This window comes from Microbacterium sp. Cr-K20 (genome assembly GCF_000708325.1).
Taxonomy (GTDB): domain Bacteria; phylum Actinomycetota; class Actinomycetes; order Actinomycetales; family Microbacteriaceae; genus Microbacterium.
In genome coordinates this window covers 1-51,602 of sequence record NZ_JARE01000007.1, presented here as the reverse complement: position 1 = coordinate 51,602, position 51,602 = coordinate 1, and the positions used below count along the sequence as shown (strand labels likewise).

The window sequence follows — 51,602 nt, the reverse complement described above, 5'->3', positions numbered from 1 at the left end:
GGACCCGTCGGGTCTCCGGCGAACACCGCTCCGGGGATGCCGGACGGCATGGCAGCCAGAGCGACGATGGGAGTGCCGGCGCCCTGCAGCGTCGCAACGTATCCGGCCGCGCCGGTGACGCCGAGCACGAGCGGGAGCAGCACGAGGGCGAGGCGCTTGGAGACGTCTTTGGCCTCGGCGGCGACGATCATGCATCGGGCGCACTCATCGAGGTGCAGCTCGAGGCGCTTGTGGTCACGAGTGCTGAGGTTGCCGCGCGAGTAGGCACCGAGATGTTCGATCGTCCACTGGCATTCGGAGCCTTCGTCGGCGCTGCGCAGATGGGCCTGGATCCAGGCCTCGCGGAGACCTTCGCGAGCGCGGAACGCCAGCTGCGACACCGCGCCGGATTTCATGCCCAGCAGGTGTCCGACTTCCTGCGGCTTCATCTGCTCGATCTCGGTGTACCAGAGCACCTCCTGCCAACGGGAGGGAAGGCTGCGGAAAGCCTGCGCGGTGAGGCTCCGATCGAGCGCCTCGTTCGCGGCCTGGTCGGTGGTGTCGGGGTCGGCGACGGCGTCGAGCTCGTCGATCGCGGTCTCCCGGCGGGCGCGACCCCATCCTGCGGCAGTGTTGCGGATGCTCGTGAAGAGGTAGGCGCGGAAGGAGCCGTTGGGACCGCCGCCCTTGAGGATCGCCTGGTAGATGCGGGTGTACGCCTCCTGGACCAGGTCGTCCGGGTCGATCGAGGAGGTGACCGAGCGAGCGACCGCGAGGCCGGACGGATAGTGGCGACGCCAGAGTTCGCCGAACGCGCCTGTGTCGCCCGAGCGGGCTCGCAGGATCAGGTCGGCGTCGCCGATCGGTTCGTCGTGAGTCGTGTTCTCTTCGTGCACAATCATCCATCTGTCGCGGGCGCGGGTACGTCTCTACAGGGTGAGATGCGTGAGGGCGCCGCTCATCACGCGACTTCATCATTCTCTCGCGAATCTCCCAGCTAAGCCACCCTTCCCTGCGGATTCTGAACAGATATACGGGATCCCGCCAGGCCGACCGGGAGCCTGCGGCCCGCGGGAGCACGGCGGCACGAACTTTTTTCCGAAGTCGCGTAATGAACCCGAGGGGTCGCCGTCTCATCCCATAGAGACAGCCGTACGAACTCCACCGGGGGGCGGAGTTCAGGTGCTGGTGTGAAGGACATGCACCGGTCGGGCGGGTCGGGATCCTCGGGGGAGGAGAGCCCGGCCCCCCAGCTCTGCACACGAGGAAGAGACCGCCGATCTGGGGACCGGCGGCCTCCCGCGTGGATCGGTCCTCGGACCGGGGTGGCTTTCCGAAGATTTTCGAGAAGTCGCGTAATGAATCGGTGGGGATGCCGTCTCATCCCATAGAGACAGCCGTACGAATTCCTCCGGGGGGCGGGATTCAGGCAGCGGTCGGTCGGGATCCTCGGGGGAGGAGAGCCCGGCCACCGGCTCTGAGAGGGGAACGGGGCCGTCGATCTGGGGACCGGCGGCCCCCCACCCGAACCTGAACGACCGGAGAGCGCAGGGTTGCGCGTCGCGCGATGCTCTGCTGCCTCTAGGCGTGCAGCCGTGGTCCTGACCACACTCGTGCGACGCGCAGCTCGGCATCCAGCAGTACGGCATCTCCGAGCATCCCGACCCGGAGCCCGCCGAGTTCGGTGGAGCGGCCGATCGCCCGCGCCGGCGTCTCGGTGAGGGCCCGCACGGCTTCAGCGACGTCCACGCCGGCGGCCACCGTGCGTCGCAGCGCGACATCCTGGGTGAGGGTCGACCCGGCGATCGAACCGGTGTCATCGGTTCGGGCGACGCCGTTCTCGACCGTGACGCTCACCGCTCCGAGGTCGTAGTGGCCGTCGGCGCTTCCGGCCGCGGCCATGGCGTCGGTGATGAGGGCCACTCGGCCGGGCGCGGAGTCGAACACGAGCTTGATGACGTGCGGGTCGAGGTGCACGTTGTCGGCGATCGCCTCCAGCACCACACGATGATCTGCGGCGGCGGCGAGCACCGGTCCGGGAGCACGATGGTGGATGCCGGGCATCGCATTGAACGCGTGGGTGAGGATCGACGCGCCGGCCTCGAATGCGGCGACCGCCATCGCCGCGTCGGCATCGGTGTGTCCCACGGCTGCCGCGGATCCGGCGACCACGATCTGCCGGATCGCGTCGAGTCCGCCCGGAAGCTCCGGCGCGATCGTCACCTGCCGGACCGTGCCGCGGCCCGCGTCGAGCAGACGCGCGACGTCGGCCGCAACCGGGTGGCGCAGAAGCGCGGGCTCGTGCGCGCCGTGGTGGCCCGGGTCGAGGAAGGGTCCTTCGAGGTGCGAACCGAGGATGTCCGCATCGGTCTCGGTCAGGTCGGCGATCGTGGCGACGTTGCGCGCGAGCGCGTCGATCGACGCCGTCACGAGCGACACGACCGCCCGGGTGGTGCCGTGCGCGCGATGCAGATCGCGCCCGGTGCGGATCGCCTCGACCCCGTCGTCGAACGATGCGCCGGCGCCACCGTGTCCGTGGATATCGATGAAACCCGGGGTGAGCAGGGCGCCGGGTCCGGCATCCGCCGCGGCATCGACGACCTCATCGGCGGGCGACCAGTCGGCGCCGGTGCCGCGAGCCGTGACGGTGCCGTTCTCGATGCGGACCCAGCCGTCTTCGGTGATCTCGCCGCGATCGACGATCCTGGCCGAATGGACGACCAGTGAACCGGTCGCGGAGGAGTGGGTGCTCAACGTTCGCTCCAGGGGATCTCGTCTGCGGGGTGGAAATCGACCCCCTCAGCCTTCCACAGCGGGGCGAGCGCTCCGACCCGCTCGCGGAAGGACTCCCACACCCGCTCGGGAGCGTGCTGCGGCGACCATGCCACCTCCGCCTGGGCGGCCACGCGGGGGAAGACCAGCTGCTCGACGTCGCCGAGTGTGCGCGTGGTCTCGGACCACAGCGGCGCTTCGACGCCGAGGATCGCGGCATCCGGCACGTCGAGGACCGCGGTCGGCTCCCACTCGTAGGCGGAGCGGACGTCGATGATCGCGGCCCAGGTGAGTCCCAGGGGGAAGTCCTCGGTGTACTTCATGTCGAGGTAGGTGACGTCGGCCGCGGACATGATCAGTGCGCCGCCGCGCTCGACGAAGTGCGCGGCCTCTTCCGCATGGGCGCCCTCCGGGGTCGTCTTGCCCCAGTACTGCCCGACCGTGCCCTCGGCGATGTTCGCCGCCGATCCCATCTCATGCCAGGCGACCGGTGTCTTGCCCGCGTCGACCACGATCGCGGTGGCGCGCTCGGCGAACAGGTCGAAGTCCGCCTGGGGCGTGCCGAGCGACTCGTCGCCGCCGATGTGGATGTACGGACCGGGTGTCATCTCGGCCAGCTCGCGTACGACGTCGCGCACGAAGTCGTACGTGCGCTCCTCGTGGATGCGCACGCTGGAGTGCCCGACGCCCCAGCCCAGGTAGCTCTCGCCGGCGACCGGCAGCGCCTGGCCGAGGCGTTCCGAATCCGCGATCAGGTTGTCGTTCATGACCGGCTCCTCGACGAGCTCCGGGTAGGCGACGCCGATCGCGTGCGTGTGACCGGGGAGGTCGATCTCGGGGATCACGATCATGTGCCGGGATGCGGCGTACGCGACGATCTCCCGGTAGTCGTCCTTCGTGTAGAAGCCGCCAGGGTCACCGTTCGCCGACGTGCCGGCCGACAGCTCCGTGAGCCGCGGCCAGGAGTCGATGTGCACACGCCACCCCTGGTCGTCGCTGAGGTGGAGGTGCAGATGGTTGAGTTTGAGTGCGCTCGTGCTGTCGATGAACTTCTTGACGTCGTCGACGCCGAAGAAGTGCCGGGCCACGTCGAGCATCACGCCGCGCCGGGCGAAGCGGGGGGAGTCGGCGATGTCGGCGCCGAGGAGCGCCCAGCCGGAGTCGTCCTGCCGGAGCAGTTGCAGCAGTGTCTGCACGCCGTAGAAGAGTCCGGCCTCGTCGGCTCCGACGACGACGGCCCGCTCACCGATCTCGAGCGTGTAGCCCTCCGGCGCCGACGAATTCGGGTCGACGAACAGCTCGATCTCGGCGGGGGCCTCGTCGGCGACGGAGAGGCGGATGCCGGTGCGGCGCTCCACCGCGTCGATCAGTTGGGCGGCGGCGGGGGAGGAGCCGAGCACGCGCGTCGTCGCGGTGACGGGCATCCGCCCTTCTCGTGCGGCGGCGGAGACGGGCACGGGCACGAGAGGAAGAGGATGAGGAAGGACCATGAACAAAACCTACCCGCCGCGGCCTCTCAACGGAACGGGGAATCGAATCGATTCTGTGGCGGGGTGTCGATGTCTCCGCGTCCGCCGCCTCGGGCATCCGCTATGCTCGTAACCGTCGCGACTGGCGTCTGGGTGGACTACCACCGGGGAGCGACTGACCACGGAATTCGACCGCGCGCCTGGGCCGATAGGAACACCCCTTTCGAATCCGTCGTCAAAGGAGCATGTCACCATGACCGACCGTTACTTCAACGCCCCGCTCGCCGAGGTCGACCCCGAGATCGCACAGGTCCTCGACCGTGAGCTGAAGCGTCAGCAGACCTTCCTCGAGATGATCGCCTCGGAGAACTTCGTTCCCGTCTCGATCCTGCAGTCGCAGGGTTCCGTGCTCACGAACAAGTACGCCGAGGGCTACCCCGGCCGCCGCTACTACGGTGGCTGCGAAGAGGTCGACGTCGCGGAGTCCCTCGCGATCGAGCGGGCGAAGAGCCTGTTCGGCGCCGAGTTCGCGAACGTGCAGCCGCACTCCGGCGCGTCGGCGAACGCCGCGGTCCTGCACGCGATCGCCCGCCCCGGCGACACCCTGCTCGGTCTGTCTCTCGACCAGGGCGGCCACCTCACGCACGGCATGAAGATCAACTTCTCCGGCCGGCTCTACGACATCGTCGCGTACGGTGTCGACCCCGAGACCTCGACCATCGACATGGCGGAGGTCCGCCGCCTCGCGATCGAGCACAAGCCCAAGGTCATCATCGCCGGCTGGTCGGCCTACCCGCGCACCATGGACTTCGCGGCCTTCCGCGAGATCGCCGATGAGGTCGGCGCGCTGCTCTGGGTGGACATGGCGCACTTCGCCGGTCTGGTCGCCGCGGGTCTGCACCCGAACCCGGTTCCGCACGCGCACGTCGTCTCCTCGACCGTGCACAAGACCATCGGTGGCCCGCGCTCGGGCTTCATCCTCACGAACGACGCCGAGCTCGCCAAGAAGATCAACACCGCGGTCTTCCCTGGCCAGCAGGGCGGACCGTTGATGCACGTGATCGCCGCCAAGGCGACTGCGTTCAAGCTCGCCGGCACCCCGGAATTCAAGGAGCGCCAGGAGCGCGTGCTGCGCGGAGCGAAGCTCATCGCCGAGCGCCTTTCGCAGCAGGACGTGAAGGATGCCGGCATCGCGGTGCGCTCGGGCGGCACCGACGTGCACCTGGTGCTGGTCGACCTGCGCGACGCCGAGATCGACGGCAAGCAGGCGGAAGACCTGCTGCACGACATCCACATCACCGTGAACCGCAACGCCGTTCCGAACGACCCGCGTCCGCCGATGGTGACCTCGGGTCTGCGCGTCGGCACGCCGGCGCTCGCGACCCGCGGCTTCGGTGACGCCGAGTTCACCGAGGTCGCCGACATCATCGCCCTCGCGCTGCTCCCGGGTGCGGATGTGGAGTCGCTGCGCGCCCGCGTCGACGCCCTGGCCGCCGCGTTCCCCCTCTACCCGGACCTGCAGCAGTGACGGCGAAGATCCTCGACGGGAAGGCAGCGTCGGCAGCGATCCGTGCCGAACTCACGGAACGCGTCGCGGCGCTGAAGGAGCGGGGCGTCACCCCGGGCATCGCGACGGTGCTCGTCGGTGCAGACCCGGCATCGCAGCTGTACGTGGGCATGAAGCATCGGCAGTCCGAGGCGATCGGGATGAACTCGATCCAGCGCGAGCTGCCGGCGGATGCGACCCAGGCCGAGGTCGAGGCGCTGATCGACGAGCTCAACGCCGACCCCGCGTGCCACGGCTACATCGTGCAGCTCCCGCTGCCGAAGCACCTCGACACCGACGCCATCCTGGAGCGGATCGATCCGGCGAAGGATGCCGACGGACTGCACCCGACCAACCTCGGCCGACTCGTGCTGAACGTCAACGGTCCGATCCACACGCCGCTGCCCTGCACGCCGCGCGGCGTGATCGAGCTGCTGCTGCGCAACGACTACGACCTCAAGGGCAAGCACGTGGTCGTGGTCGGGCGCGGCGTCACCATCGGCCGTTCCATCGGGCTGCTGCTCACCCGCCGCGACCTCAACGCGACGGTCACGCTGACGCACACCGGCACCGTCGACATGCCGCAGTACCTGCGTGAGGCGGACGTGATCGTGGCTGCGGCCGGCGTCAAGCACCTGATCCGCGCCGAGGACGTCAAGCCCGGTGCCGCCGTGCTCGACGTCGGCGTGACGCGCGAGACGCACCCGGAGACCGGCAAGAGCCTGGTCTTCGGTGACGTCGCCCCCGGCGTCGCGGATGTCGCTGGTTACATCTCGCCGAACCCCGGCGGTGTGGGGCCGATGACGGTCGCCCTGCTCATGACGAATGTCGTCGAGGCCGCCGAGCGGGTCGTGTAGCCGCCGGCCGCCGCAGATACGCACGATGTCGCAGGAATCCGTGAGATTCCTGCGACATCGTCGTTTGACTGCGAGGTGAGGCCGGTCAGCCGAGTTCGTCGAGCATCCGTCGCTGCTCGGGCGTGAGTCCGTCGTTGAGCTCGTCGCGGGCCGCGGTCGTCTCGGGGGACTCGGGTGCGGCCGTCGTGGAGGCCGTCGCGGGTGCGGACTTCGAGCGTCCGCCCTTCACCCGCGCCTGCACGGAGTCGTAGATCTCCGCGGCCTTGGCCCGCATCCGGTCGTCGATCTGGTCGTAGATCATCCAGCCGAACAGCAGGGCGAGCGGCGGCAGCACGAACGCCCAGAAACCCGAGGCGCGCACGCCGCTCAGCCACACCGTGAGCACCCAGACGATGAGCTCGACGAGGTAGACGAGCACGTACTGGACGATCTTCTCGCCGGTCTTCGTGCGTTCGGCGGCCGACTTCGCGGCGGACTTGCGGAAGGCACCGGCGATCAGCGGCTTCACGAAGAGTGCGGCGAGGGTCAGGATGACCGATGCCCACAGCGCATTGAACCCGACGGAGACGCCGGGCAGCAGCAGACCGATCAGGAGCAGCACCGCGACGTTGAACACGTAGAGCGCGGCGAACCGGACGATTCCGTTCTTCATGCGACCAGAATCCCATAGATCGCGGTGGCGTGGAGGGGGAGCAGCTTTCGCGCGCGGGTCAGCCCTGTGGGCGCAGCGTGCTCTCGATGCCGCTGATGCGGGCCTGCTCGTCGAACCGGAACGTCGCCGTGCCGGTGGTGTCCGACACGGACGCGCCCGAGAAGGCCTCGTCGGTCCAGGTCAGGGTCCAGCCGGCGAGTCGGGCGAGGTCCCAGACCGCGGTGCGGGCGTCGGGCAGGTCTGCTCCGGCGAGCACACGGGGGAGGGCGACGACCGCGTCGGCGACGGTGAGCGGTGCGAGCGGTGCGTCGAGCAGGAACACCGCGCGGGTGCCGTTGCCGACGGGCGCGGAGTAGTACGGGGAGCGTCCGGTCAGCTCGACGGCGACGCCGCCGATGGTGTGCGCCGCCTGCGCGATCCAGTCGTCGTCGCCCGCGCCCTCGGGGAACGGCACTTCCGAGTTCGTCAACTCCGCGATGCCGTGCTCGGCGCCGTATGCGTGCAGCTGAGCGGCGACGCCCTGCGGGTCCCCGTTGGGGTGCGCCCAGGCCCACAGCAGCGAACGGGGGCCCGGCGCGATCGTCGCGATCAGGTGCGCGCGGGCGACGAACTGCTTCGAGGGGTCGTCGTTCGCCGCGAAGGTGAGCGTGCCGGCCGCCATGTCCGCGTCCCAGCGGTGCTCACCGAGCGCGTCGGCGGCGGCGGAGAGGACGTCCTGTCGGAGTGCGACGAAGAGGGCGGCACGGTCGGCGAGGGGCTGGAGCGCGGCGAAGGTCATGCCGACAGTCTCGCCGGAAATGCTATGAATCCGCTAGCTCGCACACCGTTCGTGTGAGCGGCTCAGTAGCTGGCGCGCGCCGCCCCGTCCGCGGCGATGAATCGCGCCGCCAGCGCCTCGGATGCGCGGGCCAGCAGGGCGACATCCGCACCCACGGCCACGAAGTCCGCGCCCGCGGCGAGGTAGGCATCAGCGGCGGCGGGGTCGAACGCGTTCACGCCGACGGCCTTGCCCGCGGCCTTGACCGCCGCGAACACCTTCTCGACGGACGCCGTCACATCGGGATGCGTCTGCTGCCCGAGGAGCCCCATCGAAGCTGACAGGTCGGACGGTCCGACGAAGACGGCATCCACGCCGTCGACCGCGGCGATGTCGGCTGCGGCCTCGACCCCTGCGGCCGTCTCGATCTGCACGGTCAGCGAGACGTGCTGCGCGGACTCCTGCAGATACCGATCGACGCGGTTCCACCGGGCGCTGCGGGCCAGGGCGCTTCCCACTCCGCGTACGCCCTCCGGCGGGTAGCGGGTGGCGGCCACGGCGGCGCGGGCCTCATCGGCTGAGGAGACCATCGGGACGATCAGATTCTGTGCCCCGAGATCGAGGATCTGCTTGATCGCGACCGTGTCGTTCGACGGCACGCGCACGAGCGGGGCGATCGGATAGGCGGCGACGGCCTGCAGCTGCTGCAGCACGGAGTCGAGCGTGTTCGCCGAGTGCTCCATGTCGATCAGCAGCCAGTCGAGCCCGGACCCTGCAGCGACCTCCGCGAGAAGCGGGCTGCCGGAGCAGACCCACATGCCCACGAACGGGTGATCGGAGTCCGCGAGCTGTTCGCGGAAGGAGGGGTCTAGACGAAGCGGCATGCGATTGTTCCCATCGGTCCGTAATCGCACAGCACTTCATCGCCACGCGACACCCACATCGGGCGCGTGAACGATCCTGCCAGGATGATCTCGCCTGCTTCGAGACGCGCGCCGTGCTGATGGAACTTGTTCGCGAGCCAGGCCACGCCGGTGGCCGGATGGCCGAGCACTCCGGCGGCGACGCCGGTCTCCTCGATCTCGCCGTTGCGGGACAGGACGCCCGGTACCCAGCGCAGGTCGATCTCATCGGGGCGCTTGTGGACCGTGCCGAGCACCATCGCCCCGTACGCCGCGTTGTCGCTGATCGTGTCGACGATCGTCCGACCCTCCAGCTCGATGTGCGAGTTGAGCACCTCGAGGGCCGGCACGGCATAGTCGATCGCCGCGAGGGCGTCTTCGAGAGTGCAGTCGGGGCCTTCCAGTGGGCTCTTCAGCACGAAGGCCAACTCGACCTCGATGCGCACGTTCGAGAAGTGGCCCACCGGGATCTCGGCGCCGGACTCGTAGACCGTGTCGTCGAACATCACGCCGTAGTCCGGCTCGGTGATGCCCGTCGCCTGCTGCATCGCCTTGGACGTCAGCCCGATCTTGCGTCCGACGAGCCGACGACCCGCCGCGAGGTTCTGGTCGCGCCAGACCCCCTGGATCGCATACGAGTCCTCGACCGTCGCCTCCGGGTACCGTGCGGTGATGCGCGGGATCACGCTGTGCGTGCGATCGGCTTCGGCGAGCTCCGCCGCGATCGCCGAGATGGTCGCGTCTGACAGCATCGGTGCCTCCTAGAGCTGGTGGCCGAGCTTGTACTCGCCCTGCTTGTACTCGGGCATGTCCTTGTCGTCCTCGGCGCGGGTGTACGAGAAGCCGTCGGCGCCGATGGTCACCGCCATCTCGCTGGAGTCGGTGCGGGCGACGACCGGCTGCGGGTTGCCGTCGAGGTCGAGCACGAGCGAGGCATCCGTGTACCAGGACGGGACGACGGGGTTCCCCCACCAGTCGCGGCGCTGGTTGTCGTGCACGTCCCAGGTGACGACCGGGTTGTCGGGGTCGCCCGTGTAGTAGTCCTGCGTGTACACCTCGACGCGGTGTCCGTCGGGGTCGCGCAGGTACAGGTAGAACGCGTTCGAGACGCCGTGGCGGCCGGGGCCGCGCTCGATCGCATCGGAGCGGCGGAGCGCGCCGAGCTTGTCGCAGATCGCGAGGATGTTGTGCTTCTCGTGCGTCGCGAAGCACACGTGGTGCATGCGGGGCCCGTCGCCGCCGGTCATGGCGGTGTCGTGCACGGTGGGCTTGCGGCGCATCCACGCGGCGTACACGGTGCCCTCCTCGTCCTGGATGTCTTCCGTGACCCGGAATCCGAGGTCCTGCATGAAGCCGACCGCGCGCGGCACGTCGGGGGTGACCTGGTTGAAGTGGTCGAGACGCACCAGTTCGCCCGGGATATGGAGGTCATAGCGCCACGACATCCGCTCGACGTGCTCGGTGGCGTAGAAGAACTCGTACGGGAAGCCGAGCGGGTCGACCACGCGCACGGAGTCGCCGATGCCCTTGACGAAGCCGTTCTCGTTCCGACGCACGTCGCAGCCGAGCTCCGTGTAGAACTCGACGGCGCGGTCGAGGTCTTCGGGCGTGCGGACCCGGTACGAGAAGGCGGCGACAGCGGCGATCGGTCCCTTGCGCAGCACGAGGTTGTGATGGATGAACTCCTCGGTCGAGCGCAGGTAGAGCGCCTCGTCGTCTTCTGCTGTCACGTAGAGACCCAGCACGTCGACGTAGAACTGACGGGAGGCCGCGAGGTCGGTGACCACGAGCTCCATGTACGCGCAGCGGAGGATGTCCGGCGGCGTGCTCTTCGGTGTCGCCACGGGGTTCTCCGAGTGGATCGGCGCCTCCTGGGAGACGTAGAAGCCGGAGGAGGTCAGGGTCATGTCTTCGCGGTGTGTCATGTCAGCGTCCTTGCGTGATCGGGCAGACGGGTTTCAGTTCTTGCCGAAGGTCGGGTTGTGGGCACCGCCGAGCGTGATGTGCACGCTCTGCTGGTCGGTGTAGAAGTCGATCGAGCGGTAGCCGCCCTCATGACCGAGGCCCGAGGCCTTCACGCCTCCGAACGGGGTGCGCAGGTCGCGCACGTTGTTGCTGTTCAGCCACACCATGCCGGCCTCGACCGACTGCGCGAAGTTGTGTGCGCGCTTGAGGTCGTTGGTCCAGATGTAGGCGGCGAGCCCGTACTTGGTGTTGTTCGCGAGGGACAGCGCCTCCTCGTCGGAGTCGAACGGCGTGATCGCGACGACCGGGCCGAAGATCTCCTCCTGGAAGATCCGGGCGTCGGGGGAGACATCGGCGAACACGGTCGGCGCGACGAAGTTGCCCTCGTCGAAGCCCTCGGGGCGACCGCCGCCGGCGACCAGACGTCCTTCCGTCTTGCCGATCTCGACGTAGCTCATCACCTTCTCGTAGTGCTCGGGGTGCACGAGCGCGCCGACCTCGGTGGCCGGATCGTGCGGGTAGCCGACCTTGACGCGCTTCGCCTGCGCCGCGTAGCGCTCGACGAACTCCTCGTAGATCGAACGCTCGACGAGGATGCGCGATCCGGCCGTGCAGCGCTCGCCGTTGAGGGAGAAGACGCCGAAGATCGTGGCATCGACCGCGGCTTCGAGATCGGCATCGGCGAAGACGACGGCGGGGGACTTGCCGCCGAGCTCCATCGACAGGCCCTTGAGGAAGGGCGCGGCGTTGCCGAAGATCAGCTGGCCGGTCGAACTCTCGCCCGTGAAGGAGATGAGCGGCACGTCGGGGTGCTTCACGAGAGCGTCGCCCGCGTCTTCGCCGAGGCCGTTCACGAGGTTGAAGACACCCTGGGGGAGACCTGCCTCTTCGAAGATGCCGGCCCAGAGCGAGGCCGAGAGCGGCGTGAATTCGGCGGGCTTGAGCACGACCGTGTTGCCGGTCGCCAGTGCGGGGCCGAGCTTCCAGGACTCGAGCATGAAGGGGGTGTTCCACGGCGTGATGAGGCCGGCGACGCCGATCGGCTTGCGGTTGACGTAGTTCATCTGGCGCCCGGGCACCTTGAAGGCGTCGTCGGACTGCGCGACGATCAGGTCGGCGAAGAAGCGGAAGTTCTCCGCGGCGCGGCGGGCCTGACCGAGCGCCTGCGTGATCGGAAGACCGGAGTCGTACGACTCGAGCTCAGCGAGGCGCGCGTCGCGGGACTCGACGAGGTCGGCGATGCGGTGCAGCACGCGCGAGCGCTCGCGGGGGAGCATCCGCGGCCAGGGTCCTTCATCGAAGGCGCGCTTGGCGGCGGCGACGGCGAGATCGATGTCGGCCTTCTTGCCGGCGGCGGCCGTCGTGTAGGTCTGGTTGGTGACCGGGTCGAGCACGTCGAAGGTGTCGCCGTCGACGGAATCGACGAACGCGCCGTCTATGTAGTGCTGGATGTGGTCGGGGAGGTCGGCGGGGATGCGCGAATCGGTCATGAGTGTTCTCCGGTCGTCTGGGCGGAACGGGTGTGCAGGGCGTCGAGGAACGCGTCCATCGTGCGCCAGCGGTGGTTGCGGGCGGCGAGTTCGATCTCGAGCGGGTCGGCGCCCGCGCGGATGAGCTCGAGGATCTGGGTGTGCTCCTCGACCGAGTGCTGGGCGCGTCCGGGGACTGACGCGAAGGTCGTGTCGCGGATGCCGGAGAGCCGAGACCAGCCGCGGTGCACCAGGTCGAGCAGATGAGGGTTGGGGCACGGCTCGAACAGCACCGAGTGGAACTGGCGGTTGAGCTCGGTGAAGGCGTGGGCGTCGAGGTGGTCGAGCATCTGCGCCATCCGCTCGTTGATGCGGGCGGCCTCTTCGAGGGCCGACTCGTCGAGCAGGGGAGCGGAGAGCGCGGTGGCGCACCCCTCGACCAGGCCGAGCGTCTGCATCGTGTGGGCGTATTCGCTCTCGTCGACGAGTGTCACCCGCGCTCCGACATTGCGCTCGAACGTGACGAGCCCCTCGGCTTCGAGGCGGCGGATCGCCTCGCGCACGGGGACGACGCTCATCTTGAGGTCTTCGGCGATCGAGCCCAGCACCAACCGGTAGCCGGGGCTGAACATGTGTCCCGTGATGCGCGAGCGGATCCACTCGTACGCGACCTCGGACTTGCTGGCCGTCGTCATCGTCATCGGGAGCTCCGGTGGGCCGTGGCTTCCTCGTAGCGGGCGCGCCACTCGGCGTTGAGCGGGAACAGTCCGTCGACCGGGTGGCCGGCGGCGACCTGCTCGGCGATCCAGGCGTCTTCGACCTCTTGCGCGACCGCGTCGGCCGCGACCTCGGCCGCCAGGGACGGCGGGATGACGATCACGCCGTCGCTGTCACCGACGATGATGTCGCCCGGCTGCACGGTCGCACCGCCGCAGGAGATGGTGACATCCACGTCCCACGGCACGTGCTTGCGGCCGAGGACTGAGGGGTGCGCGCCCTGCGAGAACACGGGGAGTCCGATCTCGGCGACCGCGTCGAAGTCGCGGACCCCGCCGTCGGTCACGACGCCGGCGGCACCGCGGGCCTTCGCGCGCAGGGCGAGGATGTCGCCCAGTGTGCCGGTGGTGGCATCGCCGCGGGCCTCGATCACGATGATCTCGCCGTCCCCCACAGCATCGAACGCCCGCTTCTGGGCGTTGTACCCGCCGCCGTGGGCCTTGAACAGGTCTTCGCGGAACGGCACGAACCGCAGGGTCTTCGCGGTGCCGACGATCTTGCTGCCGGGGATGTTCACCGACACCCCGTCGATGAAGCAGGAGTGGTGTCCGCGCTTGCGGAGCTGGGCGGAGAGCCCCGCCGTCGGAGCTTCGAGGAGCAGGGCGCGCAGCTCGGGGGAGAGGCGTGAAGGGTCAGGAATCGCCGCGGCGGCAGGGGGGAGCGCGGCATTCTGCGACCCCTCACCGGTGGGGGGCGCGAGCCCGGCAGCCTCGGCCGAGCCCCACGCCTCGGTGCGCTGCAGGTCGTCGACGGCGGGAAGTGAGCCGAGGTCGCCGTCGAACGGGACATCGCCCTGGGTCACGGTGGTGACCAGGCGGCCGGAGGTCGGTGCGCCGGGAGCATCGGGAGCATCCACCTCGACCTCGACGACGTCGCCGGGGACGATGACCGAGGATCCCGCGGGGGTGCCCGTGAGGATGACGTCGCCCGGCTCGAGCGTGAAGTGCTGGGAGAGGTCGGCCACGAGCTGCGCGAGCGGGAAGATGAGCCCAGCCGTGGTGTCGTCCTGGCGGAGTTCGCCGTTGACCCAGGAGCGCACGCGGAGGGCGGCGGGGTCGACGGTGCGGGCATCGATCAGCTCGGGGCCGAGAGGGGTGTAGCCGTCGCCGCCCTTGGAGCGGACGTTCGAGCCCTTGTCGTTCGCGCGGAGGTCGTACAGTCCGAGATCGTTCGACGCGGTGACCCACCCCACGTGCGCCCAGGCGTCGTCGAGCGAGACGCGGCGGGCTGCCGTGCCGATCACGAGGGCGATCTCTCCCTCGAAGGCGAGCAGCTCGGTGCCGGCGGGGCGTTCGACCGAACCGCCCGAGACGCCGACGGAGCTGGCCGGCTTGAAGAAATAGGAGGGGGAAGCGGGACGCCGGCCGCGCTGGTCGGCGCGCGAGGCATAGCTCAGGTGGATCGCGATGATCTTGCCGGGGCGGTCGATGGTATCCGTCACGGGGCGCCTCCTCGCGCTCGTCTGCGTTGTCGTGCAGGACGCCTTGTGCGTCGTATTCGAAATCATATATCATCGGTTCACCCCTCGGCAAGCACTCCGGATCCGCATCCGCTGCACGCCGTGACAATGCGGTCACAACCAAAGGAGACACCCCATGAGCGGGCAGTCACAGGATGGGTTCACACCCACCGGAACCATCGCGACAGCGGCCGATCGGCGCCGCGTCGTCTTCGCCACGGTCGTCGGCACCACCGTCGAGTGGTACGACTTCTTCATCTACGCGACGGCGGTCGGACTCGTGTTCGGCCAGCTGTTCTTCGAGCCGCTCGGCGCGGACAGCGCGCTCATCGCCTTCGCCACCGTCGGCGTGAGCTTCCTCTTCCGGCCGCTCGGCGCGTTCCTCGCCGGACACTACGGCGACAAGCTCGGACGCAAGACCGTGCTCATGTGGACGCTGATCCTGATGGGTGCGGCGACCGCCCTCATCGGCCTGCTCCCGACATACGAGACGATCGGCATCATGGCGCCGATCCTGCTGGTGCTCCTGCGCATCATCCAGGGCATCTCGGCCGGTGGCGAGTGGGGTGGCGCTGTGCTGATGGCGGTCGAGCACGCTCCGCGCAAGAAGCGCGGCATCTTCGGGGCTTCGCCGCAGATCGGCGTTCCCCTCGGCCTGCTGCTCGCCTCCGGCGTGATGGCGCTGATGACCGTGATCGCCCCCGGCGACCAGTTCGCGATCTGGGGGTGGCGCGTGCCGTTTCTCCTCAGCGTGGTGCTGATCCTCGTCGGCTACTACGTGCGTCGCAAGGTCGAGGAGAGCCCGGTCTTCACCGAGCTCGCCGCGCGCAAGGAGAAGGCGCGGATGCCGATCGCGCAGCTGTTCCGCAAGCACCTGCTGCTCGTGATCATCGCGGCGCTCGTGTTCGCCGGCAACAATGCGGTCGGCTACATGACCACCGGCGGGTACATCCAGGGCTACGCCACGAACCCCGAGGGGGCGATCGGCCTCGAGCGCGGTCCGGTGCTCTGGGCCGTCGCGGGCTCCGCCGTCACGTGGCTGCTCACGACGCTCCTGGCCGGCTGGCTGTCCGACCGCATCGGGCGCCGAACGACGTACGTCATCGGCTGGGTGCTGCAGCTGGTCGGCGTATTCACGCTGTTCCCCCTCGTGAACACCGGTGAGATCGGACTCCTGTTCGCCGGTCTCGCGATCCTGACGATCGGTCTCGGCTTCACCTACGGCCCGCAGGCGGCGCTCTACGCCGAGCTGTTCCCCGCGAGCATCCGGTTCTCGGGCGTCTCGATCTCCTACGCGATCGGTGCCATCGCGGGTGGGGCCTTCGCGCCGACCATCGCCACGGCCATCGTGAGTGCCACGGGCTCGACCGACGCTGTCACCTGGTACCTCGCCGGGATGACGCTGATCGGCCTGGTCGCCACGCTCCTGCTGCGCGACCGCTCCGGTATCCCGCTCGGTCCGGACCATGAAGAGGAGCAGTCCGTCAGCCCGATCTACGGGCTCGCGAAGGCCTGAGCGGCCTGTTCGCGGAATCCGATCGAGAGCGTGCGTCCCCGGTGGGCGCACGCTCTCGTCGTTCCGCCCTCGCCCTCGCCTCGACCGGGTCGTCAGCCGTCGAGGGCCTCACGGATGACGGCGGCCGAGCGGTGCAGTCGTGCGGCGATCTGGGCGTCGTCGAGATCCGTCGCCACATGCACCACGGCGATCGCGGCCAGGCGCTGACTCCGCAGGACCAGCGGCACGGCAACGGATTGCACGGTGGGGATGACCTCGTCATGGCTGGTGGCGTAACCGCGGAGCTTCGTCGCCTCCACGTCCGCGGGCAATGACGCGGGCGCTTCGGCGGGCCATTCGGTGCTCGGCAATTGAGCGAGAATCGCTTTGCCCGGGGCGCCGACGGTGATCGGATGCCGGGCGCCGGGGCGCTGGGCGACGCTCGCGACGGCATGCCGCGGTTCGACGCTGGCCAGCGTGATGCACTCGGCCCCGTCGAGGACGGCGAGGAAGCACGTCATCCCGAGCTCGTTGGCGATAGCGGTGAGTTCGGGGAGTGCTTCGGCCTGCAGATCGTGCGCGACGCCGGCCGCGAGTGCCGCCATCCGCGCGCCGAGGCTCACCGCCCCGGCCGCGTCCCGCGTGACGAGGCCGTGGTCCTCGAGCGTGCGCAGCAGGCGGTAGGCGATCGAGCGATGCACGCCGAGACGGGTCGCGATCTCGTCGATCGTGAGGGGGCCGCGGGCGTCGGCGAGGACTTCGAGGATGCGGATGCCGCGGCTCAGCGTCTGCGATGCGGGGGAGGTGCTCGGGGTCTCGGGCATGCGTGCGCTCCCTTGCGGTCACCGGCGCGGCGGTTTAGGCTGTGTTCAATAGTAGAACAGTGTGTTCGAATATAGAACACACATCCCCCGAGCGCAAGACCCGAAGCGCAGGACCGACGAAGAAGTCCGGAAGGAATCGACGACGATGCAGTTCCACCACCACGGCTACGTCTCCGCAGACCCGCGCGTGCAGGACGCCGCCGGCGTCGGGCTCGACCGGCCGACCGACCTCCCCGATGAGATCGACGTGCTGATCGTCGGCTCCGGACCTGCCGGGATGCTCCTCGCCGCCCAGATGTCGCAGTACCCCGGCATCTCCACCCGCATCATCGAGAAGCGCGACGGCCGCCTCCCGTTGGGACAGGCCGACGGGATCCAGCCGCGCAGTGTCGAGACCTTCCAGGCGTTCGGATTCGCCGAGCGGATCATCGCCGAGGCCTACAACATCGGCTGGATGAACTTCTGGGGCCCGAACCCCGACAAGCGCGACGAGATCGTCCGCACCTCGCGCACGGCCGACTACGCGTACGACATCTGCGAGTTCCCGCACCTGATCGTGAACCAGGCGCGCGTGCTGGACTACTTCGCCGAGGCGGCCGCGAACGGCCCCGGCCGCATCGCCCCCGACTACGGAGTCGAGTTCGTGGGGCTCACCGTGCACGAGGAAGGCGAGTACCCGGTCGAGGTCCGCATCCGCTACGTCGTGGGGGAGCGCGCAGGGGAGGAGCGGACGATCCGCACCAAGTTCGTCGCCGGGTGCGACGGCGCCCGCAGCGGCGTGCGCCAGGCGATCGGGCGCACGCACGTCGGTGCCTCGGCCGCGCACGCATGGGGCGTGATGGACGTGCTCGTCAACACCGACTTCCCGGACTGGCGGACCAAGTGCGCCATCAACTCCGAGGCCGGCAACATCCTGCACATCCCGAGGGAGGGCGGCTATCTCTCTCGCATGTACATCGACCTGGGCGAAGTCGCCGCCGATGACGACCACCGGGTGCGGCAGACGCCGATCGAGGAGATCATCCGCCGCGCCAACGAGATCCTCCACCCCTACACCCTCGATGTGCGTGAGGTCGCCTGGCACAGCGTCTACGAGGTCGGCCACCGCGTCACCGACGGGTTCGACGACGTGATCGACGAGTCGGGACGCACGCCGCGCGTCTTCCTCACCGGCGACGCCTGCCACACGCACAGCGCCAAGGCGGGCCAGGGCATGAACGTCTCGATGCAGGACGGCTTCAACCTCGGCTGGAAGCTCGGCTCGGTGCTCACGGGGCGCGCCCCGGAGGCGCTCCTGGCGACGTACGGCGCGGAACGACGTCCGGTGGCGCAGCAGCTCATCGACTTCGACCGCGAGTGGTCGAGCCTGATGGCGCGCAAGCCCGAGGAGATCTCCGACCCCGGCGACCTCGCGACCTACTACCTCGCGACGGCCGAGTTCCCGTCGGGCTTCATGACGCAGTACACCTCGTCGATGATCACCGGCACCGACGCCCACCAGGCGCTCGCCGTCGGCTACCCCCTCGGCAAGCGCTTCAAGTCGGCCGAGGTCATGCGCGTGGGCGACGGCAACGTCACCCACCTCGGACACCACGCGAAGGCGGACGGCCGCTGGCGCGTGTACGCCTTCGGCGACCGCACCGGCGAGGCGCTCGCCGCCTGGGCCGCCGAGGTCGCCCCGTTGTTCGCGCGCTTCACTCCCGCGGATGCCGACGTCGACGCCGTGTTCGACGTGAAGGCCGTGTACCAGCAGCCCTTCGAGGAGGTGGAGGTCACCTCGGCGCCGGACCTGTTCCAGCCGAAGACCGGTCCGCTCGGCCTCACCGACTGGGAGAAGGTCTATGCGGCGGGTCCCAGCAAGTGGACCGAGACCGACATCTTCGCGGCGCGAGAGCTCTCGCGCGACGGCGTGGTGGTCGTCGTGCGACCCGACCAGTACGTAGCGGCGATCCTGCCGCTGGACGCGGTGGACGAGCTCGCCGGGTTCCTCGACGGGGCGCTGCTCCCGGCCCGCTGAATCTCCTCGGCATGACACGTGTCATGCCGAGGAGATGACACCTCCCTCCGGCGTCGTCATGCTCCTGCCGCGAGGCTGGAGACATGAACAACTCCTCCGTGGACGGGTCGGCGACGCAGGTCACCGCGCGTCCGGCATCCGAAGCCTCGAACCATGATCCGGTCGTACTCGAGCTGAACGGCGTCACACGCCACTTCGGCTCGGGCGACCGCCGCGTGCAGGCCGTCGGCGGGGTCGACCTGTCGATCCGCCGCGGCGAGGTCGTCGCGCTGCTCGGACCGAACGGCGCGGGCAAGACGACGACTCTCGACATGCTCCTCGGGCTCACGCAGCCCAGCAGCGGCAGCGTCCGGGTGCTCGGCGTCACGCCGGAGCAGGCGACCTCGAGCGGAGCGATCGGCGCGGTGCTGCAGACCGGCGGCCTTCTGGGCGACCTGACCGTGGGCGAGACCGTGCGCCTCATCGCCTCGCTGTACGGAACGGAAGCGGCCGCGCGGGTGCCTGAGGTCATGGCCCGCGCCGACCTCGAGCACCTCGCCCGCCGCCGCGTCTCCAAGTGCTCGGGGGGAGAGCAGCAGAGGGTGAAGTTCGCGCTCGCGATGGTGTCCGACCCCGACATCCTCGTGCTCGACGAGCCGACGGCCGGGATGGACGTCACCGCCCGGCGACACTTCTGGGACGTGATGCGGGCCGATGCGGATGCCGGACGCACGATCATCTTCGCCACCCACTACCTGGAGGAGGCGGAGCAGTTCGCCCGGCGGACCGTCATGATGCACCGCGGTGCGGTCGTCGCGGATGCGCCCACCGCTCTGCTGCGAGCGAGCCTGGGGGAGCGGAGCGTCTCCGCGACGGTCGGAGAGGGGGGAGCGGCGCTCGTCGCGACGCTGAGCGCGACCGATGGCGTGGTCGACGTGCGGCTCGACGGAGATCGTCTCAGCGTGCGGGCCGCGGACTCCGACGCCGCCGCCCGCATCCTGCTCGACCACGGCGCTCACGACCTGGAGATCGCCGCACCCACCCTCGAAACCGCCTTCACGGCTCTGACGGAGAACTGACATGCTCGTCTCACCCACCATGCTGCGCATCGAAGGCGTCCGCCAGCTGCGCAACCCGTACACGCTCGCGTTCACCCTGGCGATGCCGGTCGCGATGTATCTGCTGTTCGGAGCCGGGATGGGCTTCGGCTCGCTCTCGGCCGGGCACGGCAACGTCTCGTTCTACGTGATGACCTCGATGGCCGCGTACGGCACGGCGGTCGCGATGAGCTCTCTGACCTCGCTCGCCGCGACCGAGGCGAAGCAGGGCTGGGGGCGCCAACTCGCCATGACGCCGCTGACGACCGCGGGCTATGCGCTGACGAAACTGCTCACCTCCGTCGCCTTCGCGGCGCTGGCACTGGTGGCGGTCTTCGCCGCAGGCATGATGACCGGCGCGGAGGTCGAAGACGGCTGGCGCTGGGTGGCGACCGCGGGCATCATCCTCGGGATCGGCCTGATCTACGGCCTCTTCGGGCTCGGTGTCGGCCTGTTCTTCAGCTCCGACTCGGCCGCGGCGCTCGCCTCGATCTCGATGACGTTCTTCGCGTTCTTCGGCAACGTCTTCATGCCCCTCGACGGGGTGATGCTCGACATCGCCCGGTTCACCCCTCTCTACGGCTTCGTGGCCCTGAGCCGCTGGCCGTTGACCGACGGCACCCTCACCACCGGACAGACGGATGAGCTGTGGATGCTGTTCCTGAACGTCGCCGTGTGGCTCGCACTGTTCGTGCTGCTGGTCACCATGGGCATGAAGCGCTCCCGGGCACGGCAGTAGGACTCCGTGCGCATCGGGCGACGACAGTAGGTTGGACGGATGACGCAGCACTCGAAGCGGGCCTCCTCGGAAGTATCCGAGGAGGCCCGGCGGTTCGCCGCCCTGGGAGCCCCGCCGGCCGCGTGGGCAACTCCGGGAGCGCGCCCCCCACGCGGACCGGTGGGAAAGGACCCCTGGGCCCGGTTCGGCTGGCTGATGGCCGTGATCTGGCTGGTCTTCCTCGTGTACCCGGTGATCGCACTGCTGCGCTCGGAGGCGCCGCTCGCGTGGATCGTCGTCGGCTGGATCGCGCTGGTCACGTTCGTCGTGCTGTACGTCACCGGCTTCATACACGGCATGCGCGGCGGTGGAGGACTGGGGCGACCACCGTCGACGCGGCAGTGGGTCACCTTCGCGATCCTCATCGTCTGCGCGCTGGTCTCCGTGCCGGCGGAGGGCGGATCGGCGCTCAGCTTCCTGCCGTTCGTCATGTCGTTCGCCTCGTACGGCCTGACGCGCGTCTGGCACTGGATCACGACGATCGCCGCCATGACGGTCGCGGCGCTGTGCGTCTTCCTCCTCCCCGGAGGCCTCAGCTACCTGTCGGTGCTGGCGATCATCGGCCTGCTCGGCGTGGTCAACACGGTGACGACCTGGCTCATCATCCGCTCCGCCGAGGCCGAACAACTCGGGCTCGAGCTGGCCACGAGTGAGGGTCGCGAAGCCGTCGCCCGCGACGTGCACGACCTGATCGGCCACTCGCTGACGGTCGTCGGTCTGAAGGCGCAGCTCGTGCGACGGCTCATGGACTCCGATCCGGAGCGCGCCAAGGCCGAGCTCGCCGACATCGAGCGACTGACTGCGGAGGCGATCGCCGGGGTGCGGTCGTCGGTTGCCGGTGCACGGGCCACGACGCTCGTCGAACAGCTCGCGTCGTCGCGGGACTCTCTCCGCGCGGCCGACATCGATCTGCGCGTCGACGGGGAGCCTGCTGCTCTGTCACCGGTGCAGGCGATCACCGCGAGTTGGATCCTGCGCGAGGCGACGACCAATGCGCTGCGTCATTCCGAGGCCCACACCGTGCGAGTGCTGCTGGCGCCGGGGCGACTGGTCGTCGAAGACGACGGGGTCGGCATGAAGGACGGCGCGAGTGACGACTCGGGCAACGGGATCCGCGGCATGCGCGAACGCGCGGCGGAGGCGGGTGCGGGTTTCATGATCGCTGCGGCGCGTGAAGCCGAGGGCTCAGGGACCCGGGTGGAGGTGACCTGGTGACGGCCGCCGGGGAGGCCGGCGGCATCCGGCTGCTGATCGCCGACGACCAGGCGCTGGTGCGTGGCGCGTTGGGGGCGCTGCTCGATCTGGAGCCGGATCTCACCGTGATCGGCATGGCTTCCGATGGTGCAGAGGCGCTACGGCTCGCGGAGGAGCTGCGACCGGACGTGTGCCTGATGGACATCCAGATGCCGGGCATGGACGGTGTGGAGGCCACGCGCCGCATCCGCGAGGCGAGTCCGGAGACGCGCATCCTGGTCGTGACCACCTTCGCGCGCCCCGGCTACCTGCGGTCGGCGCTGGATGCCGGAGCCAGCGGATTCATCGTGAAGGACACTCCCGCCGAGCAGCTGGCGGAGGCGGTTCGTCGGGTGCATTCCGGGTTGCGCGTGCTGGATCCGGTGCTCGCCGCAGACAGCCTGTTCGACGGCGCGAACCCGCTGAGCGACCGCGAGCGTCAGGTGCTGCGCCTGGCCGCCGACGGGCGGTCGGCTGCGGCCATCGCGGCGGAGGTGTTCCTGTCGGCCGGCACCGTGCGGAACCATCTCTCCGCGGCGATCGGCAAGACGGGTGCGGGGAACCGGGCGCAGGCCGTGCGGATCGCCCTCGACAAGGGGTGGATCTGACGCTCAGCCGTCTGCAGCGGATCCCGCCTGCGCGCGCTGTGCCGCGGCCTGCTTCTGCCGTGCGAGCCAGGTGTGCCCGGCGATCGCGGCCCTGACCTCGGCGGAGTAGTCCCTTCCCTCGTCCGGGTGACGTAAGAGGTTCCTCCGGTGGAAGGGAGACGCCGCCCGATGCGGCCCACTGCGGTCGATGCGCCGGGCGAGGTCGGTGAGGCTGTCGCGGCCGGCTTCGCGGTACTCCTGGCGCTCGGCCTCATCCAGGCGGATCAGGCACGAGTCGTCGGCCATCGAGGAGATCGTGTACCGGGAGTCGAGGTACAGGTCGCCGTGCTGTTCGACCAGGAACCACAGGCTCGGCTCGTGATCGACGTAGCGCATCGCATCGCGCGCCTCGGCGATGCGCGCGGCGTCGCCCCACTCCTCGACGGGAGGGATGGCTTCGAGGGGCCGTCGCATCGCGGCATCCAGCGGGTGGTACCCGAAGGTCGGGGAGGAATCGCGATACAGGGTGAGGCAGGCGACCCGGCCGCACGCGGTGCACGTGACCTGGCTCTCGACCCGCTCCATCAGGGCGGAGGCGTGCAGCAGCCGGAGGTCGGCGAGGCTCACGGCTCCGCTGGACTCCTTGAGGACTCCTGCTTCGACCCCCGCCACGAGAGCGTCGACCGTGCCGTCCAGATCGAAGGACCCGTCGCCGGTGCGCACGATCAGTTCGCGGCACACCGGGCAGTCCTCGTCGGCCGGGCGGCACGTCTCCTTCGGATCGTCCAGGGTGAACGCCACCCGGCGCAGGTCGCCGGCTCGACGGCCCCCGTGCTTCACGAACTCCGGGCGCAGATACGCTGCCTCGAGGACGAAGTAGCGGTCCCCGTCGGCGAACCTCCAGGGGACGTCGAACATCGCCTTGAAGTCGGCGAAGGTCGCATCGTCGTCGATGCCCGGGATCCATTCCGCGGCGTCGAGGCCACGCGGAGCGAACGGCGTCGGCGTGAGATGCAGGATCACGGCGATCACCGCGTCGTCGTGCAGCACGATCTCTCCGCCCGACTCGAACCGCAGATGCTGTGAGAGCACGGCGGGTTCACCGATCCGGCGCTCCGTCGTCTCCACGGGTTCGGTGCCCAAGGCATCGATCAGGCGACGCACGGGGGCGTCGTCACGTGCCAGGCAGAGGGCGTCGAGAATCAGGGGCATCCGGTCATGCTCTCGGCGTCGCCTCACCCGACCAGTATCGGTCACCGACCGCTCTGGTGCGACGTCGGCGGCCCCGCGTACCGTGGACGCCGACGGGCGACGGCGCCCGACAGGAGGAGCACGTGATGGATTGGAAGATCGAACTCATCTTCGTCCCGGTCTCGGATGTCGACCGGTCGAAGGCCTTCTACGAGAAGATCGGTTTCCACGCCGACCACGACCAGACGCCCGTGGAGGGGCTGCGGTTCGTGCAGATGACTCCACCGGGTTCGGCCTGCTCGATCGCCTTCGGCACCGGCCTCGGCGTCGATCTCGAGCCGGGGCAGCAGAACACGATCCAGGTCGTGGTGCCCGACGCCGACGAGGCGCTGGCGCATCTGCAGGGCCTCGGCGTCGACGCACGAGGCGTCGAGGACATGGACTGGGGGCGGTTCGTTTCTTTCGACGACCCCGACGGCAACAGCTGGACGCTGCAGGAGCTGCCTGACTACGGCGCCCAGGCCTAGGCGGTGGTGGTCGCCGGCGTCGACGTGGTGTCGGCGACCACCTCGACCTTGAAGCCCGCGGCATTCTCGAGCCAGCCCGCGTAGTGCTGCTCGCCGCCGGCGTGCGGGTAACGCTCGGAATAGAGCGGGTGCCAGCCGTGCGCCGGGGCCTCGGACATGAGCGCATCCACGGAAGCGGGGTCGCCACCGTGGAACGCCAGATGGTTGAGCCCGGCGCGCCGGCGGTCGTGCGCGCCATCCGACAGATTCGGAGAGGTCGTGAAGGTGAGGTAGGTCCCGCCCGCAGCCCAGGATTCGCCGTCGGCCCACTCGCTGTCGAGGGTGAAGCCCAGACGATCGAGGATCCAGCGCCATTCCGTGCGCACGGCATCGAGGTCGGCGACCCACAGTTCGACGTGATGGAGACCCGGCATCATCCGAGTCTGCCAGTCGCGTCAGGAGTTCACGCGGATGATCTCCTGCTGGTACGGCGCGATGACGTCCCCGGAGATGCGCAGGTCGAGGAGCAGGAAGCGGCGGGTGGAGGGATCCTCGGCGGTCCAGCTCTCGAGGCGGTCGAGGTCGGCGAGCGTGCGCACGACGACGCCCTCGGCTCCGACGGCCGCGCCGAAGGCGGCGAAGTCCACCTCGGGGATGCGCATCGGGCCCTCGGCGAGGCCCTTGAGCCCGTACAGGTTCACTTCGGCGCCGTATGCCGCGTCGTTCCAGACGACGGCCATGCCCCGGCCGCCGGCCGCGCGGACCGCGGATTCGAGGTCGGCGATCGCCATCAGCCCGCCGCCGTCGCCGGAGGTGAGTACGACGGTCGATTCGCGCCTGGCCAGAGCGGCCCCGACGACGCTCGGCCAGCCCTGCCCGATGGACTGGAACGCGGTGCCGATCATCATCATGCGGTCGGGGGCGGCGACCGGCCAGTACATGTTCGCCCAGCCGATGAAGTGGCCGCCGTCGGACACCACGACACGATTCTCCGGGAGCAGTTCCGCGATACGACGGGCGGCCGATCGCGGGTCGAGGCGTCCGTCGGCGGCGATGTCGTCACCGGCGTCGTACGCTCGGGCCGCGGCGACGTCGACGCTCTCCCGCCACGGGCTCGACGACAGGGAACCACCGAGCCGGGACACGAGAGCCTCGGCGGCCAGGCGGGCGTCCGCGCGTACGAAGCCGCCGACGTGGGCATGGGTGGCGGCGGGGGCGATGTCGACCTGGAAGACCCGCGTCCCCGGCGCGAAGAGTTCGCCGAACCGCATCGTGAACTGGTTCAGGGAGGCGCCGAACACCACGGCGACATCGGCTGTGCGCACGAGGTCCATCGCGCCGTCCGCACCGAAGCCGCCGGTGACGCCCAGGTCGTACTGCGTTTCGGGGAAGATGCCCCGGCCCAGAGCCGAGGACGCCGTCAATGCGCCGGTCGCCGCGGCGAGCTCGCCCAGCGCGGCGCCGGCACCGGAGAGCCACGCGCCGCGACCTGCCAGGAGGAAGGGTCGCCGGGCGGTGCGCAGAGCATCAGCGATCTCGTCGAGCATCCCCTCGGCGAACTCCCCGCGCGGCGCGAGCGGAGCGGGCACCCGCGGCGACGGGGCCGCCGGAACCTCGCCGGCTTCGAGCGCCGCGACGTCGTAGGGGATGGCGAGGACGACCGGGACGCGATAGGTCAGCGCGTGCTCGATGGCGATGATCGTCGTGGCCGCGGCATCCGCTCGGCCGACCGTATAGGTGCGGGCGCCGACGGCCGAGGCGAGGGCGATCTGGTCGACGTCCCACGGGCGCGGGCCGGACGTGGGCTCGTCGCCGACCACGAGCACGAGCGGGACGTGCGCCTGCACGGCCTCGGCGAGGGCGGTCAGGGTGTTGGTGAATCCGGCGCCGTACGTCGAGGTGCCGGCGGCGATGCGCCCGGACGCGCGGAAGTGGGCGTCGGCGGCGACCACGGCCCCCTGCTCGTGACGGACGGCGGTGAAGGAGGCATCCGTCTGCGTCTCGATGGCGTCGAGGAAGTAGGCGTTGCCGTTGCCCATCACGCCGAAGACGGAGTCGATGTGCTGGGCGAGGGTGAGAGCGACGTGTGCGGAGACGGTGGGCATGCGAAAGCCTTTCGAGACAGGGACGGAGGAACTGCGGGATCCGTATGTGTCTCGCCTCCGCGTCTTCGCGAAGTGCTTCGTGCCTCTTTTTCAGGCACCGGCCGGGCCGGACCCGCTCAGTCTAGCGGCGAGAGTGCATACCAGGATGCGAGAGAATGCAGAGATGACGGATGCGGCGCGCGAGCGCGAGACACTGACCTGGGACGGCTTCGGAGCGGCGACACGGGAGCTGGCGCGGAACATCCTCGCCACCGGCTTCGAACCGGAGGTGGTGGTGGCGATCGCCCGCGGCGGGCTGCTCCCGGCCGGAGCCATCGCCTACGGGCTCGGTGCCAAGAACTGCGGCGCGATCAACGTCGAGTTCTACACCGGGATCGGCACGGTGCTCGATGCGCCCGAGGTGCTTCCGCCCGAGCTCGACATGGCGTATCTCGACGGCCGCCGGGTGCTGCTCGTCGACGATGTGGCCGACTCCGGGCGCACGCTCGCGCTGGCCGTGCAGCTGCTGCAGGAGAAGGGTGCCGACGTGCGGTCGGTCACGATCTACACCAAGCCTTCGACGATCATCCAGCCCGACTTCGCCTGGAAGGACACCGACCTGTGGATCAACTTCCCGTGGTCGTTCCAGGGCACGGTGCGCGAAGAAGATCTGGGCCTCGCGCCCTCGGCCTGAACCGCGGCTCCCTCGGGTCAACCCCGCAGCAGCGACCGCAGCGTCTGGATCGTGTCGGCCTCCGCAGGCGACTTGTCCGGACGGTAGCCCTTCACCCGGGCGAAGCGCAGCGCGATGCCGCCCGGATAACGCGGAGAGCGCTGCACACCGTCGATCGCGATCTCGACGACGATGTCGGGGTGCACGAAAACGGTGGATGCCGTGCGGTGCGACTCGTGCTCGGGGAACTCGGTGGTCTGCCAGCGCAGCAGCTCGTCGGTGAGTCCCTTGAAGGTCTTGCCCACCATGACGAACCCACCGGGGTCGCCGAACTCGCCGTCGGGGTCGCGCGCGCCGAGGTGCAGATTCGAGAGCCAGCCGCGACGACGCCCTGAGCCCCACTCCGCGCCCAGGACCACCAGGTCGAAGGTCAGCACCGGCTTGACCTTGACCCACGACTTGCCGCGGCGCCCGGCGGCGTAGGGGGCGTCGATCGCCTTGACCACGACCCCCTCGTGCCCGGCGGCGAGGGCATCGTGCGACAGCTGCTCGGCGGCATCGGCATCGGCCGTGACGATGCCGGGCATCCGCCATTCGCCGGCCACGCGTTCCAGCTCGGCCAGCCGTGTCGAGAGCGGCTCGTCGAGCAGGTCGCGTCCGTCGACATGCAGCATGTCGAAGAACCAGGGCCGCAGCACGAGCTCCCGCGAGACCTCGGCCCCGAACCGCGACATGGTCTCCTGGAACGGGCGCGGCCCGCCGTCTTCGTCGAGCGACAGTGTCTCGCCGTCGAGGATGACGTCGTGCACCGGCAGCGACCGCACGATCTCCACGATCTCGGGCACCCGGTGGGTGATGTCGGCGAGGCTCCGCGTGTAGACACCGACCTCGTCGCCGTGGCGATGCACCTGGATGCGGGCACCGTCGAGCTTGTATTCGACGGACGCTTCGCCGGTGACCTGCAGGGCCTCCGATGCGCTCGCCGCGGTCGATGCCAGCATCGGCAGCACCGGACGCCCCACCTGAAGCCCGACCGCCTCGAGGTCGCCGGGCGCGCCTGTGAGGGCGATGCGCGCGGTCTCACCGAGGTCGCCCGACAGCATCGCCGCGCGTCGGACGACGGCCGCCGGACGGTCGGACGCCCGGGCGATCGCGTCGAGGAGCACGCCCGACAGAGCGCCGGTGCGGAGCTCACCGAGCATCGCGCGCACCAGGAAGTCCCACTCGGCGGCGGTCGCTCGCGAGCCGAGATCGACGAGGATGCCGGTGCGGCCCGCCGCCGAGCCCGAACCGGATGTCGAGGCGAGGGCATCGAGCGAGTCATCGACATCGCCGACCGTCAGGGTGGATTCGTCGGCGTGCGCGATCTCGATGGCCGAGAGCCCGCGCCAGCCGACGCCCAGCCTGCCCTGGCGCGGTGACGCGAGGAGGAGACCCATGACGATCGGGAGCTCGGAGGGGTCGGCGCGCGCGAGGAGCTCGGCGAGGGCATCGATCTTGGCGAGCCGGGACGACGTGGCGCCGACGCGGTCGGTCGTGGTGACGAGCTCTGCGAGCTTCATCCGAGCATTCTCGCACCGGCCTCCGACATCGGGTCGGTGTCGGGTCTCAGCGCCCGCGGAACTCCGGCTTGCGCTTCTCCTGGAAGGCGGCGAACCCTTCGCGATAGTCATCGGTGTCGCACAGGGCGGCCTGCGCCGCGTTCTCGATGCCGACCGCATCCCACAGCGCGAGTCGCTCGTCGCGGATGCGCGCGATCAGCTCCTTGCTCGCGAGGAAGGCCGCCGTGGCGCCGCGGGCGGCGGCGGCCGCGGCATCCGTCGTGGCCTGCACGACCTCGTCATCGGGGAAGACCCGTGAGAAGAGGCCCGAGGACACGGCCTCGGCTCCGCTCATCAAGCGGCCGGTGTAGATGAGGTCGAGCGTCTTGTGCGCCCCGAGGCGGTCGAGGAAGAGCGCATGGCCGCCGGAGTCGAGCGTCGCACCGAGCGCGGCGAACGGGGATCCGATCTTCGCGGACTCGGCGACGTAGACGACATCGGTCGCGATCAACAGGCCGAGGCCGACGCCGAGACAGGCGCCGTGCGCGACCGCGAAGGTCGGTGCAGGGAACCGCGTCATCCGCTGCAGCAGCGGGGTGACGAGCCCGCCGAGGTAGCCGAGTACATCGTCGTTCCGCGGGTCGACGCCCGAGATGTCCCGGCCAGCGCAGAACGCACGCCCCTCACCGCGGAGCACCAGTGCACGCACGCCCGCGACCTCCGCGGCCTCGTAGGCGGCATCCAACTCGGCCAGAGCCCGCTCGTCGAGAGCATTGAGCTTCGCCGGCGCATTCAGCGCGATCGTCGCGACGTCGTCGGCGACGGTGAGGTCGATCATGGGGGCTCCTGGTCAGACGTCGTAGTCGACGACCACACGGTCGCTGGTCGGGTGGGACTGGCAGGTGAGGACGAATCCGCGTTCGAGCTCGTCGGGCTCCAGTGCGTAGTGCTCGGTCATCGTGACGCTGCCCTCGAGCACCCGCGCGCGGCAGGTGCCGCAGACCCCGCCCGCACAGGCGAACGGCGCATCGGGGCGCACGCGCAGGGCGGCGTTCAGTACCGACTCGTGCGCATCGACCGGGCTCTCGACCGTCGATGAGACACCGTCGAGGGTGACCTCGATTCGCACGGTCTTCTCGCCGGCGCGCACCTGCACCGGTCGGGCCGCGCGCGCGGGCTCGTCGCCGGTCGTGAAGAGCTCGAAGCGGATGTGCGAGCGGTCGACGCCGACATCGGCCAGCACCTCGCGGCAGAGGTCGACCAGGGCGAGCGGTCCGCAGAGGAACCACTCGTCGACGGTGGCCGGAGGGATGAGCGTGCCGAGGATCGTCCGCAGCTTCTCCTCGTCGATCCGGCCCGAGAGCACCGGGGCCGCCCGCTGCTCGCGGGAGAGCACATGGTGCAGCACGAGTCGCGTCGGATACCGGTCCTTGAGGTCGGCGAGGTCCTCCAGGAACATCACGTCGAGCGTGGCGCGGTTCGTGTACAGCAGGGTGAACCGCGACGTGTCCGACCGGGTGAGCACCGTGTGGGCGAGAGCCATCAGCGGCGTGATGCCGGAGCCCGCGGCGATCCCGACCACGTGCCGGTCGTCGAGGTCGGGAAGCGCCGAGGTGAACGTGCCTTGCGGGCTCATCACGTCGATCTCGAATCCGGGCTGGAGCCCGGTCTGCGCCCACGTCGAGAACAGCCCGCCCTCGTCGCGCTTCACCGCGACGCTGAGGCGCGTGTCCTGCCCGTCGTCGCGGTGCTCCGGCGCGCGGCACAGCGAGTAGGAGCGCCGCACCTCGACCCCGTCGAGCGTCGTGCGCAGGGCGACGTACTGTCCGGGCAGGTGGTCGTACTCGTCCGCGAGCGCGGCGGGCACCGTGAACGTGACCTCGACCGCGTCGTCGGTGAGCGGACGCACGTCCTCGACCGTGAGCGTGTGGAAGCGGGCGCGCTTTCGAGGAGCGGTCTCGCGGGCGGTCGTCGCGCGGGGGACGGATGCCGGCGCGGACGTGAAGAGCGACATGTCAGTGCACCTTGAAGTGGTCGAAGGGCTCGAGGCAGGCCCGGCATTCGAACAGCGCCTTGCACGAGGTGGAGCCGAAGTGCGAGACCTCGCGGGTGTCGAGGGAGCCACACCGCGGGCAGCGCACGCTGAGCGCGAGCCGGATCGGACCGGTCGACACCGCGGCGCGGCCGGACGGCGGGGCGATGCCGTAGGCGGCGAGCTTGGCCTTGCCGGCATCCGACATCCAGTCGGTCGTCCAGGCGGGGGAGAGGACGAGGCGCACCTCGACCCGGTCGTATCCCGCCGCCGTGAGCGCGAGGATGACGTCGTCGCGGATCGTGTCCATCGCCGGGCAGCCGCTGTAGGTCGGGGTGATGTCGACCCGCACGCGATCACCGTCGGCCTCGACCGCGCGGAGCACACCGAGGTCCTCGATCGTGAGGACGGGCACCTCGGGGTCGGGGACCGCCGCGGCGATGCGCCAGGCATCCTGGGTGGGAGTGAGGGTCACCATGACGCCCCCGGATGCCGGCGTGCGAGCACCTGCATCTCGGCGAGGATGTGGCCGAGCGGCGTCGCGTGGGCACCGTGCCGTCCGCCGGCGGAGGATGCCGCGACCGCCGGGACCGACAGCTCCGCCTCGGCGAAGACCGTGTCGACCACGCCGTCGAATCCGGCTCGGAGGCTCGATGGGCGCACCGCGGCATCACCGAGACGCTCGATCAGTTCGTCGTCGCGGAACAGCTCATCGACATACGGCCAGACGTCGCCGATTGCACGGAGGATCCTGGTGCGGGACTCCTCGGTGCCCCCGGCGAGGCGCAGCATCCACTGCACGGCGTGGTCCCGGTGGTAGTCGACCTCTTTGAGGGACTTCTCCGCGATCGCCGCGAACGTCTCGTCGCTGCTCGCCCGGAGGGCCGAGTACAACTCGAACATGTAGGTGGCCACCACGAACTGCCGGGCGATCGTCTGGGCGAAGTCGCCGTTGGGCTGCTGCACGATCCAGGCGCAGCGGAACTCGGGCTCGTCGCGGAAGAAGGCCAGGTCGTCTTCGCTGCGCCTGTCGTACGACCCCGCGTAGTGCAGGAAGGAGCGCGCGTGCCCGAGCAGGTCGAGGGCGATGTTGCCCAGCGCCACGTCTTCCTCGAGCTCGGGAGCGCGCGAGATCCAGGCGCCCAGCTGCTGGGAGAGGATGAGCGCGTCGTCGCCGAGGCGCAGGGCGTACTCGGCGATGTCGGCCGAAGCCGCGACCGCGCCGGTGCCGGAGAGCTCCTGAGAGAGTCGGAGCTCGTCGACCGACACGTCGCCGTGGACGTCGATGTCCTCGTGCGCGGTGTTCGGGTGTGCGGTGTTCGGGTGTGCGGTGCTCACAGGTGCGGCACCCCCTCGGAGGCCGTGTAGTACACGGCATGGCGGTAGTTCTTGCCGGCGGGACTCTCGAAGTAGGCGCCCTTGGCATCCGGATCGCTCGTCGTGATCGCCTCGGCCGGTGCGACCCAGATCGACACGCCCTCACCGCGGCGGGTGTAGAGGTCGCGGGCGTTGCGGATCGCCATCTCGGCGTCCGGCGCATGCAGCGAGCCGACGTGCACGTGGCTCAGCCCGCGATTCGCGCGGACGAAGACCTCCCACAGCGGCCAGGGTTCGCGTTCGTCGGCACCCGGAGTCGCCATCACGCCACCGCCTTCGTCTTCAGGGACTGCTTTCGCGCGTATTCGGCCGCGGCCTCCCGCACCCAGGCGCCCTCTTCATGCGCGGTGCGACGGCGCTCCAGCCTCTCGGCGTTGCACGGACCGTTGCCGCGGAGCACTTCGAAGAACTCGTCCCAGTCGATCTCGCCGATCACGTACTGCCCGGTCTCGTCGTCGAGGCGCAGCTCGGGGTCGGGCAGCGTGACGCCGAGGATCTCGGCCTGCGGCACGAGCATCCCCACGAAGCGCTGACGCAGCTCGTCGTTCGTGAAGCGCTTGATCTTCCACTTCATCGACTGGGCGGAGTTCGGGGACTGGTCATCGGGCGGCCCGAACATGGCGAGGCTCGGCCAGTACCAGCGGTTCACGGCATCCTGCGCCATCTCGCGCTGCTCGTCGGTGCCGCGCATGAGTGAGAGCAGGATCTCGAAGCCCTGGCGCTGGTGGAACGACTCCTCCTTGCACACCCGCACCATCGCGCGTCCGTAGGGGCCGTACGACGCGCGGCACAGCGGCACCTGATTGCAGATCGCGGCGCCGTCGACGAGCCATCCGATCGCGCCCATGTCGGCCCAGGTGGGCGTGGGGTAGTTGAATATCGAGGAGTACTTGGCTTTGCCGCTGATGAGCTGGTCCATCATCTCGTCGCGGGTGGTACCGAGGGTCTGCGCGGCGGAGTAGAGGTAGAGCCCGTGACCCGCTTCGTCCTGCACCTTGGCCATCAGGATCGCCTTGCGCTTGAGGCTCGGGGCGCGCGTGATCCAGTTGCCCTCCGGCTGCATGCCGATGATCTCGGAGTGCGCGTGCTGGGAGATCTGGCGCACCAGGGTCTTGCGGTACGCATCGGGCATCCAGTCGCGCGGCTCGATGCGCTGCTCGTTCGCGATGAGCTCGTCGAAGAGACGTTCCTCATCGGAGATCTCGCCCACGAGGGACAGGTCTGCGGGACTGGTCATCATCGACTCCTCGGCATCAGGCCATCTTTACTGACCGATCGTTAGGTAATTCTGACACAGCGGATGGCCGGTTTCAAGACGGCCCTGAGTGCGGCTCAGTGTGAGCGGGAGATCAACGCCAGCAGCGCGCGCCCATATGCTTCGGACGGATCCGGATGCTCGAAGACCGAAGTGGCGTCCGCGATCTCGATCTCGACACGGAAGGTGTCCTCGACGCGCGACAGCGAGCGGAACGTGCCGCGCAGCAGCTCGCGCAGCTGATCCTCCCGCGGCAGCCACACCGCGTCGGCGAGCGTCACCGCGTCGAGCGCCCACTCGGTCGTGCCGTTGAAGGCGAGGTCGGTGCCGCTCGGGGTCTGTCTGGCCTCGATCGTCATCTCGCTGACCGTGAAGATCTCGGCCTCGGCCTCGAGCTCGACCTCATCGGGGAGATCGAGCTGGAAACGGTCGCCCTCCGCCGGGTGCCAGACGAGTCCGGCCTCTCGAAGGGTGACGGCGAGCTCGCGAGTGATCATTCCTTCACGCTAGACGACGGATGCGCGCCCGGGATGCGAGCGGGCTGAGGATGAGGGGCCGGCCGTGTCGGCGGGGTGAGGCAGAGTGGAGGCATGACCTCCCTCGTTCCTGCCGACACCCGCGATGCCGCACTGTCAGCCCTTCGGGAGCTCGTCGGCCGACCGGATGCCGACTTCCACGACGGCCAGTACGAGGCGATCGAGGCTCTGGTCGAAGGGCGCCGGCGTGCGCTCGTGGTGCAGCGCACGGGATGGGGCAAGTCCGCGGTGTACTTCGTGGCGACGCTGCTGCTGCGGCGTCAGGGCGCGGGACCGACCGTGCTCGTCTCGCCGTTGCTGGCGCTCATGCGCGACCAGATCGCCGCCGCCGAGCGGGCGGGAGTGCGTGCGGTCGCGATCAACTCGACCAACGCGCATGAGTGGTCCGACGTGCTCGCGCAGCTCGATCGCGACGAGGTCGACGTGCTGCTGGTGTCTCCCGAGCGGCTCAACAACCCTGCCTTCCGCGAGCAGCAGCTGCCGGCGCTCGTGCGTCGCATCGGCATGCTCGTGGTCGACGAGGCGCACTGCATCAGCGACTGGGGCCACGACTTCCGCCCCGACTACCGGCGGCTGCGTGATCTGATCGCGCAGATGCCGGCGGACGTGCCGGTGCTCGCGACCACCGCGACCGCGAACAGCCGGGTCGTGGCCGATGTCGCCGAGCAGCTGGGCAGCCTCCAGGCGGGCGAGGGTGACGCGGCGCCCGTGCTCACGATCCGCGGGCCGCTCGCGCGGACCTCGCTGCGTCTCGGCGTGCTGCGGCTGCGCGACTCGGCGAGCCGCCTGGCCTGGCTGTTGAGTCACCTCGACGACCTGCCGGGGTCCGGCATCATCTACACGCTGACCGTCGCCGCGGCGGTCGACACGGCCCGGCTGCTGCGTGATCACGGGCACGACGTCCGCGCGTACACCGGGCAGACCGACACCGACGAGCGCGCGGAGTCCGAGGGGATGCTCAAGCGCAACGAGGTCAAGGCGCTGGTCGCGACCAGCGCCTTGGGCATGGGGTTCGACAAGCCCGATCTGGGTTTCGTCCTGCACCTCGGTGCCCCATCCTCGCCTGTGGCCTATTACCAGCAGGTCGGCCGTGCCGGTCGAGCGAGCGAGAGCGCCGACGTGCTGCTGCTCCCCGGCGTCGAGGACCGCGACATCTGGCACTACTTCGCCACCGCGTCGATGCCCGACCGGGAGCGGGCGGAGCGGGTGATCGGCGCGCTCGGCGATGCGCCGATCTCGACGCCGGCACTCGAGGCGATGGTCGACATCCGGCGGACGCCGCTCGAGCTGCTGCTCAAGGTGCTCGACGTCGACGGTGCGGTGCGACGCGTGCAGGGCGGCTGGGTCGCGACGGGCGAGCCCTGGGCGTACGACGCGGAGCGCTACGAGCGCATCGCCGCCGAGCGCCTCGCCGAGCAGCAGCACATGATCGAGTACGAGCAGACCGACGGATGCCGCATGGAGTTCCTGCAGCGCTCGCTCGATGATGACACGGCCGCTCCCTGCGGACGGTGCGACAACTGCGCGGGCGGATGGTTCCCCCGCGAGATCGGGGAGTCGGCGACCACCCAGGCCGCGGAGTCGCTCGACCGGGTCGGTGTTCCGATCGAACCTCGTCGCGCCTGGCCGACCGGTGCCGATCGGTTGGAGGTGCCGGTCAAGGGCCGCATCCCCACCGACGAGCAGGCGGGAGAGGGACGAGCCCTGGCTCGACTCACGGATCTCGGGTGGGGCGGTGCGCTGCGCGAGCTCTTCGCCGCGGGGGCGACGGATGCCCCGGTGACGCCGCAGTTGCTGCAGGCCTGCATTCGTGTGCTCGCCGGGTGGGGCTGGGACGAGCGGCCGGTGGCCGTGGTCGCCCTGCCGTCGCGGTCGCATCCGCTGCTCGTCGACTCGCTCGCGCGCGGCCTCGCCGACGTCGGACGACTGCCCTATCTCGGAGCGCTCGAACCGGTCGGTGGCGGTCCTACCGGGCAGCCGGGCGGCAACAGCGTGTTCCGCCTCGGCGGCGTCTGGGATCGGTTCAGTGCCGAGCACCTCGACGTTCCGGCGGGGCCGGTGCTTCTCGTGGACGACCTGGTCGACAGCCGGTGGACGATGACGGTCGCCGCCCGGGTGCTACGGCAGGCCGGCGCGACGCAGGTGCTGCCGTTCGCCCTGGCGCTTCGGGGGTAGGCGGGGATAGGCGATCAGTCGTCGGCGGGCGCGACGCGCGACTTGAAGACATCATCCTGGGGATGGTTGCCTCGTATGCTGGGGCCACAGACGGTCAGAAGATTGCGGGAGATTCATGCGGATTACGCACGTAGAGGCGAGTAACTGGCGCAACTTCAAGACGGTAAACGTCGACGTCGAGAACCGACTCTTCGTTGTCGGCCCTAACGCTTCCGGCAAGTCGAACTTGCTCGACCTCTTCCGCTTCATGGGCGACATCGTTGTCTCCGGCGGCGGGCTAGATTCAGCGATTCGGCGGCGAGGAGGACTGAGTAAGGTCCGAAGCCTCTTCGCGCGAAATCACCAAGGTGGCCGTCTGGTTCTCGACTTGACCCTGCAGGACGGGGATGAGGAGTGGGGATATCGTCTAGCCGTCCGAGGCCAGAAAGGCGGCCTGAACCGTCCTATCGTGCACGAAGAGCGTGTCACGCTAAATGGTGAGGTGCTGCTCCAGCGACCGGACAAGCACGACCTTGCTGACACGGAACTCTTGACTCAGACTCACCTTGAACAGACCTCGGCGAACAAGCGATTCCGGGTGCTTGCGGACTACTTCGGCAAAGTTCAATATTTTCACCTCGTCCCGCAGATTATTCGCGATCCGGGGCGGATCAGTGTTGCTGTTTCGGATCCGTACGGCGCTGACTTCATCGCTCAGATGAACGCGGTACCTGGCCGAACGCGGGACGCGTGGTTTCGACGCATGGAAGCGGCGTTGCGCTCCGCGGTTCCCGAATTCCAGTCGTTGGGGCTGCAAGTCGATGCGGCTGGAGTCCCGCATTTGATTGCAGGCTACAAGAACTGGCGTGAGAGCCCCGCCCGTCAGAGCGAAGCTGATTTCTCCGACGGAACCCTCAGGCTGATTGGGCTCTTGTGGACTTTGGTGAGCGCTCCCGCAAACGGCGGCATCATGTTGCTCGAGGAACCTGAGCTCTCTCTAAACTCGGCGATTGTTAAGATGTTGCCCACCGTTCTCGCTGCAGCGCAGCGCGATAAATCGCTGCAAGTGATTCTCTCGACACACGCCCCAGAGCTTCTCGATGACGAAGGGGTGCGTCCGGAGGAAGTGTTGGTCTTGCGAGTGACAAGTGATGGGACTACTGCCCAGAAGCTCTCTGAGATCGAAGAAGTTGAGGGTGAAATCGCTGCGGAATTGCCTGTATCAGACATCGTCGATGGATTGATTGCGCCTCAGGATCTCGGCGGTTTGATCGACGTTGGGCGAGCAAGGAAGCGCGCTTGATCAATATCGTGGTCGAGGGGGAGTCTGACCGCGAAACTGCGAAAGCGGTGGTGCGTGCTGCTGGACGTAACCCGTCGCGCGTTGTCGTTACGGGCGGTACGGGCAGGATGGATGCGCGAATCGCAAGCTATAACCGCGCCGCCGCGCAATATCCGTGGGTCGTGTTTCGCGATTCGGACGCCTCATGTCCGGTCCAGCTGAGGGCGCGGCTAACGGCGTCAATCAGTCAGTGGGATTCGAAGTTCGCACTTCGAATCGCCCACTCGATGTCGGAAGCGTGGTTGCTCGCTGATCGCGAGAGATTCGCTGAATACTTCAGCGTCCCGATCAACAGGATCACGTCCGATCCGGAAGCTCTGCCTCACGCAAAGCGCACGTTGCTAACTTTGTGCGCAGGATCCCGATCGTCGGCGGTACGGAAGGAAGTGACAGTGAACGGTGGCCAGGTTGGGCCTCTGTACGTACTCCGACTCAACGAGTTCGCTTCAACGGTATGGCGACCGGATTCCGCCGCGGATTCGAGCGACAGCTTGCGCCGAGCGATCGAACGGATACAGGAGCTGCCCCTCTCTTAGCCCGACAGCGGGCCGTACGACAGAACTTTTTGCGTACGGCGTCAGTCGTCGGCGGGCGCGACCCGGGGCGGCCACGAGGTCGCTCCGAGTTCCCGCGAGATGTTCCTGGCGGTCTCGCGCAGCGCGTTCATGATCGCGTCGGAGGCCGGCGTCTGCGATGTCGGCAGCACGACCGCGACCGCCGCGACGATGTCGTTCGAGGCGTCGGCGACGGGGGCGGCGAGCGAGGACTCGCCCAGCACCGCTTCATCGAACTCGCCCGCGGTGCCGCGCTCCGCGATCGCCGGCAGCTCCAGGGTCAGGCGGGCGACGTCGGTGATCGTGTCGCCCGTGAGGCTGCGTAGCGGCTGCTCGAAGACGCTCTGCTGGAATCCCTGGTCGTAGGCGAGCAGCACCTTGCCCATCGCGGAGGCGTGCGCGGGGATGGCGACGCCGGTCTCGAGCATCTGCTGGCTGTCGTCGGGACGAAGGTTGTGGTGGATGACGAGCACGTCGGTGAAGTGGGGGGCGCCGAGCCGCACGGAGAGGTCGGTGCGACGAGCGAGCTCCTGCGTCCAGCGCATGGCCCGCGCACGCACGTCGAGGGTGTCGAGGTACACGTTGCTCAGGCGCAGCAGCGTCGGCCCGAGCATGTAGCGCTGGCCACCGCGCTCCTTCGCGACGAGGCCGTGCGATCGCAGCGACTTCACGATCCCGTGCACGGTCGACGGCGGCAGGCTTAGGGCTGCGGCGAGGTCGGTGATGCCGAGGTGGCGTGCTCCCTGGAGCAGTTCGAGGATCTTCGCCGCGCGGTCGATGGCCTGGATCACGGGGGAGCCTCCTTCCGGTGCGTCGTCGAGCCGGTGCGTGTGCCGTGCCGGTCTTCAAGATGATCTTGACAACCCGGCAGGCTCCGAGCATATTCGACATTAACGAATTGCTTTCGGATTGCGCGAAAGAAATCCCGAGGATCAAAGGAGATCGAACGATGAAGAAGCTCATCAACGCCCCCGAGGACGTTCTCGTCGAATCGCTGAAGGGGGTCGCGCTCGCTCACCCCGAGCTCTCGGTCGACCTGGAGAACCACGTCATCACGCGGGCGACGCCCAAGGCGCAGGGCAAGGTCGCCATCGTGTCCGGTGGCGGTTCGGGCCACGAGCCCCTGCACGGCGGCTTCGTCGGCACCGGGATGTTGGATGCCGCCGTGGCCGGCGAGGTCTTCACCTCCCCGACGCCGGACCGTGTCCAGGTCGCCACCAAGGCCGTCGACCGCGGGGCCGGCGTGCTCCACATCGTGAAGAACTACACCGGCGACGTGCTGAACTTCGAGATGGCCGCCGAGCTCGCCTCCATGGAGGGGATCGAGGTGGGCAGCATCACGGTAGACGATGACGTCGCCGTGCAGGATTCCCTGTACACGGCAGGTCGCCGCGGCGTGGGTCTGACTGTGCTGCTCGAGAAGATCGTCGGTGCCGCCGCGGAAGAGGGCCGCGACCTCGCCGCTGTCGTGGAACTCGCCAAGAAGGTCAACGGCCAGGGTCGCTCGATGGGCATGGCGCTCACCAGCTGCACGGTTCCCGCCGCGGGCAAGCCCACCTTCGACCTCCCCGACGACCAGATGGAGATCGGCATCGGCATCCACGGTGAGCCCGGTCGTCATCGCGAACCGCTCGCTCCGGCATCCGACATCGCCCGGCAGCTGGTGGAGCCGATCCTCGCCGACATCGATGCCGCGGGCCCCGCGATCGTGATGCTCAACGGCATGGGCGCGACACCGCTGATCGAGCTGTACCTGATGTACGCCGAGGTCGCGGCGATCCTCGAGAAGTCCGGGGTGCAGATCGCGCGGAACCTGGTCGGCAACTACATCACCTCGCTCGACATGGCGGGCTGCTCGGTCACGGTGCTCAAGGCGGATGACGAGCTGCTGCGCCTGTGGGACGCCCCGGTGAACACCCCCGGCCTGCGGTGGGGTGCGTGATGGCGGCTGTCGACACCGCTGTGCTCGCCGACTGGGTCTCCCGTTTCGGCGCGGCTGTCACGGAGAAGCGCGACTGGCTCACCGAACTCGACTCGGCGATCGGCGACGCCGACCACGGCGCGAACATGGCCCGCGGGATGAGCGCGGTGAGCGAGAAGCTCGGGGCGAGCACTCCGGCCACGGTCGATGAGCTGCTGAAAACCGTGGGCATGACGCTGGTGAGCTCCGTGGGCGGGGCGAGCGGACCGCTCTACGGCACGTTCTTCCTGCGGATGGGGATGGCGGCCGGTGCCGTGTCGGAGCTCGACGGGCCGGCGCTCGCCGCCGCCCTGCGCGCAGGACTCGACGGCATCGTGGCGCGAGGCAAGGCCGAGGCGGGCGACAAGACGATGTTCGACGCGATGGCTCCGGCCGTCGATGCGCTCGACACCGCGCTCGCCGGTGGCGCGTCCGTCGCCGTTGCCGCCCGGACCGCAGCGGATGCGGCGGCGGCCGGCCGCGACGCCACGCTCCCGCTCGTCGCCCGAAAGGGCAGGGCCAGCTATCTCGGCGAACGCAGCGCCGGGCACCTCGATCCGGGAGCCGCATCGACGGCGATCCTGTTCGACACGCTCGCCGCAGCGGTGGAGGGCAGCGCCGGATGATCGGCATCGTCGCCGTCTCCCACAGTGCGCGGCTCGGGGAGGCGGCCCTGGAGCTTGCCCTGCAGATGGTGCAGGGCGGCGGGGTGCGCGTGCAGGTCGCCGCCGGCGCGGGAGTGGACGGCGACGGCACGCCGATCCTCGGGACGGATGCAGTGGCGGTGGCCGCCGCGATCGACGAGCTCGCGGCGGACTGCGACGGCGTCCTGGTCCTCATGGATCTCGGATCGGCCGTGCTGAGCGCCGAGCTCGCACTCGAGCTGCGTGCGAGTGACGTGCCCGTGCGCCTCGTGCCGGCTCCGTTCGTGGAGGGGCTGCTCGCCGCGGTCGTCTCCGCCGCGGCGGGGGGCGGGCTGGACGCGGTCGCGGCGGAAGCGACCGCCGCACTCGGCGCGAAGACCGGGCAACTCGGGGTGCCTGACGACGCGGCGCCGTCGCCCGACGCCGAGCCCACATCCGGTGTCGCAGAGGATGGGGGGCCGACCGGCGAGGAGATCGTCCGACGGGTGCGGGTGCGCAATCCGCTGGGCATCCATGCGCGCCCCGCCGCGCTGATCGCCGAAGCCTCGGCGGGGGCCGATGTGCGGCTGCGTCGTCTACCCGACGGTCCCGACGCGCCGGCCGCGAGCCTCTCTCGACTGCTGATACTCGGGGCTCGGCAGGGCGAAGAACTGGAGCTGGTCGCGCGCGGCCCGGAAGCCGACGCGGTGCTGGAGAAGCTGTCCGCGCTGTTCGACGACGGCTTCGGCGAGGGGACGGACGAAGCAGCACCGACGGCGGCTGCGGCGGCCTCGGGATCCACCGCCCCGCTCTCCGACGCCCCGGCGCCCGTCATCGCGTCCGGCGCGGTGTTGCGGGGCCGCGGTGTCAGTCCCGGTCGCGTGGCCGCACCGCTCGTGCACCTCGCGCCGGCGGTCGGCGAACCGGAGGCGGGCGAGGTCGTCGCTTCGGCCGACCGCGACGCCGAGGTCTCGGCGATCGAGTGGGCCGCCGTGGCCGTGGCGGATCAGCTGCGCGCACGGACGTCTCAGGCGACGGGGGAGACCAGGGCGATCCTCGATGCGTCGCGCCTGCTGGCCTCCGACCCCGAGCTGGTCTCGGAGGCGACGGCGCTCGTCCGGTCGAAGGGCCGCAGTGCGGCGCGCGCGATCTGGGAGACCGCAGCGGCGCACGAGAAGGGTGTCGCCGCGTTGGGGGGCCGGATGGCGGAGCGTGTCGCCGACATCCGCGACGTGCGGGACCGGATCATCGCCGAGATCCTCCAGGTCGACATGCCCGGGGTGCCCGAGCGCGATGAACCGTTCGTGCTCGTCGCGACCGACCTCGCGCCCGCCGACACCGCGGCCCTCGCCGGAGGGCACTGCGTCGCGCTCGTCACCGAGCAGGGCGGGCCGACTTCGCACACCGCGATCATCGCGCGATCGCTCGGTCTTCCCGCCGTCGTCGGCGTCACCGGCGCGGTCGGCATCCCGGTCGGCTCGACGCTCCTCGTCGACGGCGGGCGCGGCACGGTCGAGGTCGATCCGCCCGCATCCCGCGTCGCCGAAGCAGAGGCCGCCGCGACCGTCGTGGAGTTCGACGGATCCGGGCGTCTCGCCGACGGCCACCGTGTGGCGCTGCTGGCCAACGTGGGCGGTGCCCCGGACGCGGTGAACGCTGCGGCAGCACGAGCAGAGGGCATCGGTCTGTTCCGTACCGAGTTCTGCTTCCTCGACCGGACCGAAGCGCCGACGGTCGAGGAGCAGACCGCCGCCTACCGCGGTGTCCTGGCCGCATTCACCGATCGCAAGGTCGTCGTGCGCACACTGGACGCGGGGAGCGACAAGCCCCTCCCGTTCGCGAACTCCGACGACGAGGACAATCCGGCACTCGGCGTGCGGGGGCTCCGGATCGCGCGCCGCCGGCCGCAGTTGCTCGACGACCAGCTGCGAGCACTCGCGCTCGCCGCCACCGCGGAGTCGGCCGAGGTCGAGGTGATGGCCCCGATGGTGGCCACCGTCGAAGAGGCCAGGGCGTTCGCCGAGCGCGCGCGTGCGGCGGGGATCAGCCGGGTCGGCATCATGATCGAGACGCCGTCGGCGGCGCTTCTCGCGGCCGAGCTGTTCGAGGTGGTCGACTTCGTGAGCCTCGGAACCAACGACCTCGCGCAGTACACGCTCGCCGCCGATCGGCTGCTCAGCGACCTGGGTGATCTGAACGATCCGTGGCAGCCCGCGGTGCTGCGCCTGATCGGCATGGTCGGAGCGGCGGGGCGTGCGGCGGGGAAGCCGGTGGGTGTCTGCGGAGAGGCGGGCGGCGATCCGACCCTCGCTCCGGTGCTCGTGGGGCTCGGGGCCACCTCGCTCTCGATGACCCCGAGGTCGCTCGGACGAGTCGCGGAGGCGCTCCGCGATGTGACTGAGGAGGAGTGCCGTCGCGCCGCCGAGGTCGTGCTCGAGGCCGCCACCGCGGACGAGGCCAGAGCCGTGGGCGCCGCCGCTCTGCAGCGTGCCGATGCTCGGTGATCGCACCGCATATGCGTGCTCCGGCATGTGCAGAATCTCATTCTGATCTCGACGTGGAACGAGCGCCTCAGATGCCCGGGGCGAGGCTCTAGGCTCGGCTGCACGGGGGTGCGCCGATGCCGGCGCCGAGTGTGGATCGGAGTGGGACATGTCGCGGTCGAGGACGTTCGTGCAGGGCCTGATCGGTGTGGTCGCGGTCGGGGCATTGGCGGCTCTTTCCGGGTGCGCTCCGACTCCGCAGTCCACGCCCACACCCGAGCCCACGGCCGCGCCGGAATCCCCGGCTCCCGACCCGTATGCCGGACCCATCGCCTTCGTCGGCGACGAGCTGGACTGGTTCCTGCTGAGTGCCGAGGAGATCTCCGGTCTGCTTCCCGATGTGGGTGACGTCAGCCCGGCGGTGCCCTCCCTGATCCAGGTGTCCGACGGGGGCGGCTACGAGCCGGATCCCTCCATCTGCAACGCGGTCTACGCCGAGGCCTCGCTGGGCTCCATCGGTGCGCGGTCCGTCACGTGGACGACGACCGTTTCCGAAGGGCGAGACGGCTGGCTCCACGTGATGCAGTTCGCCGATGAAGCGGCCGCCACGGCGCGCATGGACCAGTACGCCCAAGCCGCGGAGCAGTGCGGTGAGTTCACCGTCGGCGGGGCGCCTTCTTCCTTCGCCTCGTCGACGGCCGAGGGCGACGGGGGCGTCCGCGCCATCGCCGGATCCCTGGTCCTCACCTACCCGGGCGGCGACGGTCACTCCCTCTACAAGACCTACTCCTCGGTCGGAAACGTGGTCGTCGAGATGTGGCAGCCCTTCACGGGGGAACCCGCGTTCGACACCGAGGCCGCTGCAGCCCAGCTGCGTGATCGCGCGAGCGAGGCGAGGGCGAAGCTGATCGACGAGCTGACGGAGAACCCGCCGGTTCCGGTGGACGTCCCCGCAGCTGACCCCGCGGCGCCCTGGAGCGAGTGGGAGATCACGACGGCGGGGGTCGGCCCCGTGCGCCTGGGCGTCGAGCTCGATGAGGCGATCGCCGCGGTCCCCGGAGCTCGGGTCGACAAGCCCGAGTGGGTGGGTGGAACGACGCGTCTGACCTCGCCCGATGAATCGGCCTCGCTGCTGCTCTGGACGCAGGAGGGCACGAGCGTCGTCTCCGCCGTGTCCGTCGGCATCGGGAACGTCGCGGGCGAGCCGACTCATGAGGGCGCGTCGCTTCCGTCCGCCGGTGGTGTGCGAATCGGAGATCCGGTCAGCGCCGCGGCAGCTGCCTTCCCCGAGGGGACGGCACTGCGCATCATCTCGTCGGGCGAGTACTTTTACGAGTGGTCCAGCCGCGAGGGGGTCGTCATGCGGTTCCGCCTGGATCGCGACTCGACGGCAGACCCCGCCGCGGTGATCACCGGCATCACGGTCGACGACGCCACGCTCGCAAAGCCGCTGGTCTTCGGCTGACCCGCGTGCGGCGAGCCGCCGCGGACCACCCTTTTTTACCGACCGAGCGGTCAGTTAGTATGGGCCTGTCGGGCGCTGCTGCGGTGGCATCCGCGCGACGAGGAGGTCGACGATGACGGATGCGACGCCGCGGGCCACGGACGCCGTGCGCCCCAACCGCGCCATGATGGAGCGCGATCGTGCGTCCGCCTCGCTGGGCCTCGTCGTCGAACGCGATGATCCCGGACACGCCGTGGTCTCGATGCGCGTGCGCGACGACATGACCAACGGGTTCCACATCACCCATGGCGGTTTCGTCTTCGCCCTGGCCGACACGGCCTTCGCGATCGCCTGCAACGAGGACGATCGGGTCACGGTGGCTGCGGGCGCCGACATCTCCTTCCTGAAATCCACCGTCTCCGGACAGACGCTGACCGCGACGGCCGTGCGGCGCACCCGCAGCGGCCGCTCCGGCATCTACGACGTGACGGTCGTCGACGAACTCGGCGATCCGGTCGCGGAGTTCCGTGGTCGCTCGCGCACCACCGACCAGACCTACTGACCCGTGCTGCCGCTCCCGGCCGACAGCGCGATCCGATGCGAGACTGTGGGGATGTCCGAGATGCAGAGCACGCGACGAGGCCGCCCCGGGTACGACCAGCAGGGCATCCTCGCGGTCGCCGTCGCCGCATTCAACGAGCACGGGTACGACGCGACCTCGATCGGCATGCTGGCCGAGCGGCTCGGCCTGTCGAAGTCGGCGATCTACCATCACTTCGGATCGAAGGACGAGATGCTCGACCTCGCCCTCGACGCCGCGCTCGGGGGGCTCGAGGCCGTGGTGGACGACCCGCTCCCGGCCACCGTCGATCGTGACGATTCCCGCGCGGTCGCCCGCCTCGAGCACGTCCTCCGGGGTGCCGTCCACGTGCTGGTGGACCAGCTCCCCGCCGTGACGCTCCTGCTGCGAGTGCGCGGCAACACCGATGTCGAGCGCCGTGCGCTCACTCGACGTCGCGCGTTCGACCGCCGGATCACCGCGCTCGTCTCGGAAGCACAGGCCGAAGGTACGCTGCGCGCCGACATCGACGCCAGCGTCGTGGCCCGCCTGGCGTTCGGAATGATCAACTCGATCGTGGAGTGGTACCGACCGGGCGGACGCGAGGGCGCGGATCGGCTCGCCGACGACGTCGTCGCCATCGCCCTCGACGGTTTGCGCCGACGATCCGACGATCCCGCGAGCGCCCCGGTCTCCTGACCGGCGCGCACGCGGGGGCGACTCAGGCCGCCGCGTCCTGCTCCTTCGCGACGAGGGTGAGCACGTCGTACGTGGCGACGATCTCGTCGCGCTGATTCTTCAGCACCGAGTCCCATCGCACCTCGCCGTACTCGTCCGTCTCACGCGGGGTGATCTGCTTGGCGGTGAGCTCGACGCGGATCTCGTCGCCGGGGGAGACCGGGGTCAGGAAGCGCAGGTTCTCCAAGCCCGAGTTCGCGAGGACGGGACCGGGCGCCGGGTCGACGAAGAGGCCGGCAGCCCACGACACGAGCAGGTAGCCGTGGGCGACGCGACCGGGGAAGAACGGGTTCGCCGCCGCGGAGGCCTCGTCCATGTGCGCATAGAAGGTGTCGCCGGTGAACGCCGCGAACGTCTCGATGTCCTCGAGCGTCACCGTGCGCGAGCCGCTCGCGACCTGATCGCCGATCCGCAGCTCGGCCAGCGACTTACGGAAGGGGTGCACGCCGCCGCTCTCCTGGTACGGACGCGCCACCGTGCCCTGATGCCAGACCCCGGTGAGGGCGGTCAGCATCGCAGGGGAACCCTGCACCGCGGTGCGCTGCATGTGGTGCAGCACCGCGCGGATGCCGCCGAGCTCCTCACCGCCGCCGGCGCGACCGGGGCCGCCGTGCACGAGGTTCGGCAGCGGCGAGCCGTGACCCGTCGAGCTGCGGGCGTCGTCGCGATCGAGGAACAGCACTCGTCCGTTGTAGGCGGCCATGCCCGTGGCGAGCGCGACGGCGACCTCGGGGTCGTGCGTGACGACGCTGGTGACCAGCGAGCCGCCGCCGCGCGCGACCAGGGCGCTCGCCTCGTCGAGGGTGCGATAGCCGACGATGCTCGAGACCGGGCCGAACGCCTCGATCTCGTTGACCGCCGCGCTCTCCGGGTCGGAGAAGCGCAGCAGCATCGGCGCGAGGAAGGCGCCATCCGGAGAGGGCCCCTCCGTTCCGTCGCCGTGCCGCACGTCCGGAGCGTCGGTCGAGCCGATGACCAGCTCGCCGCCGCCGTCCTGCAGCCGTGCCACCTGGCGCAGCACCTCGTCACGCTGCGCGGTCGAGGCCAGCGGCCCCATCGTGACGCCCTCCGCCCGGGGGTCGCCGAGCACGATGCGTTCGGACAGCCGTGCCCGCACGGCGCCGATCACGTCGTCGACGGTGCCGGCCGGCACGATCGCGCGTCGGATCGCCGTGCACTTCTGCCCGGCCTTGCTGGTCATCTCCGCCACGAGCTGCTTGACGTAGGCGTCGAACTCCGGCGTGCCCGCGACGGCGTCCGTCCCGAGGATGGACGCGTTGATGGAGTCGGTCTCGCTCGTGAAGCGCACGCCGCCGGTCTGTACCGCATCGTGGGCGCGCAGCCCCTCCGCGGTCGACGCCGATCCGGTGAAGGCCACCAGATCACCGAGCCGCAGCTCGTCGAAGATACCGGGAATGCTGCCCGAGACGAGTTGCAGCGACCCCTCGGGCAGCAGGCCGGACTCGACCATGATCCGCACCATCGCCTCGGCCAGGTACCCGGTCGGCGTCGCGGGCTTCACGACGGTCGGCACACCGGCGAGGAAAGCGGGCGCGAACTTCTCCAGCGACCCCCAGACCGGGAAGTTGAAGGCGTTGATCTGCACCGCGACGCCGGGGAGCCGGGTGTAGATGTGGCGCCCGAGGAACGAGCCGTCCCTGGACAGGTTCTCCACCGCGCCGTCGACGTAGACCTTCGCATTCGGCAGCTCCCGCCGGCCCTTGCTGGAGTATGCGAACAGCACCCCGATGCCGCCGTCGATGTCGACCCACGAGTCCTGCGCGGTCGCGCCCGTGCGGCTCGAGATCTCGTACAGCTCGGCCTTGCGCTCCGTGAGCGCGAGCGCGAGCTGCTTGAGCCGCACCGCGCGCTGGTGGAAGGTCAGCTCACCGAGCGAAGCCTGCCCCGCGGTGCGGGCGTAGGCGAGAGCCGCCGAGAGGTCGATGCCCTCGGTCGACACGCGGGCGACGATCTCGCCCGTCGAGGCGTCGCGCACCTCGGTCGCCTCGGCGTCGGCAGCCGGCGACCACCAGGATCCCTGCAGGTAGCTGGGGAGGATCTCGGTCATGTCAGTTCCCTTCATGAGACGTCCCATTCGTAGAAGCCGCGTCCGCTCTTGCGTCCGAGGTGGCCCTCGGCGACGAGGCGGCGCAGCAGAGCCGGCGGTTCGAAGCGTTCGCCGAGGTTCGCGGCGAGGTATTCGGAGATGCCGAGCCGCACGTCGAGCCCGACGATGTCGGTGAGGCGGAGCGGCCCGACCGGATGCTTGTAGCCCAAGGTCATCGCGGCGTCGATGTCTTCGGCGGAGGCGACGCCCTCTTCGAGCATGCGGATCGCCTCCAGGCCGATCGCGACGCCGAGTCTCGACGACGCGAACCCGGGGGCATCGGCCACGACGATCGGCGTCTTGCCGAGGGCGTGCACCCAGGCCCTCGCATCGTCGACGAGCGGGGGAGCGGTGGCCGTGCCGCGCACGATCTCGACCAGGGTGGACGCGGGCACCGGGTTGAAGAAGTGCATTCCGAGGAAGCGCGACGGACGGTCCAGCACTGCGGCGAGCTCATCGATCGAGATCGACGAGGTGTTCGAGGCGAGGACGGCGTCCGGTCCGATCTGCGCTTCGACGCGAGTGAGGGCGTCGACCTTCAAGGCCAGATCCTCGGGCACGGCTTCCACGACGAGGTCGCACGGCGCGAACAGCGCGACCTCCGTGCCCGTGTCGAAGCGTGAACGGTACGCGTCTCCCGGTTCGGCCGCGGTGCCGCGGGCGATCGAGGCATCGACCGACTCGAGCACGCGGTGCGCGGCAGCCTCGGCAGCATCCGCATCGCGTTCGACGACGGTCACGCGCGAACCCGCCAGCAGGAACGCGTGGGCGATGCCGGCGCCCATGCGCCCGCCGCCGAGCACCCCGACGTGCGCGGGATCGTGGGGCGTGGCCTCGGTCATCGGTCTCTCCGTTCCAGGAAGTCGGTCATGCGTCGGAACTTCTCCGGGCTCTCGAAGAGCTCGGCCTGGGCTTCCAGATCGGCGGCGGGGTGGCGGTCGCGGGGCGCGCGGAACACCCGTTTCGTCGCGATGGTGGCGGCCGGGTCGTTGCGGGCGATCCGGTCGGCGATCGCCTCGGCCGCAGCCAGCAGTTCCTCGGGGTCGTGGATCGCCGAGACGAGACCGATGCGCAGCGCCTCCTCGGCCCTCACCGTGCGCCCGGTGAGCAGCAGCTCGATCGCCCTGGCGTCGCCGACGATCTCCTTCAGCCGCCAGCTCGCGCCGGCGGCGGCGAGGATGCCGAGGCCCGTCTCCGGGTTGCCGATCGCGAGTGCGGGTGTGGCGATGCGGATGTCTGCGGCGTAGGCGAGTTCGGCGCCGCCTCCCAGGGCATAGCCGTCGATCGCTGCGATGACCGGCATCGGCAGCTCGGCGACCCGGACGAAGGCGTGCGCGTTGATGCCGCGCAGCGCGTCGGCGGCCCGGCGTTCGCGCAGCTCGGCGATGTCGGCGCCCGCCGCGAAGACGCCGTCGGCGCCGACGAGGATCAGGGTTCGCGGCGTCTCTTCGAGTTCGGCGCAGAGCAGGTGCAGGGCATCGATCGTGGCCTGGTCGATCGCGTTGCGCTTGTGCGGACGGTGGAGAGTGGCGACCACACGGTCGGGGTGCCGCTCGACGAGCAACGGCTCTTCGGGATTCGCCGGGCCGGGCATCACACCTTCTCCAGGATCACGGCCGCACCCTGACCGACGCCCACGCACATCGTCGCGAGTCCGTACCGCGAGCCCTCGCGCTCCATGCGCCCGAGCAGTGTGACCAGCAGGCGGGAGCCGGACGAGCCGAGCGGATGGCCGAGGGCGATGGCCCCGCCGTCGGCATTGACGCGCTCATCGTCGAGGCCGAGACGGCGGATGCAGGCGATCGACTGCGTGGCGAACGCCTCGTTGAGCTCGACGGAGCCGATGTCGTCGATGGTGAGTCCGGCGCGGCGGAGCGCCTTCTGCGTCGCGGGCACCGGGCCGAGGCCCATGACCTCCGGTGCGAGACCGGCGCTGGTGCCGACGACGATCCGGGCGCGGGGCACGAGACCATGGCGCTCGACCGCCTCGGCGCTCGCCACGACGATCGCCGAGGCGCCGTCGTTGAGGGCGCTGGAGTTCCCGGCCGTCACGACCTGGCCGCCGGCGACCACGGGGCGCAGTCGGGCGAGCGCCTCGAGCGTGGTCTCGGGCCGTGGGCCCTCGTCGACCCGCACCTCTCCGGCCGCGGTCGGCACGCCGACGATCTCGGGGGCGAAGCGTCCGGTCGCGATCGCGGCGGCGGCGCGTTGCTGCGAGCGGAGGGCGAAGGCGTCGGCCTCGTCACGCGTGATCCTGTCGATCCGTGCGACCTCCTCCGCGGTCTCGGGCATCGAGAAGGTCGCCTTGTCGCGGGCGACGAGGCGGGGGTTCGGGAAGCGCCAGCCGATCGAGGTGTCGAAGGCCGCGCCCGGTTTGGACCAGGCCTTCTCGGGCTTGGCCTGCACCCAGGGCGCACGGGTCATGGACTCGACGCCGCCGGCGACGATGAGGTCGGCATCGCCCGCGCGGATCGCCTGCGCGGCCATGGTCACGGCGGACATGCCCGAAGCGCAGAGCCGGTTCACCGTGATGCCCGGAACGCTGTCGGGGAGCCCGGCGAGCAGCACCGCCATCCGGGCGACGTTGCGGTTGTCCTCGCCGGCCTGGTTCGCCGCCCCCAGGATCACCTCGTCGATGTCGATTCGCGTCGGGTCGATGCCGGCCCGGCGCACGGCCTCGGCCACCACGATCGAGGCCAGGTCGTCGGGGCGGACGGTGGCCAGCGCGCCGCCGTAGCGCCCGACCGGGGTGCGCGCCCCTCCGACGAGGAATGCCTCGGTCATGCGGATCTCCTGACTTCGTCGTCTCGGCGAGGGGTCGTCGCCCTCTCGCATGGCCAGGAATTACTGACCGATCGTATGGTAATTATGGCACACGCGCCGCGTCGGCCCGAGGGGCTTCGGGCGGTCTCAGACCCGCACGAACGCGCGCAGCGGATGCTCGATGAGCTCGGTGACGCGCCGCAGGAATCCCGCCGCGTACCCGCCGTCGCAGACGCGATGGTCGAACGCGAGCGACAGCTGCACGATACGACGCGCGACGATCGCCCCGTCGACGACCCACGGCCGCTCGATGATCCGGCCGATGCCGAGGATGGCGACGTCCGGGTGGTTGATGATCGCCGCCGAGCCGTCGACACCCAACCCGCCGTAGTTGTTGAGGGTGAAGGTCGAGCCGCGCAGGCGTTCCGGCGGCATCGTGCCTGCTCTGGCCGTGGCGGTGAGCTCGCGCAGTGCCGCATCGAGCTGCTCCACGGTGAGGGCGTGCGCACGGGGGACGACGGGGACCAGGAGTCCGCGTTCGGTGTCCGCCGCGATCCCGAGGTTCACGCCGTCGAACGAGATCAGCTCCTCGCCGCTCTCGTCGAGTCGCGAGGCCAGCACGGGGTAGTCCTCGAGGGCGAGCAGGACGAAGCGCGCGAACAGTGCCGTGACCGAGGGGGCCTTGCCGCCCTCCGGGGCCATCTGCGCGCGGAGGTCCCATAGGGACGTGGCATCGACGTCGACCCAGACGGTGGCCTCGGGGATCTCGGTGCGACTGCGCGTGAGCTTCGCGCTGACCGCGCGCCGCAACGGCGACATGCGCTCGCGGGAGACGACGTCGAGCGCGTCGACGGACTCACCCGTCCCGTTCGTGGCGCGGTGATGCGCGGCGGCGCCGTCGACGGCGTTCTCGACAGCGGCCTGCAGCACGTCGGCGCGGGTGATCGCCCCGTCCGGGCCGGTCGCGGCGATCGTGTGCACGTCGAGGCCGAGATCGCGGGCGAGGCGACGGACGAGGGGGGAGCGCACGGCCACCGGGCGGCGGACGGACGCGGCGAGGGCAGGG

General features: G+C 69.8%; 47 protein-coding genes and 1 riboswitch. Of the genes, 18 read left to right on the top strand and 29 right to left on the bottom strand.

The window, feature by feature from the left end; translation table 11 throughout:
- The 3 genes from GZ67_RS0102005 to GZ67_RS0101995 all read right to left on the bottom strand — a co-directional run.
- A partial coding sequence (locus tag GZ67_RS0102005; RefSeq protein WP_197024968.1) for a sigma-70 family RNA polymerase sigma factor occupies positions 1 to 875 on the bottom strand: 875 nt, incomplete at its 3' end.
- A gap of 685 nt (positions 876 to 1,560) precedes the next feature.
- Complete coding sequence (locus tag GZ67_RS0102000; protein WP_029262325.1) at positions 1,561 to 2,733, bottom strand: N-acetylglucosamine-6-phosphate deacetylase; 1,173 nt, start codon at positions 2,731 to 2,733, stop codon at positions 1,561 to 1,563.
- Entirely contained in the window at positions 2,730 to 4,241 is a 1,512-nt protein-coding gene (locus GZ67_RS0101995; protein ID WP_029273739.1) for a family 20 glycosylhydrolase, read from the bottom strand. Before GZ67_RS0101995 ends, GZ67_RS0102000 begins: the two co-directional genes overlap by 4 nt.
- Positions 4,242 to 4,348: 107 nt before the next feature.
- A riboswitch (ZMP/ZTP riboswitch) is annotated at positions 4,349 to 4,433 on the top strand.
- A gap of 40 nt (positions 4,434 to 4,473) precedes the next feature.
- Here GZ67_RS0101995 and glyA point away from each other — a divergent pair.
- Positions 4,474 to 5,748, top strand: a complete 1,275-nt coding sequence (gene glyA, locus GZ67_RS0101990) for a serine hydroxymethyltransferase (protein WP_029262328.1) — start codon at positions 4,474 to 4,476, stop codon at positions 5,746 to 5,748.
- Positions 5,745 to 6,623: a bifunctional methylenetetrahydrofolate dehydrogenase/methenyltetrahydrofolate cyclohydrolase gene (locus GZ67_RS0101985; protein WP_029262329.1), complete on the top strand. Its 879-nt coding sequence runs from the start codon at positions 5,745 to 5,747 to the stop codon at positions 6,621 to 6,623. Before glyA ends, GZ67_RS0101985 begins: the two co-directional genes overlap by 4 nt.
- An 85-nt stretch (positions 6,624 to 6,708) precedes the next feature.
- On the opposite strand, the gene GZ67_RS0101980 is transcribed toward GZ67_RS0101985, so the two are convergent.
- The 8 genes from GZ67_RS0101980 to GZ67_RS0101945 all read right to left on the bottom strand — a co-directional run bounded on the left by GZ67_RS0101980 (position 6,709) and on the right by GZ67_RS0101945 (position 14,586).
- Positions 6,709 to 7,275: a hypothetical protein gene (locus GZ67_RS0101980; RefSeq protein ID WP_029262330.1), complete on the bottom strand. Its 567-nt coding sequence runs from the start codon at positions 7,273 to 7,275 to the stop codon at positions 6,709 to 6,711.
- 58 nt (positions 7,276 to 7,333) lie between these two features.
- Positions 7,334 to 8,053 carry a DUF6882 domain-containing protein gene (locus tag GZ67_RS0101975; RefSeq protein ID WP_029262331.1) on the bottom strand — a complete coding sequence of 240 codons (720 nt, stop codon included), beginning with the start codon at positions 8,051 to 8,053 and terminating at the stop codon, positions 7,334 to 7,336.
- A gap of 62 nt (positions 8,054 to 8,115) precedes the next feature.
- On the bottom strand, positions 8,116 to 8,916 hold the full coding sequence (locus tag GZ67_RS0101970) for an HpcH/HpaI aldolase family protein (RefSeq protein ID WP_029262332.1): 801 nt from the start codon (positions 8,914 to 8,916) through the stop codon (positions 8,116 to 8,118).
- Complete coding sequence (locus tag GZ67_RS0101965; protein ID WP_029262333.1) at positions 8,901 to 9,686, bottom strand: fumarylacetoacetate hydrolase family protein; 786 nt, start codon at positions 9,684 to 9,686, stop codon at positions 8,901 to 8,903. Before GZ67_RS0101965 ends, GZ67_RS0101970 begins: the two co-directional genes overlap by 16 nt.
- Before the next feature lie 9 nt (positions 9,687 to 9,695).
- Positions 9,696 to 10,859, bottom strand: coding sequence for a 3,4-dihydroxyphenylacetate 2,3-dioxygenase (gene hpaD / locus GZ67_RS0101960; protein WP_029262334.1), 1,164 nt, complete (start codon positions 10,857 to 10,859; stop codon positions 9,696 to 9,698).
- A gap of 33 nt (positions 10,860 to 10,892) precedes the next feature.
- Complete coding sequence (gene hpaE, locus GZ67_RS0101955; RefSeq protein WP_029262335.1) at positions 10,893 to 12,389, bottom strand: 5-carboxymethyl-2-hydroxymuconate semialdehyde dehydrogenase; 1,497 nt, start codon at positions 12,387 to 12,389, stop codon at positions 10,893 to 10,895.
- Positions 12,386 to 13,069: a GntR family transcriptional regulator gene (locus GZ67_RS0101950; RefSeq protein WP_029262336.1), complete on the bottom strand. Its 684-nt coding sequence runs from the start codon at positions 13,067 to 13,069 to the stop codon at positions 12,386 to 12,388. The genes hpaE and GZ67_RS0101950 overlap by 4 nt, the downstream gene beginning before the upstream one ends.
- Complete coding sequence (locus GZ67_RS0101945; RefSeq protein WP_029262337.1) at positions 13,066 to 14,586, bottom strand: fumarylacetoacetate hydrolase family protein; 1,521 nt, start codon at positions 14,584 to 14,586, stop codon at positions 13,066 to 13,068. Before GZ67_RS0101945 ends, GZ67_RS0101950 begins: the two co-directional genes overlap by 4 nt.
- A 154-nt stretch (positions 14,587 to 14,740) precedes the next feature.
- Between GZ67_RS0101945 and GZ67_RS0101940 the strand changes: the two genes are divergently transcribed.
- Entirely contained in the window at positions 14,741 to 16,120 is a 1,380-nt protein-coding gene (locus tag GZ67_RS0101940) for an MFS transporter (RefSeq protein WP_029262338.1), read from the top strand.
- Between the two features lie 92 nt (positions 16,121 to 16,212).
- On the opposite strand, the gene GZ67_RS0101935 is transcribed toward GZ67_RS0101940, so the two are convergent.
- The gene (locus GZ67_RS0101935; RefSeq protein ID WP_029262339.1) at positions 16,213 to 16,923 is read right to left on the bottom strand and encodes an IclR family transcriptional regulator; all 711 of its coding nucleotides are present in this window, start codon (positions 16,921 to 16,923) and stop codon (positions 16,213 to 16,215) included.
- A gap of 145 nt (positions 16,924 to 17,068) precedes the next feature.
- Between GZ67_RS0101935 and GZ67_RS0101930 the strand changes: the two genes are divergently transcribed.
- The 5 genes from GZ67_RS0101930 to GZ67_RS0101910 all read left to right on the top strand — a co-directional run bounded on the left by GZ67_RS0101930 (position 17,069) and on the right by GZ67_RS0101910 (position 22,635).
- The gene (locus tag GZ67_RS0101930) at positions 17,069 to 18,940 is read left to right on the top strand and encodes an FAD-dependent monooxygenase (RefSeq protein WP_029262340.1); all 1,872 of its coding nucleotides are present in this window, start codon (positions 17,069 to 17,071) and stop codon (positions 18,938 to 18,940) included.
- A gap of 83 nt (positions 18,941 to 19,023) precedes the next feature.
- Positions 19,024 to 19,998 carry an ABC transporter ATP-binding protein gene (locus tag GZ67_RS0101925; protein ID WP_029262341.1) on the top strand — a complete coding sequence of 325 codons (975 nt, stop codon included), beginning with the start codon at positions 19,024 to 19,026 and terminating at the stop codon, positions 19,996 to 19,998.
- Position 19,999: 1 nt separating this feature from the next.
- On the top strand, positions 20,000 to 20,755 hold the full coding sequence (locus GZ67_RS0101920) for an ABC transporter permease (RefSeq protein ID WP_029262342.1): 756 nt from the start codon (positions 20,000 to 20,002) through the stop codon (positions 20,753 to 20,755).
- Positions 20,756 to 20,914: 159 nt separating this feature from the next.
- Entirely contained in the window at positions 20,915 to 22,009 is a 1,095-nt protein-coding gene (locus GZ67_RS0101915) for a sensor histidine kinase (protein ID WP_231481670.1), read from the top strand.
- Positions 22,006 to 22,635, top strand: coding sequence for a response regulator transcription factor (locus tag GZ67_RS0101910; RefSeq protein ID WP_029262344.1), 630 nt, complete (start codon positions 22,006 to 22,008; stop codon positions 22,633 to 22,635). The genes GZ67_RS0101915 and GZ67_RS0101910 overlap by 4 nt, the downstream gene beginning before the upstream one ends.
- A 3-nt stretch (positions 22,636 to 22,638) precedes the next feature.
- On the opposite strand, the gene GZ67_RS0101905 is transcribed toward GZ67_RS0101910, so the two are convergent.
- Entirely contained in the window at positions 22,639 to 23,826 is a 1,188-nt protein-coding gene (locus GZ67_RS0101905) for a hypothetical protein (RefSeq protein WP_029262345.1), read from the bottom strand.
- A gap of 125 nt (positions 23,827 to 23,951) precedes the next feature.
- Here GZ67_RS0101905 and GZ67_RS0101900 point away from each other — a divergent pair, with 125 nt between their 5' ends.
- Positions 23,952 to 24,332 (top strand): VOC family protein, encoded by a 381-nt coding sequence (locus GZ67_RS0101900; RefSeq protein ID WP_029262346.1) that lies wholly within the window; start codon positions 23,952 to 23,954, stop codon positions 24,330 to 24,332.
- Here the strand turns inward: GZ67_RS0101900 and GZ67_RS0101895 are convergent.
- Together GZ67_RS0101895 and GZ67_RS0101890 are read right to left on the bottom strand one after the other, a co-directional pair.
- Positions 24,329 to 24,745: a VOC family protein gene (locus GZ67_RS0101895; protein WP_029262347.1), complete on the bottom strand. Its 417-nt coding sequence runs from the start codon at positions 24,743 to 24,745 to the stop codon at positions 24,329 to 24,331. The genes GZ67_RS0101900 and GZ67_RS0101895 overlap by 4 nt on opposite strands.
- Before the next feature lie 21 nt (positions 24,746 to 24,766).
- Positions 24,767 to 26,416, bottom strand: coding sequence for a thiamine pyrophosphate-binding protein (locus tag GZ67_RS0101890; RefSeq protein ID WP_029262348.1), 1,650 nt, complete (start codon positions 26,414 to 26,416; stop codon positions 24,767 to 24,769).
- Positions 26,417 to 26,579: 163 nt separating this feature from the next.
- Here GZ67_RS0101890 and GZ67_RS0101885 point away from each other — a divergent pair, with 163 nt between their 5' ends.
- A complete protein-coding gene (locus GZ67_RS0101885; protein WP_029262349.1) occupies positions 26,580 to 27,089 on the top strand; it encodes a phosphoribosyltransferase in 510 nt (169 codons plus the stop codon).
- A gap of 17 nt (positions 27,090 to 27,106) precedes the next feature.
- Here GZ67_RS0101885 and GZ67_RS0101880 read toward each other — a convergent pair whose 3' ends face one another.
- The 8 genes from GZ67_RS0101880 to GZ67_RS0101845 form a co-directional block, all read right to left on the bottom strand.
- Entirely contained in the window at positions 27,107 to 28,630 is a 1,524-nt protein-coding gene (locus GZ67_RS0101880) for an ATP-dependent DNA ligase (protein WP_029262350.1), read from the bottom strand.
- Positions 28,631 to 28,676: 46 nt separating this feature from the next.
- On the bottom strand, positions 28,677 to 29,447 hold the full coding sequence (locus GZ67_RS0101875) for an enoyl-CoA hydratase/isomerase family protein (protein ID WP_029262351.1): 771 nt from the start codon (positions 29,445 to 29,447) through the stop codon (positions 28,677 to 28,679).
- Positions 29,448 to 29,459: 12 nt separating this feature from the next.
- The gene (gene paaE / locus GZ67_RS0101870; protein ID WP_029262352.1) at positions 29,460 to 30,623 is read right to left on the bottom strand and encodes a 1,2-phenylacetyl-CoA epoxidase subunit PaaE; all 1,164 of its coding nucleotides are present in this window, start codon (positions 30,621 to 30,623) and stop codon (positions 29,460 to 29,462) included.
- 1 nt (position 30,624) lies between these two features.
- A complete protein-coding gene (gene paaD / locus GZ67_RS0101865) occupies positions 30,625 to 31,119 on the bottom strand; it encodes a 1,2-phenylacetyl-CoA epoxidase subunit PaaD (RefSeq protein ID WP_029262353.1) in 495 nt (164 codons plus the stop codon).
- Positions 31,113 to 31,979 (bottom strand): 1,2-phenylacetyl-CoA epoxidase subunit PaaC, encoded by an 867-nt coding sequence (gene paaC / locus GZ67_RS0101860; protein WP_029262354.1) that lies wholly within the window; start codon positions 31,977 to 31,979, stop codon positions 31,113 to 31,115. The genes paaD and paaC overlap by 7 nt, the downstream gene beginning before the upstream one ends.
- On the bottom strand, positions 31,976 to 32,281 hold the full coding sequence (paaB, locus tag GZ67_RS0101855) for a 1,2-phenylacetyl-CoA epoxidase subunit PaaB (RefSeq protein ID WP_029262355.1): 306 nt from the start codon (positions 32,279 to 32,281) through the stop codon (positions 31,976 to 31,978). Before paaB ends, paaC begins: the two co-directional genes overlap by 4 nt.
- Positions 32,281 to 33,255 carry a 1,2-phenylacetyl-CoA epoxidase subunit PaaA gene (gene paaA, locus GZ67_RS0101850; protein WP_029262356.1) on the bottom strand — a complete coding sequence of 325 codons (975 nt, stop codon included), beginning with the start codon at positions 33,253 to 33,255 and terminating at the stop codon, positions 32,281 to 32,283. The genes paaB and paaA overlap by 1 nt, the downstream gene beginning before the upstream one ends.
- 95 nt (positions 33,256 to 33,350) lie before the next feature.
- Positions 33,351 to 33,770, bottom strand: coding sequence for a hypothetical protein (locus GZ67_RS0101845; protein WP_029262357.1), 420 nt, complete (start codon positions 33,768 to 33,770; stop codon positions 33,351 to 33,353).
- Between the two features lie 93 nt (positions 33,771 to 33,863).
- On the opposite strand from GZ67_RS0101845, the gene GZ67_RS0101835 reads away from it, so the two are divergent.
- Together GZ67_RS0101835 and GZ67_RS0101830 are read left to right on the top strand one after the other, a co-directional pair.
- Positions 33,864 to 35,984: a RecQ family ATP-dependent DNA helicase gene (locus GZ67_RS0101835; RefSeq protein ID WP_029262358.1), complete on the top strand. Its 2,121-nt coding sequence runs from the start codon at positions 33,864 to 33,866 to the stop codon at positions 35,982 to 35,984.
- A 115-nt stretch (positions 35,985 to 36,099) separates the two neighbouring features.
- On the top strand, positions 36,100 to 37,266 hold the full coding sequence (locus GZ67_RS0101830; protein ID WP_029262359.1) for an AAA family ATPase: 1,167 nt from the start codon (positions 36,100 to 36,102) through the stop codon (positions 37,264 to 37,266).
- 616 nt (positions 37,267 to 37,882) lie between these two features.
- Here GZ67_RS0101830 and GZ67_RS0101820 read toward each other — a convergent pair.
- Positions 37,883 to 38,650 (bottom strand): IclR family transcriptional regulator, encoded by a 768-nt coding sequence (locus tag GZ67_RS0101820; RefSeq protein WP_029262360.1) that lies wholly within the window; start codon positions 38,648 to 38,650, stop codon positions 37,883 to 37,885.
- A gap of 158 nt (positions 38,651 to 38,808) precedes the next feature.
- Between GZ67_RS0101820 and dhaK the strand changes: the two genes are divergently transcribed.
- From dhaK to GZ67_RS0101790, 6 genes are all read left to right on the top strand, one after another.
- Positions 38,809 to 39,801 (top strand): dihydroxyacetone kinase subunit DhaK, encoded by a 993-nt coding sequence (gene dhaK / locus GZ67_RS0101815; RefSeq protein WP_029262361.1) that lies wholly within the window; start codon positions 38,809 to 38,811, stop codon positions 39,799 to 39,801.
- Positions 39,801 to 40,445 carry a dihydroxyacetone kinase subunit DhaL gene (dhaL, locus tag GZ67_RS0101810; RefSeq protein ID WP_029262362.1) on the top strand — a complete coding sequence of 215 codons (645 nt, stop codon included), beginning with the start codon at positions 39,801 to 39,803 and terminating at the stop codon, positions 40,443 to 40,445. The genes dhaK and dhaL overlap by 1 nt, the downstream gene beginning before the upstream one ends.
- A complete protein-coding gene (ptsP, locus tag GZ67_RS0101805; RefSeq protein WP_081859845.1) occupies positions 40,442 to 42,946 on the top strand; it encodes a phosphoenolpyruvate--protein phosphotransferase in 2,505 nt (834 codons plus the stop codon). Before dhaL ends, ptsP begins: the two co-directional genes overlap by 4 nt.
- Positions 42,947 to 43,094: 148 nt before the next feature.
- The gene (locus GZ67_RS0101800) at positions 43,095 to 44,390 is read left to right on the top strand and encodes a sensor domain-containing protein (protein ID WP_029262364.1); all 1,296 of its coding nucleotides are present in this window, start codon (positions 43,095 to 43,097) and stop codon (positions 44,388 to 44,390) included.
- 112 nt (positions 44,391 to 44,502) lie between these two features.
- Positions 44,503 to 44,931 (top strand): hydroxyphenylacetyl-CoA thioesterase PaaI, encoded by a 429-nt coding sequence (gene paaI, locus GZ67_RS0101795; protein ID WP_029262365.1) that lies wholly within the window; start codon positions 44,503 to 44,505, stop codon positions 44,929 to 44,931.
- A 51-nt stretch (positions 44,932 to 44,982) separates the two neighbouring features.
- The gene (locus GZ67_RS0101790; protein ID WP_029262366.1) at positions 44,983 to 45,627 is read left to right on the top strand and encodes a TetR/AcrR family transcriptional regulator; all 645 of its coding nucleotides are present in this window, start codon (positions 44,983 to 44,985) and stop codon (positions 45,625 to 45,627) included.
- 22 nt (positions 45,628 to 45,649) lie between these two features.
- Here GZ67_RS0101790 and paaZ read toward each other — a convergent pair whose 3' ends face one another.
- The 5 genes from paaZ to GZ67_RS0101765 form a co-directional block, all read right to left on the bottom strand.
- Positions 45,650 to 47,734 carry a phenylacetic acid degradation bifunctional protein PaaZ gene (gene paaZ, locus GZ67_RS0101785; RefSeq protein ID WP_029262367.1) on the bottom strand — a complete coding sequence of 695 codons (2,085 nt, stop codon included), beginning with the start codon at positions 47,732 to 47,734 and terminating at the stop codon, positions 45,650 to 45,652.
- 11 nt (positions 47,735 to 47,745) lie between these two features.
- The gene (locus GZ67_RS0101780; protein ID WP_029262368.1) at positions 47,746 to 48,615 is read right to left on the bottom strand and encodes a 3-hydroxyacyl-CoA dehydrogenase family protein; all 870 of its coding nucleotides are present in this window, start codon (positions 48,613 to 48,615) and stop codon (positions 47,746 to 47,748) included.
- Positions 48,612 to 49,367 (bottom strand): enoyl-CoA hydratase/isomerase family protein, encoded by a 756-nt coding sequence (locus GZ67_RS0101775; RefSeq protein WP_029262369.1) that lies wholly within the window; start codon positions 49,365 to 49,367, stop codon positions 48,612 to 48,614. Before GZ67_RS0101775 ends, GZ67_RS0101780 begins: the two co-directional genes overlap by 4 nt.
- Positions 49,367 to 50,557 carry a thiolase family protein gene (locus GZ67_RS0101770; protein ID WP_029262370.1) on the bottom strand — a complete coding sequence of 397 codons (1,191 nt, stop codon included), beginning with the start codon at positions 50,555 to 50,557 and terminating at the stop codon, positions 49,367 to 49,369. Before GZ67_RS0101770 ends, GZ67_RS0101775 begins: the two co-directional genes overlap by 1 nt.
- Positions 50,558 to 50,683: 126 nt before the next feature.
- Positions 50,684 to 51,602 (bottom strand): dihydrolipoamide acetyltransferase family protein (locus GZ67_RS0101765; protein ID WP_029273737.1); only part of this gene is annotated, 919 nt, incomplete at its 5' end.

Excerpts from the sequence above, each read along its gene's own strand:
- GZ67_RS0101970 (WP_029262332.1), bottom strand. The coding sequence starts at position 8,916 with ATGCCGCTTCGTCTAGACCCCTCCTTCCGCGAACAGCTCGCGGACTCC.
- GZ67_RS0101845 (WP_029262357.1), bottom strand. The coding sequence starts at position 33,770 with ATGATCACTCGCGAGCTCGCCGTCACCCTTCGAGAGGCCGGACTCGTC.
- GZ67_RS0101790 (WP_029262366.1), top strand. The coding sequence starts at position 44,983 with ATGTCCGAGATGCAGAGCACGCGACGAGGCCGCCCCGGGTACGACCAG.
- paaB (WP_029262355.1), bottom strand. The coding sequence starts at position 32,281 with ATGGCGACTCCGGGTGCCGACGAACGCGAACCCTGGCCGCTGTGGGAG.
- GZ67_RS0101920 (WP_029262342.1), top strand. The coding sequence starts at position 20,000 with ATGCTCGTCTCACCCACCATGCTGCGCATCGAAGGCGTCCGCCAGCTG.
- GZ67_RS0101880 (WP_029262350.1), bottom strand. The coding sequence starts at position 28,630 with ATGAAGCTCGCAGAGCTCGTCACCACGACCGACCGCGTCGGCGCCACG.
- GZ67_RS0101930 (WP_029262340.1), top strand. The coding sequence starts at position 17,069 with ATGCAGTTCCACCACCACGGCTACGTCTCCGCAGACCCGCGCGTGCAG.
- GZ67_RS0101890 (WP_029262348.1), bottom strand. The coding sequence starts at position 26,416 with ATGCCCACCGTCTCCGCACACGTCGCTCTCACCCTCGCCCAGCACATC.
- GZ67_RS0101995 (WP_029273739.1), bottom strand. The coding sequence starts at position 4,241 with ATGGTCCTTCCTCATCCTCTTCCTCTCGTGCCCGTGCCCGTCTCCGCC.
- GZ67_RS0101830 (WP_029262359.1), top strand. The coding sequence starts at position 36,100 with ATGCGGATTACGCACGTAGAGGCGAGTAACTGGCGCAACTTCAAGACG.
- dhaL (WP_029262362.1), top strand. The coding sequence starts at position 39,801 with ATGGCGGCTGTCGACACCGCTGTGCTCGCCGACTGGGTCTCCCGTTTC.
- paaI (WP_029262365.1), top strand. The coding sequence starts at position 44,503 with ATGACGGATGCGACGCCGCGGGCCACGGACGCCGTGCGCCCCAACCGC.
- GZ67_RS0101775 (WP_029262369.1), bottom strand. The coding sequence starts at position 49,367 with ATGCCCGGCCCGGCGAATCCCGAAGAGCCGTTGCTCGTCGAGCGGCAC.
- GZ67_RS0101935 (WP_029262339.1), bottom strand. The coding sequence starts at position 16,923 with ATGCCCGAGACCCCGAGCACCTCCCCCGCATCGCAGACGCTGAGCCGC.
- ptsP (WP_081859845.1), top strand. The coding sequence starts at position 40,442 with ATGATCGGCATCGTCGCCGTCTCCCACAGTGCGCGGCTCGGGGAGGCG.
- GZ67_RS0101980 (WP_029262330.1), bottom strand. The coding sequence starts at position 7,275 with ATGAAGAACGGAATCGTCCGGTTCGCCGCGCTCTACGTGTTCAACGTC.
- GZ67_RS0101835 (WP_029262358.1), top strand. The coding sequence starts at position 33,864 with ATGACCTCCCTCGTTCCTGCCGACACCCGCGATGCCGCACTGTCAGCC.
- paaZ (WP_029262367.1), bottom strand. The coding sequence starts at position 47,734 with ATGACCGAGATCCTCCCCAGCTACCTGCAGGGATCCTGGTGGTCGCCG.
- GZ67_RS0101965 (WP_029262333.1), bottom strand. The coding sequence starts at position 9,686 with ATGCTGTCAGACGCGACCATCTCGGCGATCGCGGCGGAGCTCGCCGAA.
- GZ67_RS0101895 (WP_029262347.1), bottom strand. The coding sequence starts at position 24,745 with ATGCCGGGTCTCCATCACGTCGAACTGTGGGTCGCCGACCTCGATGCC.
- GZ67_RS0101780 (WP_029262368.1), bottom strand. The coding sequence starts at position 48,615 with ATGACCGAGGCCACGCCCCACGATCCCGCGCACGTCGGGGTGCTCGGC.
- glyA (WP_029262328.1), top strand. The coding sequence starts at position 4,474 with ATGACCGACCGTTACTTCAACGCCCCGCTCGCCGAGGTCGACCCCGAG.
- paaD (WP_029262353.1), bottom strand. The coding sequence starts at position 31,119 with ATGGTGACCCTCACTCCCACCCAGGATGCCTGGCGCATCGCCGCGGCG.
- GZ67_RS0101770 (WP_029262370.1), bottom strand. The coding sequence starts at position 50,557 with ATGACCGAGGCATTCCTCGTCGGAGGGGCGCGCACCCCGGTCGGGCGC.
- GZ67_RS0101940 (WP_029262338.1), top strand. The coding sequence starts at position 14,741 with ATGAGCGGGCAGTCACAGGATGGGTTCACACCCACCGGAACCATCGCG.
- GZ67_RS0101950 (WP_029262336.1), bottom strand. The coding sequence starts at position 13,069 with ATGACGATGACGACGGCCAGCAAGTCCGAGGTCGCGTACGAGTGGATC.
- paaE (WP_029262352.1), bottom strand. The coding sequence starts at position 30,623 with ATGTCGCTCTTCACGTCCGCGCCGGCATCCGTCCCCCGCGCGACGACC.
- GZ67_RS0101905 (WP_029262345.1), bottom strand. The coding sequence starts at position 23,826 with ATGCCCCTGATTCTCGACGCCCTCTGCCTGGCACGTGACGACGCCCCC.
- GZ67_RS0101975 (WP_029262331.1), bottom strand. The coding sequence starts at position 8,053 with ATGACCTTCGCCGCGCTCCAGCCCCTCGCCGACCGTGCCGCCCTCTTC.
- GZ67_RS0101900 (WP_029262346.1), top strand. The coding sequence starts at position 23,952 with ATGGATTGGAAGATCGAACTCATCTTCGTCCCGGTCTCGGATGTCGAC.
- GZ67_RS0101885 (WP_029262349.1), top strand. The coding sequence starts at position 26,580 with ATGACGGATGCGGCGCGCGAGCGCGAGACACTGACCTGGGACGGCTTC.
- paaA (WP_029262356.1), bottom strand. The coding sequence starts at position 33,255 with ATGACCAGTCCCGCAGACCTGTCCCTCGTGGGCGAGATCTCCGATGAG.
- GZ67_RS0101875 (WP_029262351.1), bottom strand. The coding sequence starts at position 29,447 with ATGATCGACCTCACCGTCGCCGACGACGTCGCGACGATCGCGCTGAAT.
- hpaE (WP_029262335.1), bottom strand. The coding sequence starts at position 12,389 with ATGACCGATTCGCGCATCCCCGCCGACCTCCCCGACCACATCCAGCAC.
- GZ67_RS0101800 (WP_029262364.1), top strand. The coding sequence starts at position 43,095 with ATGTCGCGGTCGAGGACGTTCGTGCAGGGCCTGATCGGTGTGGTCGCG.
- GZ67_RS0101925 (WP_029262341.1), top strand. The coding sequence starts at position 19,024 with ATGAACAACTCCTCCGTGGACGGGTCGGCGACGCAGGTCACCGCGCGT.
- hpaD (WP_029262334.1), bottom strand. The coding sequence starts at position 10,859 with ATGACACACCGCGAAGACATGACCCTGACCTCCTCCGGCTTCTACGTC.
- dhaK (WP_029262361.1), top strand. The coding sequence starts at position 38,809 with ATGAAGAAGCTCATCAACGCCCCCGAGGACGTTCTCGTCGAATCGCTG.